This is a genomic window from Nakamurella sp. UYEF19, from assembly GCF_040546275.1.
Classification (GTDB): Bacteria; Actinomycetota; Actinomycetes; order Mycobacteriales; family Nakamurellaceae; genus Nakamurella.
Genome location: NZ_JBEPNO010000014.1, coordinates 56,554 through 113,699, shown reverse-complemented (window position 1 = coordinate 113,699; position 57,146 = coordinate 56,554). Strand labels below are relative to the sequence as shown.

General features: G+C 67.8%; 55 protein-coding genes and 1 riboswitch (2 of these 56 only partly in view). Of the genes, 12 read left to right on the top strand and 43 right to left on the bottom strand.

The genetic code is table 11. From position 1 onward, the window contains the following. From dapC to ABIB25_RS18580, 6 genes are all read right to left on the bottom strand, one after another. Positions 1-1,049, bottom strand: partial view of a succinyldiaminopimelate transaminase gene (gene dapC / locus ABIB25_RS18605; protein WP_354529984.1) — the 5' portion only. Its footprint begins 28 nt before the window's first position; the window shows 1,049 of its 1,077 coding nt (coding positions 1-1,049); the start codon lies at positions 1,047-1,049; its stop codon lies off the left edge, out of view. A 39-nt stretch (positions 1,050-1,088) separates the two neighbouring features. Beyond that, positions 1,089-1,415 carry a ferredoxin gene (gene fdxA, locus ABIB25_RS18600; RefSeq protein WP_354529983.1) on the bottom strand — a complete coding sequence of 109 codons (327 nt, stop codon included), beginning with the start codon at positions 1,413-1,415 and terminating at the stop codon, positions 1,089-1,091. A gap of 162 nt (positions 1,416-1,577) precedes the next feature. After that, positions 1,578-2,039: a hypothetical protein gene (locus ABIB25_RS18595; protein WP_354529982.1), complete on the bottom strand. Its 462-nt coding sequence runs from the start codon at positions 2,037-2,039 to the stop codon at positions 1,578-1,580. Continuing rightward, positions 2,036-2,875 (bottom strand): N-acetyl-1-D-myo-inositol-2-amino-2-deoxy-alpha-D-glucopyranoside deacetylase, encoded by an 840-nt coding sequence (mshB, locus tag ABIB25_RS18590; RefSeq protein WP_354529981.1) that lies wholly within the window; start codon positions 2,873-2,875, stop codon positions 2,036-2,038. Before mshB ends, ABIB25_RS18595 begins: the two co-directional genes overlap by 4 nt. Before the next feature lie 54 nt (positions 2,876-2,929). Beyond that, a complete protein-coding gene (locus ABIB25_RS18585; protein ID WP_354529980.1) occupies positions 2,930-4,093 on the bottom strand; it encodes an MFS transporter in 1,164 nt (387 codons plus the stop codon). 74 nt (positions 4,094-4,167) lie between these two features. After that, positions 4,168-5,994, bottom strand: coding sequence for an ABC transporter ATP-binding protein (locus ABIB25_RS18580; RefSeq protein WP_354529979.1), 1,827 nt, complete (start codon positions 5,992-5,994; stop codon positions 4,168-4,170). A gap of 100 nt (positions 5,995-6,094) precedes the next feature. Here ABIB25_RS18580 and ABIB25_RS18575 point away from each other — a divergent pair, with 100 nt between their 5' ends. Next, complete coding sequence (locus tag ABIB25_RS18575) at positions 6,095-6,718, top strand: PH domain-containing protein (RefSeq protein ID WP_354529978.1); 624 nt, start codon at positions 6,095-6,097, stop codon at positions 6,716-6,718. A gap of 59 nt (positions 6,719-6,777) precedes the next feature. Here ABIB25_RS18575 and ABIB25_RS18570 read toward each other — a convergent pair whose 3' ends face one another. The 6 genes from ABIB25_RS18570 to ABIB25_RS18545 form a co-directional block, all read right to left on the bottom strand. Continuing rightward, complete coding sequence (locus ABIB25_RS18570; protein WP_354529977.1) at positions 6,778-7,848, bottom strand: ABC transporter permease; 1,071 nt, start codon at positions 7,846-7,848, stop codon at positions 6,778-6,780. A 1-nt stretch (position 7,849) separates the two neighbouring features. Further along, on the bottom strand, positions 7,850-9,388 hold the full coding sequence (locus tag ABIB25_RS18565; protein ID WP_354529976.1) for an ABC transporter permease: 1,539 nt from the start codon (positions 9,386-9,388) through the stop codon (positions 7,850-7,852). Between the two features lie 146 nt (positions 9,389-9,534). Next, complete coding sequence (locus ABIB25_RS18560) at positions 9,535-11,565, bottom strand: ABC transporter substrate-binding protein (RefSeq protein WP_354529975.1); 2,031 nt, start codon at positions 11,563-11,565, stop codon at positions 9,535-9,537. Between the two features lie 318 nt (positions 11,566-11,883). Further along, positions 11,884-13,584, bottom strand: a complete 1,701-nt coding sequence (locus ABIB25_RS18555; RefSeq protein WP_354529974.1) for an ABC transporter family substrate-binding protein — start codon at positions 13,582-13,584, stop codon at positions 11,884-11,886. Positions 13,585-13,717: 133 nt separating this feature from the next. Then, positions 13,718-15,565 (bottom strand): translational GTPase TypA, encoded by a 1,848-nt coding sequence (typA, locus tag ABIB25_RS18550; RefSeq protein ID WP_354529973.1) that lies wholly within the window; start codon positions 15,563-15,565, stop codon positions 13,718-13,720. Between the two features lie 474 nt (positions 15,566-16,039). Further along, on the bottom strand, positions 16,040-16,864 hold the full coding sequence (locus ABIB25_RS18545; RefSeq protein ID WP_354529972.1) for a hypothetical protein: 825 nt from the start codon (positions 16,862-16,864) through the stop codon (positions 16,040-16,042). 326 nt (positions 16,865-17,190) lie between these two features. On the opposite strand from ABIB25_RS18545, the gene ABIB25_RS18540 reads away from it, so the two are divergent. Further along, a complete protein-coding gene (locus tag ABIB25_RS18540) occupies positions 17,191-17,985 on the top strand; it encodes a maleylpyruvate isomerase family mycothiol-dependent enzyme (RefSeq protein WP_354529971.1) in 795 nt (264 codons plus the stop codon). A gap of 80 nt (positions 17,986-18,065) precedes the next feature. Then, complete coding sequence (locus ABIB25_RS18535; protein ID WP_354529970.1) at positions 18,066-19,199, top strand: right-handed parallel beta-helix repeat-containing protein; 1,134 nt, start codon at positions 18,066-18,068, stop codon at positions 19,197-19,199. Between the two features lie 67 nt (positions 19,200-19,266). On the opposite strand, the gene ABIB25_RS18530 is transcribed toward ABIB25_RS18535, so the two are convergent. From ABIB25_RS18530 to ABIB25_RS18495, 8 genes are all read right to left on the bottom strand, one after another. Next, complete coding sequence (locus ABIB25_RS18530) at positions 19,267-20,145, bottom strand: amino acid ABC transporter ATP-binding protein (RefSeq protein ID WP_502919852.1); 879 nt, start codon at positions 20,143-20,145, stop codon at positions 19,267-19,269. Continuing rightward, positions 20,142-20,993, bottom strand: a complete 852-nt coding sequence (locus ABIB25_RS18525; RefSeq protein ID WP_354529968.1) for an amino acid ABC transporter permease — start codon at positions 20,991-20,993, stop codon at positions 20,142-20,144. The genes ABIB25_RS18530 and ABIB25_RS18525 overlap by 4 nt, the downstream gene beginning before the upstream one ends. A gap of 88 nt (positions 20,994-21,081) precedes the next feature. Next, on the bottom strand, positions 21,082-22,080 hold the full coding sequence (locus ABIB25_RS18520; protein ID WP_354529967.1) for an ABC transporter substrate-binding protein: 999 nt from the start codon (positions 22,078-22,080) through the stop codon (positions 21,082-21,084). A 143-nt stretch (positions 22,081-22,223) separates the two neighbouring features. Then, positions 22,224-23,060, bottom strand: coding sequence for a (deoxy)nucleoside triphosphate pyrophosphohydrolase (locus ABIB25_RS18515; RefSeq protein ID WP_354529966.1), 837 nt, complete (start codon positions 23,058-23,060; stop codon positions 22,224-22,226). A gap of 28 nt (positions 23,061-23,088) precedes the next feature. Continuing rightward, positions 23,089-24,111: an ABC transporter ATP-binding protein gene (locus ABIB25_RS18510; RefSeq protein WP_354529965.1), complete on the bottom strand. Its 1,023-nt coding sequence runs from the start codon at positions 24,109-24,111 to the stop codon at positions 23,089-23,091. Positions 24,112-24,128: 17 nt separating this feature from the next. Continuing rightward, positions 24,129-25,907 carry an ABC transporter permease gene (locus ABIB25_RS18505; RefSeq protein WP_354529964.1) on the bottom strand — a complete coding sequence of 593 codons (1,779 nt, stop codon included), beginning with the start codon at positions 25,905-25,907 and terminating at the stop codon, positions 24,129-24,131. 8 nt (positions 25,908-25,915) lie between these two features. Beyond that, positions 25,916-27,112, bottom strand: coding sequence for a thiamine ABC transporter substrate-binding protein (locus tag ABIB25_RS18500; protein WP_354529962.1), 1,197 nt, complete (start codon positions 27,110-27,112; stop codon positions 25,916-25,918). Positions 27,113-27,148: 36 nt separating this feature from the next. Beyond that, a riboswitch (TPP riboswitch) is annotated at positions 27,149-27,259 on the bottom strand. Next, positions 27,225-28,475, bottom strand: coding sequence for a mannosyltransferase (locus ABIB25_RS18495; RefSeq protein ID WP_354529961.1), 1,251 nt, complete (start codon positions 28,473-28,475; stop codon positions 27,225-27,227). Its footprint overlaps the riboswitch before it by 35 nt. A gap of 247 nt (positions 28,476-28,722) precedes the next feature. Here ABIB25_RS18495 and ABIB25_RS18490 point away from each other — a divergent pair, with 247 nt between their 5' ends. Both ABIB25_RS18490 and ABIB25_RS18485 read left to right on the top strand, forming a co-directional pair. Beyond that, a complete protein-coding gene (locus tag ABIB25_RS18490) occupies positions 28,723-30,525 on the top strand; it encodes a hypothetical protein (RefSeq protein ID WP_354529960.1) in 1,803 nt (600 codons plus the stop codon). Between the two features lie 45 nt (positions 30,526-30,570). After that, positions 30,571-31,722 carry a cytochrome P450 gene (locus ABIB25_RS18485; protein ID WP_354529959.1) on the top strand — a complete coding sequence of 384 codons (1,152 nt, stop codon included), beginning with the start codon at positions 30,571-30,573 and terminating at the stop codon, positions 31,720-31,722. A gap of 48 nt (positions 31,723-31,770) precedes the next feature. Here the strand turns inward: ABIB25_RS18485 and ABIB25_RS18480 are convergent, their stop codons facing one another. Next, entirely contained in the window at positions 31,771-33,117 is a 1,347-nt protein-coding gene (locus ABIB25_RS18480) for an MFS transporter (protein ID WP_354529958.1), read from the bottom strand. 58 nt (positions 33,118-33,175) lie between these two features. Then, on the bottom strand, positions 33,176-33,613 hold the full coding sequence (locus tag ABIB25_RS18475) for a MarR family winged helix-turn-helix transcriptional regulator (RefSeq protein ID WP_354529957.1): 438 nt from the start codon (positions 33,611-33,613) through the stop codon (positions 33,176-33,178). 76 nt (positions 33,614-33,689) lie between these two features. Between ABIB25_RS18475 and ABIB25_RS18470 the strand changes: the two genes are divergently transcribed. Next, entirely contained in the window at positions 33,690-34,628 is a 939-nt protein-coding gene (locus tag ABIB25_RS18470; protein ID WP_354529956.1) for an oxidoreductase, read from the top strand. Between the two features lie 117 nt (positions 34,629-34,745). Here ABIB25_RS18470 and ABIB25_RS18465 read toward each other — a convergent pair whose 3' ends face one another. The 4 genes from ABIB25_RS18465 to ABIB25_RS18450 form a co-directional block, all read right to left on the bottom strand. Further along, on the bottom strand, positions 34,746-35,150 hold the full coding sequence (locus tag ABIB25_RS18465; protein WP_354529955.1) for a hypothetical protein: 405 nt from the start codon (positions 35,148-35,150) through the stop codon (positions 34,746-34,748). A 104-nt stretch (positions 35,151-35,254) separates the two neighbouring features. Continuing rightward, positions 35,255-35,929, bottom strand: coding sequence for a response regulator (locus ABIB25_RS18460; protein ID WP_354529954.1), 675 nt, complete (start codon positions 35,927-35,929; stop codon positions 35,255-35,257). Beyond that, positions 35,926-37,296, bottom strand: a complete 1,371-nt coding sequence (locus ABIB25_RS18455) for a sensor histidine kinase (protein ID WP_354529953.1) — start codon at positions 37,294-37,296, stop codon at positions 35,926-35,928. Before ABIB25_RS18455 ends, ABIB25_RS18460 begins: the two co-directional genes overlap by 4 nt. Then, positions 37,293-37,811 (bottom strand): hypothetical protein, encoded by a 519-nt coding sequence (locus tag ABIB25_RS18450; protein ID WP_354529952.1) that lies wholly within the window; start codon positions 37,809-37,811, stop codon positions 37,293-37,295. The genes ABIB25_RS18455 and ABIB25_RS18450 overlap by 4 nt, the downstream gene beginning before the upstream one ends. Before the next feature lie 163 nt (positions 37,812-37,974). Between ABIB25_RS18450 and ABIB25_RS18445 the strand changes: the two genes are divergently transcribed. The 3 genes from ABIB25_RS18445 (at position 37,975) to ABIB25_RS18435 (ending at position 39,724) form a co-directional block, all read left to right on the top strand. Beyond that, positions 37,975-38,268, top strand: coding sequence for a hypothetical protein (locus ABIB25_RS18445; protein WP_354529951.1), 294 nt, complete (start codon positions 37,975-37,977; stop codon positions 38,266-38,268). A gap of 21 nt (positions 38,269-38,289) precedes the next feature. After that, positions 38,290-38,664 carry a VOC family protein gene (locus ABIB25_RS18440; RefSeq protein WP_354529950.1) on the top strand — a complete coding sequence of 125 codons (375 nt, stop codon included), beginning with the start codon at positions 38,290-38,292 and terminating at the stop codon, positions 38,662-38,664. A gap of 91 nt (positions 38,665-38,755) precedes the next feature. Next, positions 38,756-39,724, top strand: a complete 969-nt coding sequence (locus ABIB25_RS18435) for a helix-turn-helix transcriptional regulator (protein ID WP_502919851.1) — start codon at positions 38,756-38,758, stop codon at positions 39,722-39,724. A gap of 51 nt (positions 39,725-39,775) precedes the next feature. On the opposite strand, the gene ABIB25_RS18430 is transcribed toward ABIB25_RS18435, so the two are convergent. Together ABIB25_RS18430 and ABIB25_RS18425 are read right to left on the bottom strand one after the other, a co-directional pair. Continuing rightward, the gene (locus ABIB25_RS18430; RefSeq protein ID WP_354529949.1) at positions 39,776-40,588 is read right to left on the bottom strand and encodes an alpha/beta hydrolase; all 813 of its coding nucleotides are present in this window, start codon (positions 40,586-40,588) and stop codon (positions 39,776-39,778) included. After that, complete coding sequence (locus ABIB25_RS18425; RefSeq protein WP_354529948.1) at positions 40,585-41,673, bottom strand: alcohol dehydrogenase catalytic domain-containing protein; 1,089 nt, start codon at positions 41,671-41,673, stop codon at positions 40,585-40,587. The genes ABIB25_RS18430 and ABIB25_RS18425 overlap by 4 nt, the downstream gene beginning before the upstream one ends. A 150-nt stretch (positions 41,674-41,823) precedes the next feature. Between ABIB25_RS18425 and ABIB25_RS18420 the strand changes: the two genes are divergently transcribed. After that, positions 41,824-42,390: a GNAT family N-acetyltransferase gene (locus ABIB25_RS18420; RefSeq protein ID WP_354529947.1), complete on the top strand. Its 567-nt coding sequence runs from the start codon at positions 41,824-41,826 to the stop codon at positions 42,388-42,390. Between the two features lie 10 nt (positions 42,391-42,400). On the opposite strand, the gene ABIB25_RS18415 is transcribed toward ABIB25_RS18420, so the two are convergent. From ABIB25_RS18415 to ABIB25_RS18385, 7 genes are all read right to left on the bottom strand, one after another. Then, positions 42,401-42,793 carry a type II toxin-antitoxin system VapC family toxin gene (locus ABIB25_RS18415; RefSeq protein ID WP_354529946.1) on the bottom strand — a complete coding sequence of 131 codons (393 nt, stop codon included), beginning with the start codon at positions 42,791-42,793 and terminating at the stop codon, positions 42,401-42,403. Then, positions 42,790-43,056, bottom strand: a complete 267-nt coding sequence (locus tag ABIB25_RS18410) for a type II toxin-antitoxin system Phd/YefM family antitoxin (protein WP_354529945.1) — start codon at positions 43,054-43,056, stop codon at positions 42,790-42,792. The genes ABIB25_RS18415 and ABIB25_RS18410 overlap by 4 nt, the downstream gene beginning before the upstream one ends. Positions 43,057-43,111: 55 nt before the next feature. Next, positions 43,112-44,281: a VOC family protein gene (locus ABIB25_RS18405; protein WP_354529944.1), complete on the bottom strand. Its 1,170-nt coding sequence runs from the start codon at positions 44,279-44,281 to the stop codon at positions 43,112-43,114. 99 nt (positions 44,282-44,380) lie between these two features. Continuing rightward, positions 44,381-44,947, bottom strand: coding sequence for an ATPase (locus tag ABIB25_RS18400; RefSeq protein WP_354529943.1), 567 nt, complete (start codon positions 44,945-44,947; stop codon positions 44,381-44,383). Next, a complete protein-coding gene (locus ABIB25_RS18395; RefSeq protein WP_354529941.1) occupies positions 44,947-45,306 on the bottom strand; it encodes a TA system antitoxin ParD family protein in 360 nt (119 codons plus the stop codon). The genes ABIB25_RS18400 and ABIB25_RS18395 overlap by 1 nt, the downstream gene beginning before the upstream one ends. A gap of 34 nt (positions 45,307-45,340) precedes the next feature. Further along, positions 45,341-46,420, bottom strand: a complete 1,080-nt coding sequence (gene ychF, locus ABIB25_RS18390) for a redox-regulated ATPase YchF (RefSeq protein WP_354529940.1) — start codon at positions 46,418-46,420, stop codon at positions 45,341-45,343. Positions 46,421-46,457: 37 nt separating this feature from the next. After that, positions 46,458-47,243, bottom strand: a complete 786-nt coding sequence (locus tag ABIB25_RS18385) for a class I SAM-dependent DNA methyltransferase (RefSeq protein ID WP_354529939.1) — start codon at positions 47,241-47,243, stop codon at positions 46,458-46,460. Positions 47,244-47,655: 412 nt separating this feature from the next. Here ABIB25_RS18385 and ABIB25_RS18380 point away from each other — a divergent pair, with 412 nt between their 5' ends. Then, positions 47,656-49,179, top strand: coding sequence for a DNA-3-methyladenine glycosylase 2 family protein (locus ABIB25_RS18380; RefSeq protein WP_502919850.1), 1,524 nt, complete (start codon positions 47,656-47,658; stop codon positions 49,177-49,179). Continuing rightward, positions 49,176-49,688 (top strand): methylated-DNA--[protein]-cysteine S-methyltransferase, encoded by a 513-nt coding sequence (locus tag ABIB25_RS18375; protein ID WP_354529938.1) that lies wholly within the window; start codon positions 49,176-49,178, stop codon positions 49,686-49,688. The genes ABIB25_RS18380 and ABIB25_RS18375 overlap by 4 nt, the downstream gene beginning before the upstream one ends. Positions 49,689-49,768: 80 nt before the next feature. Here the strand turns inward: ABIB25_RS18375 and ABIB25_RS18370 are convergent, their stop codons facing one another. From ABIB25_RS18370 to ABIB25_RS18335, 8 genes are all read right to left on the bottom strand, one after another. Next, complete coding sequence (locus tag ABIB25_RS18370) at positions 49,769-50,461, bottom strand: sirohydrochlorin chelatase (RefSeq protein WP_354529937.1); 693 nt, start codon at positions 50,459-50,461, stop codon at positions 49,769-49,771. Positions 50,462-50,466: 5 nt separating this feature from the next. After that, complete coding sequence (locus tag ABIB25_RS18365) at positions 50,467-51,417, bottom strand: ABC transporter permease (protein ID WP_354529936.1); 951 nt, start codon at positions 51,415-51,417, stop codon at positions 50,467-50,469. After that, positions 51,404-52,249, bottom strand: a complete 846-nt coding sequence (locus ABIB25_RS18360; protein ID WP_354529935.1) for an ABC transporter ATP-binding protein — start codon at positions 52,247-52,249, stop codon at positions 51,404-51,406. The genes ABIB25_RS18365 and ABIB25_RS18360 overlap by 14 nt, the downstream gene beginning before the upstream one ends. Positions 52,250-52,253: 4 nt before the next feature. Beyond that, positions 52,254-53,429, bottom strand: coding sequence for an ABC transporter substrate-binding protein (locus ABIB25_RS18355; protein ID WP_354529934.1), 1,176 nt, complete (start codon positions 53,427-53,429; stop codon positions 52,254-52,256). A gap of 25 nt (positions 53,430-53,454) precedes the next feature. Continuing rightward, positions 53,455-54,897 (bottom strand): sulfate adenylyltransferase subunit 1, encoded by a 1,443-nt coding sequence (locus ABIB25_RS18350; RefSeq protein ID WP_354530018.1) that lies wholly within the window; start codon positions 54,895-54,897, stop codon positions 53,455-53,457. Positions 54,898-54,992: 95 nt separating this feature from the next. Continuing rightward, positions 54,993-55,949, bottom strand: a complete 957-nt coding sequence (gene cysD, locus ABIB25_RS18345; protein WP_354529933.1) for a sulfate adenylyltransferase subunit CysD — start codon at positions 55,947-55,949, stop codon at positions 54,993-54,995. Next, positions 55,946-56,536 carry an adenylyl-sulfate kinase gene (gene cysC, locus ABIB25_RS18340; RefSeq protein ID WP_354529932.1) on the bottom strand — a complete coding sequence of 197 codons (591 nt, stop codon included), beginning with the start codon at positions 56,534-56,536 and terminating at the stop codon, positions 55,946-55,948. The genes cysD and cysC overlap by 4 nt, the downstream gene beginning before the upstream one ends. Next, positions 56,533-57,146 carry the 3' portion of a phosphoadenylyl-sulfate reductase gene (locus tag ABIB25_RS18335; protein WP_354529930.1) on the bottom strand. The gene runs 91 nt beyond the window's last position, so the window shows 614 of its 705 coding nt (coding positions 92-705); the start codon falls outside the window, past its right edge; its stop codon occupies positions 56,533-56,535. Before ABIB25_RS18335 ends, cysC begins: the two co-directional genes overlap by 4 nt.

Genomic DNA, 57,146 nt, shown 5'->3' with positions numbered 1-57,146 from the left:
TCGACGCGCTCGTCGGTGGCGGTGAAGGCGACCCGGATGTGGGAGGCGCCGCCCGGACCGTAGAACGTGCCGGGGGCGACCAGGATGCCGCGCTGCGCCAACCAGTTCACCGAGTCGATGGCCGGCTCGCCCCGGGTGCACCACAGGTACAGGCCCGCCTCCGAGTGCCCGACGGAGAATCCGGCGTTCTCGAACGCCGACATCAACTTCGCCCGACGCTCCCCGTATCGGTTGCGCTGGGCCATCACGTGCCCGTCGTCGTCGAGCGCCGCAGCGGCGGCCGCCTGGATCGGCGTCGGCAACATCAAGCCCAGATGACGCCGGAGCGCCAGCAGGGACGCCACCAGCTCCGGATCGCCGGAGATGAACCCGGCGCGGTAGCCCGCCATGTTGGACCGCTTGGACAGCGAGTGCACCGCGAGCAGGCCGGTGAAATCACCGCCGCAGACCTCCCGGTGCAGGATCGACACCGGCGCGGAATCCCAGCCCAGGTCGATGTAGCACTCGTCCGAGACGACGATGCTGCCCTGCGATCGTGCCCAGCCGACCACCTTCGCCAGGTGCTCGGTGGACAGCACCTTGCCGGTCGGATTGGACGGGGAGTTCAGCCAGATCAGCGCCGGCGCCTGGTGGCCGACCAGCGAGATGCGGTCCGCCCTGACCACCGTCGCGCCGGCCATCAGCGCGCCGACCTCGTAGGTGGGATAAGCGATCTCGGGGATGACGACGACGTCGCCGGCGCCGATGCCCAGCTGCACGGGGAGCGCGGCCACCAGTTCCTTGGAACCGATCGTCGGCAGCACGGAGACCGGATCGATGTTGCCGACACCGTGGCTCCGGTCCATCCACTGCGAGTAGGACTGGCGCAGCTCGGCGGACCCGTGCACTGTCGGGTAGCCCGGAGCGTTCGAGGCGTTGGCCAGCGCGGCCCTGACGGGGGACGGCACCGGATCGACGGGCGTACCCACCGAGAGGTCGACGATGCCCTGCGGGTGCGCACGGGCCACCTCACCGGCGTCGGCGAGCTGATCCCACGGGAACTGTGGCAACCGTCCGCCCGGACTCGGTCTGCTGATCGGCGCCACCTGTCAGTGACCCTCGCCCATCGGGGGCAGCGCGGTGATGAAGGGGTCGTCGGTGCCGGTCTTGCCGGTCTTCGACGCGCCACCGGGCGACCCGAGGTCGTTGAAGAAGTCGACGTTGGCCCTGGTGTACTCGCCCCAGGCAGCCGGCACGTCGTCCTCGTAGAAGATGGCCTCGACCGGGCAGACCGGCTCGCACGCGCCACAGTCCACGCACTCGTCGGGGTGGATGTACAGCATGCGGTCGCCCTCGTAGATGCAGTCGACCGGACACTCCTCGACACACGCCCGATCGAGGACGTCGACACAGGGTTCGGCAATCACATAGGTCACGGCTGGTCTCCACGCGGGGTTGTACGAACGGGCTTGCTGCTTGCAGAGCCGGCGGACCGCACCGGAAGGATCCCGGCGCGACGAATCACCGCGGCGCCAACAAGTATCCCCTGTCTGGAACGCGGCTTGCACCGGCCCAGGGGGCCGGCAAGCCGGATTGCATCATCTCCGGACGGAGCCGGCACCACTGCGGGCAGCCATCTCGACGCGGACGTGATCGCCCCACAGCAGGCCGATGGAGGCGGCGGCCGCCAGCCCGCCGACGCCGAGGAGCAACCCGAACTGCCAGCCGCGCCAGGCAAGGGCGGCGCCGCGGTAGAGCGAATTGTTGGTCAGCGAGAGGCCGAAGGTGACGAGGAACCACAGCACCACCGGGAGGATCGAGGCGACCATCCGGCCGGTCAGGCGGTAGCCGACCCTGGGGATCACCGCCAGGGCGAGACCGACCGCGAGCACCACGACCGGGAGCGGGAACGAGCCGTTGTAGAGCGGGAGGAAGAAGATCCCGAACACGCCGATGACGCCGGCCAACAGCGTCAGGGCACCGACGAGAACCCAGTCGAAGATGCCGGGTCCCGGATCGCCGGTCGCGGTGACCGGGTCGACTCCCGGCGGCACCCTCACGTCAGACCTGCAAAGACGTCGTCGGCCCGAGGTCCGGCGGGCATCGGCTGACCGGTCAGCAGCTTGAAGTACTCGACGTCCGAACCCGGCTGGGCGATGCGGTTGGACAGGGCAAAACCGTCTTCGATCAACTCCAGCTGGGTGGCATGGGCGGCCAGCGCCAGCCGCTGTGCCTCGACGAACCGGGTGATGTCGACGGCCACCGAGACGTCACCGTCCGCAGCCAGATAGCCCAGATCCGCCGGGACCGCGGGGAGGTATGCAGCCGGCACCGGCATCGCGGCCAGGGCCGACACCGCCACCGATCGCGGCCGCACGACCGCCAGCACCCGCGGCACCCGTCCGGCTGCCGCGGCGAGGGCGACCTGGTGGGTCGTGACGTGATCGGGGTGGCCGTAACCGCCGTCGGCGTCGTAGGTCAGCAGGACGTCCGGCCGGATCTCGTCGATGACGGCGACCAGGGCCGCCACCGCCCGGGCGTGATCAGGACCACCCTCTGCAGCTCGTACGAAGGCACGGGGATGATCGGCCGAAGGGGTCCCGATCATCCCGGAATCGCGGAAGGCGCCGAGGCCGCCGAGCAGCCGCCAGTCGGAGATGCCGAGCGCGGCACAGGCGGTGCGGAGCTCGGTGTAGCGGTAGCCCCCGAGCTGGTCGGACATGCAGGCCGTCAGACCCTGGAGTTCCGGGCCGATGACCTCGCCCTCCTCCCCCAGCGTCGCCGTCACCAGGGTGACCGCCACGCCCTGCGCCGCATATCGGGCCAGGGTGCCGCCCATGGTGATCGACTCGTCGTCCGGGTGCGCGTGGACTGCCAACAGGCGGCGAAGGGCCATGGGCCAAGCGTAAGGGTTTCGGCACCGGTCTCCCGGCCAGGTCGGCGGGTGACCTCAGAGCCGGCGGACGACCCGGAGGCACAGCGGCAGACTCAGCGTGATCAGGACCGCACACCCGGCGAACGTCCACGGGAATCCGGGACCGGCCGCGGCCACCATTCCCACGACGAGCGCGCCGATGGCGGTGCCGGCGTCGTACGCCGCGTTCCAGATCGCGCTGGCCGTCGCCGCTCTCGTCGGGCCGGCCAGCGCGAACGCCACCAGCAGGCTGACGTTCTGCAGGGCGCCGTAGCCGCTGCCCAGTGCGGCCGCACCGACCAGCACCACCGTTGATGACGACACCGACAGCCCGGTCGCGATCAGCGCCAGACCCAGCGCACCCACCAGCACCGACCCCGGTAGCAACACGCGATTGCCCCACCGGTCGGCCAGCAGCCCCGCGCGCCAGCGGCTGACTGCTCCGGAGGCCCCGAAGACCAGCAGTGCCACCGTGGCCAGGGCTCCGTCGGGCCGGGCGACCGGCAGGAAGGTGAGCACGCCGCCACCGGACAGGGTCATCACCAGCAGGACGACGGTGATCGTCAGCACCGGCCGCAGCGCCGCCCGGGTCTCGAGAGCGGCCCGGTTGCCGGCCGGCCGGTCAGGAACCACCCGGCCGCCGGTCGGCCGGTCAGGAGCCGGGACGCCTGCGGTGGACCCATCGGTCGCCGGCAGCACCGACCGCGCGAGGGGTCGGAGCAGAGGCAGGGCCAGCAGCGGCGCCGCGGCGGCGAAGGAGACCCAGCGGAACTGCCCGGCAGAGGTGAGAGCCACCCCGATCGGCACCCCGATCAGGTTGGGAATCGCGATGGCCAGGCCGTAGATCCCGATGGCCTCACCACGGCGGCGCAGCGGGACGAGAGCGGTGGCCACCAGGGGCATCAGGACCGTGATGACGGCAAACCCGACCCCTCGCAGGCCGGAGATCACCAGCACCCACCAGAACTGCGACATGACCGTGTAGAGGGGTGCCGGGGCGCCGAGGAACACCAGACCGACAGCCAGCACCCTGAAGAGCCCGAAGCGGCCCACCATCAGCGGTACCAGGGTCTGCGTGGCGACCGTGCTGACCAGCATCACCGTGGTGACCAGACCGGCCGCACCGGTGGAGGCCCCGATGGAGATGGCGTGGAGCGGCAGGCAGGACAACGTCAGGAAGAAGCTGGCGAAGGCCAGCATGCACAGGTAGACAAGGCTTCTCAGTCCGGCGGAACGCCAGAGCGAGACATCCGATTCGGACGCGGCGTGGAACGTCAGGCGAAGACCTCGAACTCGTCCGGCTCGACGCCGACACCGGCGGCGAGCAGTTTGTCACGCTGCTCGCGGCGAACGGCCTGCTGGTCCGGGTCCGGGACGGGCACGGCGGCCAGCAGTCGCTTCGTGTAGTCGTCGAGCGGCTTGGACAGGATCTGCTCCCTGGTCCCCATCTCGACCAATTTGCCATGATGCATGACGACGATCCGGCGGGCCAGGATCTCGACGACCGCGAGGTCGTGCGAGACGAACAGGCACGCAAAACCCTGGTCGCGTTGCAGTTCCTGGAACAGGTCGAGCACCTTCGCCTGCACCGAGACGTCCAGGGCGGAGGTCGGCTCGTCGGCTATCAGCAGTTTCGGGCTCAGCGCCAGTGCTCGGGCGATACCGATCCGCTGACGCTGCCCGCCGGACAGTTCGTGCGGGTAGCGGTTCCGTAGCGAGCGGGGTAGCTGGACCTGGTCCAGCAGCGATTCGACGCGCGCCGACAGCGCCTTCTTCCCCCTCACGACCTTGCGCAACAGCAGCGGTTCGCCGATCGATTCACCCACCGGCAGACGGGGATTCAGCGACGAGCCCGGGTCCTGGAACACGAAGCTGACGTCATTGCGGACGTTCCGCAGGTCGGACTCCTTGGCGCCCACCATGTTCGTCCCGACCACCGAGGCGCTGCCCTCGACGAAGGGCAGCAGCCCGACGATCGCGCGGCCGATGGTGGTCTTGCCAGAGCCGGACTCACCCACCAGGCCGACGACCTCCCCCTGACCGATGGCCAGGGTGAAATCATCGACGGCCCGGAACGCCGGGGTACGTCCGCGACTGGGGTACTCGACGGCCACACCGACCAGGTCGACCACCAGCGGCACCCCGGCCGGGGCAGTCGCCCGCTTGGTCTTGTCGACCTCGACCGCCTTGGTCAACGTCCCCGAGGTCGGGGTGACCCCGAGTTCGTCGGCGAGGTGCGCGGCCACCTCGACGCCCTCGTTCGCGACCACCGAGCCGAGGTGCGGGACGGCGTCCAGCAACTCACGGGTGTACGCCTGCTGCGGATTGCCGAAGATCTCCCTCGCCGAGCCGGTCTCGACGATCTTCCCCTCCTTCATCACGATGATCCGGGTGGCCATGTCGGCCACCACCCCCATGTCGTGGGTGATCAGGATGATGGAGGCCGAGAGGCGGTCCTTCAGATCGCGCATCAGCTTGAGAACCTCGGCCTGGACGGTGACGTCGAGGGCGGTGGTCGGTTCGTCGGCGATCAGCAGGCGCGGATCCATCGCCAGTGACTGCGCGATCATCGCACGCTGACGCTGTCCGCCCGACAACTGGTGGGGGTAGGCATCGACACGTCGTTCGGGCTCGGGGATCTCCACCATGGTGAGCAGTTCGATGGCCCGCTTGCGGGCCTGCGAGGGGGCCATCGCCTGGTGGGTCCGCAGCATCTCCATGATCTGGAAACCGATGGTGTAGACGGGATTCAGGGCCGTCATCGGCTCCTGGAAGATGACCGACACCTCCTTGCCCCTGATCGCTCGGAAGGCCCGCTGCGAGGCACCGACGAGCTCACGATCACCGAGCTTGATCGAGCCGTCCACGTTCGAGTTCTTCGGCAGCAGACCCATGATCGACATCGCGATGGTCGACTTGCCCGAGCCGGACTCGCCGACGATGGCGAGCACCTCGCCGGGGAAGAGCTGGAAGCTTGCCTGTTCCACCGCCGGGTACCAGGTGCCGTCGACCCAGAAGTCGATGTCGAGTCCGTCGACGGAAAGAACCGGTGCGACCTGTCCGGACCTGGTCGGGTCGACGGGGATCTCAGCGTGAGTCATGGTGCCCTTCTCGATGTGTCGTTCTGGAGCTCTTCTGGTCGGGAACGCCGGCGGTTCGATCTCCACGGGCATCCGGATCGGGACGTGTCACCATGGTCGAGTGTCCTCCCCCGACCCGACGACGGCCCAGATCTTCAGACCCACCTTCGGACGGTGGCTCACCATCGCGATCTGGGCGCTGTCGGCGATCGCCGTCGTCTCCGCCTTCATCCAGAGTGCGGAAGCGGGCCTGCGCGCGACGCCCTGGCTCGCGCTGCTGTCCGGAGCGGTCTGGGCCGCCTACTGGCGCCCCGAGGTGGCGGTCGACGTGGCCGGCGTTCACGTGGTCAACGTCCTGCGCACCATCGATCTGCCGTGGCCGTCCATCCAGCGGATCGACACCAAGTGGGCCCTGACCCTGTACACCGCCTACGGCAAGTTCGTGGCCTGGGCGGCTCCTGCGCCCGGCGGGATGAACGCCGCCCGCATCAGCCGGAAGGCTGCGACCGGTCTGCCGGAATCCACCTTCGGTCCGGAGGGCTCCATCCGCCCCGGCGACCATCCGGACAGCGCCTCCGGCGCCGCCGCAGCGGTGGTGCGTCGCCAGTGGGAGGAACTGCGGGATCTCGGCTTCCTCGACGATCCACGTCTCGAGTTCAGCCAACCACCGATCCGACTCCACCGCGGCACCATGGTCGCCGGTGCGGTGCTCGTGCTCGGCTGCGCAGCGTCCGCCCTGCTCTGACCAGATCCTTGGCAGTACTTCGGAAACTCGCCGGTTCACGACGATCATGAGCATGGCCGTCAGGCCTCGACCGGGTCCAGGGTGGTTCTGGCCAGTGCCTTCGACCTCCGCAGGTCTCTCGCCTTCGGGATCCGCTTCTGCCGCGGATCGTAGGCGTCCCGCAGTCCGTCGCCGATGAAGTTCAGGCAGAGCACGATCAGGATGATGAAGATGCCGGGCCAGAAGAACAGGTAGGGCTCCCCCGTCAGGATGGACGCCTGGTAGGTCGAGATCAGCGACCCCAGCGACACGTCCGGGTACTGGATCCCGAAGCTGAGGAACGACAGCGCGGCCTCGACCAGGATGCTGCTGCTGATCGTCAGGGTGGCGTTGACGACGATGACGCCCACCGAGTTCGGCATGATGTGCTTGAAGATGATCCGGGCCGACGAGGCACCGGCGACCTTGGCCGCGTCGACGAACTCCCGCTCCCGCAGTGTCAGGAATTCCGCCCGCACCAGCCTGGTCATCGAGGTCCACGACAGCAGACCGAGCGCAACGGCGACCGGGATCACCCCTCTGGCCTCGAAGACGAACCCGAGGACGGCGGTCACCAGCAGCACCGGCAGCGTGATGATCAGGTCGGTGAACCGCATGATCACCGAATCGACCCAGCCGCGGTAGTACCCGGCGATGGCGCCGAGCACCACACCGAGGACAGTGGAAAGGATTCCGGTGATCACCACCAGGGTCAGGGTCTGCTGGATGCCGCGCATCACCTGGGCGAAGTTGTCCTGCCCGTGCTGCCCGTCGGCCCCGAACGGGTAGGCGCCCATCGAGAAGAAGTCGTGTCCGCCGATCCAGAAGACCGACAACGTGGCCCTGGCTCCGTCCGCCGGAGCGACGACGTCGTAGTAGTTGTGCTGCCACCACCCGGGGATCGGTCCGTACCCGATCGAGCTGACCGACAGCAGCAGGATCAGCACCAGCACCGTCAGCGAGATGACGGCGCCACGGTGCCGGAAGAAGCGCTTGCGGACGATCTGGGACTGGGAGAGTCCGGCGACCTCCCGCTGTTCGAGGCTGCCCCTTTCGCCGGGCTCCGTCGGGACGACATCGTGACTGGGGTCGGGACTGATGTGTTCGGTCATGTCAGCTCAGCCTGATCCGGGGGTCGAGGGCCGCATAGGCGATGTCGGCCAGGAGGTTGGCAAGAACGGCGATGAGGGCACCGACCACGAAGAAGGCCATCACCGGATTCGGGTCGGCGTCGGTCAGACCCTGCGAGAACAGAGAACCCATCGACTTCCACCCGAAGACCCGCTCGGTCAGCACGGCGCCGCCGATCAGTCCGGAGATGTCGAAGGCGACCACGGTGGCCATCGGGATCAGCGCGTTGCGGAAGGCGTGCCGCATGACGACCGTCCGCTCGGTCAGACCCTTGGATCTGGCGGTGCGGATGTAGTCCTGGTTCATCACCTCCAACATGCTCGCCCGGGAGAAACGGGAGTGGGTCGCCAGCGAGATCAGCATCAGGGTGATGGTCGGCAGCACGAGGTGGGTCAGGGTGTCCGTGGTCTGGATCCAGAAGTCGCCCTTGAGATTTGGCGTGGAGGGCAATGTGGTCCGGATCGGTCGGCCGGCAATGGAGGGGTTGATCGAATAGCTGTGCCAGGCCCGCATGAGACGGTCGACGAAGATGATGAAGCCGGTCGCCACGGCGGTCAGCGCACCGGTCCGGGCCGACAGTCCCTTGTCGTCGCCGCCGAAGGCATAACCGACGGCGACACCCACCACGACGCCGATCACCAGGATCAGGATCATCTTGGCCCAGGACATCCCGTTCAGGAACGGCCACCACTGGAGTGGGTACCAGAGCGCCACCCCGATGGCCGCGACCGTCATCGAGGTGTAGAGCGCCTTCCTGTTCGAGAGCCCGGCGGTGAGCACGGTGATGCCCAGACCGAGCAGGACCGAGAGCACGGCGATCACCACCGGTCCGAGGGACGGATTCAACAGCCAGTGCTCGACGGTGATGTAGTACATCGCGGCCAGCGCGATCACGAAGGCGATGCCGCCGATCATCAAGCGCCGCAGGAACTCTCCGGGAACGAGGGAGTAGGCGATCAGGGCGAAGACGACCGCGAAGATGAAGATGGCCGCCCAGGAGAACGAGGCCCCGCTGCCGAGAAAGGTATTGAAGCGAATCGCCAGCAGGTCCTTGAGGATCACGCCGATGAAGAACACCGGAAGCGCGAAGAACAGGAACGCCAGGAAGGTGACCGCGTAGTCCAGGCCCGAGTACTGACGGAGCGCGGAGACCACACCGATGGCGATGCCGAGCAGCACGGCCAGGATGGTGGAGGCCAGGATCAACTTGATCGACTGGCCGAGGGCTGCACTCAGCAACCCGTTGACCGGGGTCTGCTGGATGTTGACCCCGAAATTGCACTGGCCGACGACGCAGCCGCCAACCCCCTTCAGCCAGATGAAGAAGCGGAAGACCGGATTCACGTCCAGGTGGAGGGTCGCGGTCACGGTCGCGACCGCGTTCGCGCGCTGCGAGGCGGGGAGACCCTGGGCATTCTGCAGCGGATTACCCGCGTTGGCCACCAGGATGTAGGCGATGAAGCTCGCGCCGATCGTGATGAAGATGGCGGCGATGATGCGCCGCACGATGAAGGTCAGCACTGGGTGTGTCCCTTTCGCGCTGGTCCCCACTGGTGCCGTTCCTCGGCAGAGAATGGGAATCCCGATCAGATGTCTGCAGCAACAAACAGGCCGTCCTGGCCGGGACCACGAGGGTCCCGACCAGGACGGTCTAGCACATCATCCGATCAGCCGGCGATCTTCCACTCCCAGAAGTTCGAGAAGACACCCGGGACCAGGGCGATACCGCCCACCCCGGTGACCTTCGTCGAGTCGAAAGCGGTGATGTCGGGGAACTGGAACAGGATCGTCCCGAACCCGTCCTTGACCAGCTGCGTCTCCGTGTCGGTCAGCAGCTTGGTCTGAGTCGCAGCGTCAGTGGTGACGTTGAGCTGGTTCATCCACTTGTCGACGTTGGCGTTCTTGTACCCGTAGAAGTTGTTCTGGCCCGCTGCGCCGGACAGGAAGTTCGGCGGGTTCTGCGCGACACCGGTGGTGCTGTTCTGCCAACCGAACAGGACAGCGTCATAAATCTTGGTGTTCGTGAGCTGGCTGCTCCAGTTCGCGTTCTTCGCATCGATCACGTTGAACCCGGCCTGCTTGGCCGACGCCGCGATCAGCTGGTACTCGCTGGCGCGACGGGGGTTGTTGTCGGCGTACATGAAGCGCACGTTGACGGGGGTCTTGACGCCGGCCTGCGCGAGCAGGGCCTTGGCGCCGGCCAGATCGACCTTGTCGTAGGCGCTCATCCCGTTGGCGGCGACCATCGGGGCGTAGCCGGGTGCTCCTGGCACCTGGGTGAAGGAGTTACGGATCGTCGCGGCCGGGTTGAGCGGCTTGATCAACCGGTCGATGATGTCCTGCCGCGGGATGGTCTTGAGGAAAGCGGTGCGGACCTCGGTCGCCTTGGTGGCGTCGCCACCGTAGGTGGCCGGGTCGAACGGGCCCTTGTTGTTCTCGGCCAGGTCGACGTGCTCGTAGGTGCCACCACTGCCGTTGATGACCTTGACGCCCTGGCTCTCGAGCGCGGTCGCGCCCTTGAGCACATCCGCGGTCGCCTGAGGGTTGATGATCTGGAGCTCACCATTGGCGAGCGACTGGACCGCCGCGGTCGGGTCCGGTGCGTACTGGATGGTGATGGTCGCGACGGACGGCTTCGGTCCCCAGGTGTAGGCGGGGTTGATGGTGAACGTCTGGAACTGGTTCGCCTTGAAGTCCGACATGATGTACGGACCGTCGGACAGGTACAGGGACTTGTCGGACGGCAGCGCCGTGAAGTCGAAAGCCGTGTTCCAGGTGTTGGCGATCTTCGCCAGGGACGCGTTGTCCTTGGTCTGAGCTGCCTTGACCAGCGCGGCAACCGCGGCCGTCGGGTCAGAGATGCCGAGGGCCTTCACGGCGACCGCGTGCGCGGGGACGCCGATGGTCAGGTTGAGCTGGTAGTCCACGAACGGCTCGGTGAAGACCGTGGTCAGGGTCTTGTGGTCTGCCGAGATGGTCGGGAACGCCTTGATCAGCGCCAGACCCGGGCTGGAGGAGTCGAAGGCGACGGTGCTGCCCGTGGACGGCAACGGGTTGCCGTCCTTGTCGGTCTTGACCTCGCCGGTGCTGAAGTTTCCGCTGTTGCTGATCCAGGTCATCAGCAGGTCCTCGGCGGAGACGGGGACCCCGTCGGACCACTTGGCGTCCTTGTTGATGGTGTAGGCGATCGTCAGCGGCTTCGTCGACGTGACCTTGCAGGTCATGAACGAGTCGTTGTTGATGAGCTTGAGATCTTTGTCGTAGTACCAGTTCTGCGCCTGGGTCAGGTACAGGGCGTTCGAGTTGTAGACCGAGTTGCCGTGCGAGGACTGTGCGTTCCAGGAGGTCGACAGCTCGTTGAACCCGACGGTCACCGCTCCGGCTGCGGTACCCGGGTCGGTGTAGGCGCCGTGCGGCTTGCCGCAACCATCCGCGCCGGCCGGTTCGTTGGACGTCGTCGGCGCACTGCTGCCGGTCGCTCCGCTGGTGGCCGGTCCGCTGCTGGCCGGTCCGCTGCTGACCGTGCCGCTGTTGGTCGCGCTCGAGCTGGGCGCGCCGCTGGTTGCCGGCGCGGCGCTGGAACCGGCCGTGGTCGGCGTGGTCGATGTCGCCTGTCCCGGCGAGCTGGTGCACGCGGCAAACAGCAGAGCCGATGTCGCGACGAGAGCAGTGAGTGTCACTGCCCGTTTTCTGGTCATGAAGGATCCTCCTGAAGGGCGCTCCGCAATCCGTCAACGCCGGCCCCCATCGACCGTCGCATTCCGCGAATCACACAGCAACCATGTCGTGTCTGACCGCCAGACTTTACGAACCTTCTCACCATCTGGGCCAGCCGACAACAGTGATCGTCACCAAAAGGTGACCGGTGGTTAGCATCAGGGAAACACCAATCGGACATCCGGGCGATCCGGCACAGATGGACGCAGGACTTCTTCCGTTCAGGCGTGCGGACCGCAGAAGTTACGGCCCACTTAGCGAAGCACGTCGATTTGTCCAGGTCAGGCGCGCAGATTCGATCAATCCGACGGCCAGGCGGCCAGGCCGGCCAACGGCCCGGAGAAAACCCACCCCGGCCCGGCCAGGGCCAACTGGGGGGCAATCCGGGCCGACGTCGCAAACACCGCCGACTGCCTCCCGATGGGCACGATCGGCAGCTCCGAGGCCAGCAGCCCGTCCAGTGTGACCGGGACCACACCGCCGAGACCGTCGGCCAACTGGGCTTGAGCCTCCTCCGAGCAGAACCCGGAGAGGTTGCCGGCCCGTGGCAGCGGATCGGTCGCCGGCACCGCCGTGCCGGTGACGGGCAGCGGGCAGCCGAACGCCGAATCCGCGGCGATGGCATCGCTCGGCCCGCGGGGCACCATCAGGAGGCCGAGGTCGACCGTGCCCCTGGCCAGCCGGTTGTCCACCACTGCCCGGGGCTCGTCCCGCAGCAGATCGACCTCGATCCCGATGGCTGCCAGTCGGGACTGGACGAGTCCGGCGGCGGCCGCCAGTCGGGGGTCGGTGCTCGGATAGGTCAACGTCAACCTCAGAACCTGCCCGTCCTTGCTCACGTAGAGGGAATCCCGGTGGTAGCCAGCAGCTTCGAGGTCCTGCGCGGCTGCCGCCGCATCGTCGGTCATGATGGCGCTCGACGGGGGTGTCGCCGACTGCGGCGGCGTCGACCCGAGGGCGATCAGCGAGGGCACCGCGGCGCTCCCGCCGGCGTTGCCACCGTCCAGCACGGCCCTGATCTCCGCCAGGTCGAGGCCGGCGGCGATGGCCCGCCGGACCCGGACGTCGGCGACGGCACCACCGGTGGTGTTGAAGACCAGCTGGACGGCGCCGGGCAGCGGGACGGTGACCCGGCGGTCGGTCGGCACTGCAGCGTCGAGGGATCGCTGGTTCGCCGCGTCGGGCTGTAGGAGCACGGCCTGGAGATCACCACGTCTCAGCGCCTCGATCAGCGCCGTCGTCGTACCCAACCGCAGGATCGCGGTGCTGGGTCCTGGCTGGGTCCCCCAGTACTTGTCGTTCCGGACGAGCGTGATCTCGCCGGTCACCGTGTCGTAGGACTGCATCTTGTACCGATTGCCGGAGACCGGGATGCCGGCCGCCAGCCCCTCGGTCCAACCGCCCGGCGAGTCCTTGAGGATGTGCGCTGGCAGCAGCGGCGAGAAGAGCGCCATCCAGTCGGCGACCTTGCTGCTGAAGGTGACCTCGACCGACTTTCCCGCGTCCCGGGAAACGATCGCGTTGATCATCCGATAGCCGGCCGGATCGACCGTGCCTGGCTGGACCAGCATCTGATCACGCAGATAGCTGAAGTCCTCGGCGGTGATGGGCGTCCCGTCGGACCAGGACGCGTTCCGGTCGAGCGTGTAGGTGACGGTGAACGGATCGGTCGAGGTGACGACGGCCGTTCGCACCACGTCCCGGTCCAGTTCGAGGGAGCCGTCGGCGGCCACCGTCGACACCGACGGCAGCACCAGCGACGCGACCGCGGCGTCCGCCGGTGAGTAGTCGGCGATGGCATGGGGGTTGAAGCCCTCGACCAGCCCGTCGACCCCGATGGTGACCGTCGAGGCGGTGGCCGGACTTGTCCCGACCGCTGCACTGGATGCCGGCGCGATCGGCGCCGGTAGTCCGGGCGGCGTACACGCGGCCAGCAGCAGGGCAACCAGGGCCAGTACCGAGGCCCTCAGAGGCCTTCTGCGCAGCTTCTTACGTCGCACGTGGGTCGTCGCGCCTCGGGTCTGGCAAGCCGGCCGGCCGGTGGAACGAAAAAACCGTGGGCGGCGAGGTGCTCGCCGTCCACGGTCTTCCATGTGCTCACCCTAAACGGGCGGGTGTCGCCTTCGGGCTTGGTCAGGTGGAGACCTTGTTGCGGCTCCTGGTGCGGGCGCGTTCGCCGGCGTTCAGCACCAGCTTGCGGATACGGGCGGCCACCGGGGTGATCTCGACGCACTCGTCGTCGGAGCAGAACTCCAGGGCCTGCTCCAGCGACAGCGAACGGGGCGGCACCAGGTGCACGAGTTCCTCGGACGAGGACTTGCGCATGTTGGTGAGCTGCTTCTCCTTGGTGATGTTGACGTCCATGTCGTCGGCGCGGGAGTTCTCGCCGATGATCATGCCCTCGTAGACCTCGGTGGTCGGCGGTACGAACATGGCGCCGCGCTCCTGCAGGCTGAGCATGGCGAACGGGGTCGCCTTGCCCGGACGGTCGGCCACCAGCGAGCCGCTCGCGCGGGCCCGCATGGCACCGGCCCACGGGCCGTAGCCGTCGAAGAGGGTGCTGGCGATGCCGGTGCCGCGGGTGTCGGTCAGGAAGTCGGTACGGAAGCCGATCAGGCCACGCGACGGCACGTGGAACTCGAGGCGCACCCAGCCGGTGCCGTGGTTCGTCATGGACTCCATCCGGCCCTTGCGGACGGCCAGCAACTGCGTGACGGCGCCGAGGTACTCCTCCGGGACGTCGATGGTCAGCTTCTCGAACGGCTCGTGCTTCTTGCCGTCGATCTCGCGCAGCACCACCTGCGGCTTGCCGACCGTCAGCTCGAAGCTCTCGCGGCGCATCGTCTCGACCAGGATGGCCAGCGCGAGTTCGCCACGGCCCTGGACCTCCCAGGTGTCCGGGCGCTCGGTGTTCAGGACCCGGATGGAGACGTTGCCGATGAGTTCCTGGTCGAGCCGGTTCTTCACCTGACGGGCGGTCAGCTTCTTGCCGCCGTCCTTGCCTGCCAGGGGGCTCGTGTTGATGCCGACCGTCATGGAGATGGCCGGCTCGTCGACGGTGATGGGCGGCAGCGCCACCGGGCTCTCCGCGTCGGCCAGCGTCTCGCCGATGGTGATGTCGGCCATGCCGGCGACGGCGATCAGGTCACCGGCGTACGCGGACTCGACCGGCACGCGGTCGAGGGCCTCGGTGATCAGGAGCTCGCTGACCCTGGTGCGGACGACGGTTCCGTCCAGCTTCATCCAGGCGACCTGCTGGCCCTTGGTGATGGTGCCCTCGATGACCCGGCACATCGCGATCCGGCCGAGGAACGGGGAGGCGTCGATGTTCGTGACCTGCGCCTGCAGTGGCGCGCCCTCGGTGTAGGCCGGGGCCGGGATGGCCTTGAGCAGCACGTCGAAGAGCGGGTCCAGGTTCTCGTGGTCGGGCATCTCGCCGTTGGCCGGCTTGTTCAGGCTGGCCCGGCCCGCGCGGGAGGCGCAGTAGACGATCGGGAATTCGATCTGCTCGTCATCGGCGTCGAGATCGATGAACAGGGCATAGGTCTCGTCGACGACCTCGTCGATGCGGGCGTCCGGGCGGTCCGTCTTGTTGACGACCAGCACCACCGGGAGCCTGGCCTCGAGGGCCTTGCGCAGCACGAAACGGGTCTGCGGCAGCGGACCTTCGGACGCGTCGACGAGCAGCACGACGCCGTCGACCATCATCAGTGCGCGCTCCACCTCGCCACCGAAGTCGGCGTGGCCGGGGGTGTCGACGATGTTGATGATCATGTCGCCGCGGTGCACTGCCGTGTTCTTGGCGAGAATGGTGATGCCCTTCTCGCGCTCCAGATCGTTCGAGTCCATCACCCGGTCGGTGTGCGCCGATCCGACCCGGAAGGCCCCCGACTGCCAGAGCATGGCGTCGACCAGGGTGGTCTTGCCATGATCGACGTGGGCGACGATGGCGACATTTCGCAGATCTGACCTAACAGCCACAGCGGGAGAACTCCTCTTTGACGGGGGCCCCGTGGTGGCGGCCGGAACCCCCGGCTGGCGTACTGACCGGGAGCATGACAAAAGCCGCGGCGCGGGGCCACGGCAGCCACCCGAGTCGATTCCGACGCAGTGCAGCGGTTGCAAGTCTACCGGCGGAGGGGCTTGCGCCCGCTCGTGCGGCGGAGGACTTGTGTCACAGGCATGCCGAGGTCTCTGTCCCCAGCGTCTGCCTGTGGAGGTTGCTGTGCCCGACCCCGCGCCAGGCGCCCCACCGGTATGAGCTGGCCCCGCGCCAGCGGGCGACCGGTATGAGCTGGTCTGCACCAGGCGGGCCACCGGTATGAGCTGATCTGCGCCTGCGGACGACCGGTATGAGCTGGTCTGCACCGGTAGTACTGCGGGCGGACATACCGGTGCACGGTGGCTCATACCGGTGGAAGGGTCCGTCATACCGGTCGCAGGATCGCAACCCGGTCATCGCGTCAGGAATTGTCGGTGTCCGGGCTGCCAGGTGGGATGCCCGGCTCGACCGAAGGCGGAAGCGAACCGGGGAAGCAGAGCCGGGTAACGATCCAACCGCAGTTCATCCCAGACGATCCGCACGCATTCACGGCCCGTTGCACGGATCGCGTCCTCGCGCCTCTTCTCATCGAAGACGACGTCGCCCGCTGACTTGCCATCCGGAACGAGTCGTCCGTACTTGATGCGTCCGTCGAATTCCACCACGGTGCCGAACCCGTCGATCTCGAAATCGACGCGAGGGTCGAACTCCAGCCCGACTCCACCGATCACGGCCTGCGGGGTCGGCGTCGGGATTCCGAGCTGAGCCATCCGGACGCGACAGATGGATTCACCGACGCTTTCGGCACGGGGATCGGCGAACTCGATGACATGCAACGCTTTTCGATGGCCCGTCACCCGGCGACTGCGATCGAGCAGTGCCCTGAGCGCAGCGCGGCTGACTGCGCCCGAGCGCAATGCCGAGTCTGCCGCCGCAACAGCCACCGACGGCATCGCCGTACGCGCGATGTCGAACACCGTCCGGGCAACGCTGGTGACGAGAGTTCCGTCAACGATGACCAGATCTGTTTCGTCGAGCAGCCCGCGATGCGGATGGATGTTCGACGTGCCCCGGCGCCCAGCACTCCCTGGCCATGTCGCATGCACCCGGACCAGGTTGATCGGCGGCAACTGCAGCCTGTGGAGAAGTGCGGCGGACTCGTGGCTGATCGCAGCCCGTCCGGCGAACAGGACGGCCAACTCTCGGGCCCGGACTCGGTGACGGTCTTCGTCGGTCATCGCTTTCCACGAGGCGGTGTCGACATAACGGCCGGGCCGAAGGCGTTGTAACCGCCCCGAGCGGCAGAGGTCGTCAACCTGCCGCTCGGTCAAGCCGCCCGCCAGGAGTGCTTGACGGTCGGTCCACGAGTCAATGGCGATGTGCATTGGATGAACCTGCGGAACTCGCCCCGGCCGAACAAGCGCTCGCAGAGAAATGTGGACAACCAAGGCCTTGTGGACAACACGGTGCCGGGAACAGAATCCGGCCCGGTTTGCTTGGATCGTGCAGACAAGTAGTTCAATTGCAGCGCCTGATCAAGCCCGAGCCGACCCGAGGATCACCCATGACGAGCACAGCCGATCAGCCCATCAACGCACTGCGGACCGGGCACGACGAACTGGCCGCGCTGGTGAAAGGGCTCTCCCTCGAACAGATCAGCGGGCCGTCCGGGGCTGCGGACTGGACCATCGCCCAGGTGCTGAGTCATCTCGGCAGCGGCGCGGAGATCGGTCTGGCCGGTCTCGAGGTCGCCCTCGGAACCGGCGAGAAGCCGGCCGCTGATTTCAACCGGACTGTCTGGGACCGTTGGGACGCAATGGAACCGGCCGATCAGGCCGCCGGATTCGTGACGGCCAACGAGAAGTTCGTGGTGCGGTACGAAAGCCTCGACGACACCACCCGGAACGAGACGACGGTCGATCTCGGCTTCCTCCCGGCTCCGGTCGACCTGGCCACCGCGGCCAGCTTCCGGCTCAACGAATTCGCGCTGCACTCGTGGGACGTCCGCGTCGCCGGCGATCCCTCGGCCGTCCTCGCCCAGGACGCCGCCGAGCCGTTGATGGCCGTCGTGCCGTACCTCATCGGATGGCTCGGCAAGCCGGGCGATCTGCTCGGCGGCGCAACGAAGAAGGTGACGATCCAGACCACCGCGCCGGACCGCACCTTCGGCCTCGCCATCACCGAAAAGGTGGCGTTGGTCGACGCGCCGGACGAGCCGGACGCGACCGTCAGCCTGTCCGGTGAGAGCTGGCTGAGGCTTGCCACCGGACGCCTTGGGCCCGAGAACACACCGGGCGAGGTGCGGGTCACCGGCGATATCACCATCGGACAGCTCCGGCAGATGTTCCCGGGCTACTGAGCGCCGTGCGTCGGGCGTCGGGAAGGTTCGCCGGTGCGCTCGCTGCCTGCACCGTTCTTGCTGACTGTACCGCCACGGCCGTGACGAGCCCGTCGACCGAGAGCAGATCCTCGACGGCGAACTCGACCGAGAGGTCTGCCGACCGGACGACCAGCCCCGCACACACGATCGACACCGACCAGACGACCGACACGGACCAGACGACCGACACCGACCCGTCCACCCGGACCCAGCAAACCAGCCGATCGAAGAAGCCCCGCGCACCACAGTCTCCGGTCGGCGATCCGGAAGCCGCCGGAAGCGGTGCGGCATCGGATGTTCTGCTGGAGTGCCCGAGTGGCGGGTCCACCGTCCACACCGCCGACGAACTCACGGCAGCACTGGCCCGAGCACGGCCGGGCACCGTCATCAGACTGGCCGACGGCACGTATTCCGGACACTTCGTTGCCGCCACGAAAGGTACTGCGGAGCAGCCGATCTGGCTGTGCGGTAGCAGTGATGCGGTGTTGGACGGTGGAGACATCCAGTCCGGCTACACCTTTCACCTCGATCACGCCGAGAACTGGCACCTGGTGGGGTTCAGCCTCCACGGCGGCCAGAAGGGTGTGGTCGCCGACGGCGCATCCCAGTGCGTCATCCAGGGCCTGACGGTGTTCGACATCGGAGACGAGGCAATTCATCTGCGTTCGGCGACGAGCAAGTGCGTGGTCAGGGGCAACACCATTGCGAGCACCGGCCATCTCGACAAGAAGTTCGGCGAGGGCATCTACATCGGATCCGCCCGGAGCAACTGGTCCAAGTACGGCGCCGATGGCGGCCCGGATCGCAGCGACCACAACCTGATCATCGGCAACCACATCAGCGCCACGACCGCAGAGGCGGTGGACATCAAGGAGGGAACCACCGGAGGAGTCCTGCGGCACAACACCTTCGACGGCGCGGGCGGCCTCACCGGCGCCGACTCCTGGGTCGATGTGAAGGGGAACGACTGGCTGATCCAGGGCAACAGCGGAGTCGGTTCGCCGACCGACGGCTTCCAGGTGCACACCATCCTGGATGGTTGGGGTCAGGGAAATGTGTTCCGCGCCAACACCGGCGCCGTCAACGGCACCGGATACGGCATCAACCTGGCCGGCGCTCCGGACAACTTCGTGTACTGCAGCAATACTTTCACCGATGCACCGAAAGGCAACAGCAACACGCCGTGCCGGTGAACGACTGCACGACGCAAAGAACGGGCACCCCCGAGCCCGGGATGCCCGCCCGTGCTCACATAGCAGCTCAGTAACCGGCTTGGCCGCTACCCAGGTTGGGGTCGAGGGCGAGCGGCTTGACCATTTCGACGCCACCCACCGGCGGAGCCGGAAACTCGTCACCCTCTTCGACCTGAGTCGGGTTGAGCACCCGGAACATGAACGACTTGGTGCGTTCGTGCTGCGGATTGCCGATGACCTGTTCAGCGGTGCCCTCCTCCACGACGTAGCCACCGTCCATGAAGATCACCCGGTCGGCGACGTCACGGGCGAAGGCCATCTCGTGCGTGACGACCATCATCGTCATGCCCTCCTGGGCCAGCCCTTTCATGACGGCGAGAACCTCACCGACCAGCTCGGGGTCCAACGCCGAGGTCGGCTCGTCGAACAGCATCAACGCAGGATTCATCGACAGCGAGCGGGCGATCGCGATGCGCTGCTGCTGCCCCCCGGAAAGCTGCGGCGGGTACGCCCCCTCCTTGTGCGCCATGCCGACCCGCTCCAGGTTGTGCCGGGCTTCCTTCTCTGCGTCCGACTTCGACCGCTTGAGGACGCTAGTTTGCGCAATGGTGAGGTTCTGCAGAACGGTCAGGTGAGGAAACAGGTTGAACTGCTGGAAGACCATGCCGATGCTCCTGCGCATCGCATCGATGTCGCACTCGCTGTCGGTGACGTCGAACCCGTTGACGATGATCTTGCCGGCGGTCGGCTGTTCGAGAAGGTTGACGCAACGCAGCATGGTCGTCTTGCCGGAACCCGAGGGACCGATGACGCAGACGACTTCGCCCTTCTTGATCTCGACGTCGATGTTCTTCAACACCTCGACGGTGCCGAACCTCTTGACTAGCCCCTTGACCGAGATGGCGCCCTGGCCTTCGAAATCAGTGACAGTCTGGGTCATGGTCATCGCCTCTTCGCTTGTTTGCGTTCCAGAGCCCGAACTGCCTGCGACAACGGCAGGGTGACGACGAGATAAGCGATGCCAGCCAGGAGCAGGGGGGACGCGGTAGCCGCGATGCCGCTGATGCCGCCGCTTGCGGCAGTCTGGGTCAAGTAGGTCAAGTCGTACTGGGTTGCTGTAAAGCTCAACGCATAGACCAGTGAGGAGTCCTTGATCAGCAGAATGATCTCGTTGGTCATCGGGGGGATGATGATCCGGAAAGCCTGCGGCAGGATGACCAGCCGCATAGCCTGTCCGCGAGACATACCAAGCGTCCGCGCAGCCTCCATCTGGCCCTTCGGTACCGCCTGAACGCCGGCGCGGATCGTTTCGGACATGTAGGCCGCAGCGACCGAGCCGAGGCCCACCGTCACGAGCAGGTAGAAGTTCGAGAAGATCTTGCTACTCGGACCAAACAGGGTCGGGATCGCATAGTTGAGCAGGAAGAGAACCAGGAGCGTGGGCAGACCGCGCAACAGCTCCACGTAGACGGTGGCGATCCATCTGTAGAGGCGAACCTCCGACATCCGCATCAGGGCAACGATCAAGCCCACGACCAGGCCGAAGATGAATGCCATCACCGTGTAGAGCAGGGTGTTGATCAGACCGGTCTTCAGAACACGGGGCAGGATCTGCCCCATGCTGTGGAAGTCGAGGAATTGGAGCCGGAAATCATTCCAGTGCCCGACGATGGCCAGCAGAGCAATGATCACGACGATGATCGCGTACTGACCTGATCGGATGAACGTGGTTCGTTGCCGCTTGGTCATGCCCTGGCGCTCAGGGGGCGCCCCGGTTTGAACAGTTGTGGTCACGTGCCTGATCTCCAGTCGAAGCGAAAGAGGGGTCACCGGCTATGCGGAACGGGACCGGTCCCCGTCGAGACCGGTCCCGTTCGGATCATCAGATCTTGTCGGGAGCTGTCCCGCCGATCCATTTCTCGTAGCTCGACTTGTAGGTGCCGTCGGTCAGCGACTGGGCGATGGCATAGTTGGCGACTGCCGCCAGCGCCGTATTTCCCTTGGCTGCACCGAATCCGTACTGCTCGCCGGTCTGGAAGTTCTGAACGATCTTGACCTTGCCCTTCTGTGCCTTGAAGTAGTCGTTCAGCGCCGGCTGGTCGTGGATGGCGGCGTCGATCTTGCCGGACTGCAGCGCCTGCTCCTCGTCGGAGATCTGCTTGAACTCCTGGACGGTCCAGCCGTACTTGGCGGCGTTGGCCTGTGCGTAGCTCAAGCCGGTGGTCCCGGTCTGGGCGCCGATGGCCTTGCCCTTGAGATCGTCGGCAGACTTGACGCTGCTGCTCGACAGCACCATCAGCGCCTGGGATGCGTCGTAGTAGGCGTTGGAGAACTCGATGGCCTGGACTCGCTCGGCGTTGATCGTCATGGCGGCGGCCGCGATGTCGCACTTCTTGGACTTCATTGCCTGTCCGGACTTGATGGCGGTGAAGTCGGCGACCACAACCTTGGTGCTGATGCCCAGGTCCTTGGCCATGAAATCCATGAAATCGATGTCGAAGCCAACGATCTTACCGGTCCCGTCGTCGACCTCGAACGGCGGATAGGGCAGCGACGTGCAGACCGCCAGCGTGGAGGGGTCGGCCAGGGAGGCCTTGGCCGCGGAGATCATGGCCGGCGTCAGCGTGGTGGGGGCAGCCGTGCTCGGCGCGACGTAGGTCGGTGCAGCGGAGACCGCCGACGTCATCGCGCCCGACGTCATCGCGCCGGACGTCATCGCGCCGGACGTCATGGCCGCCGAAGTCGGCGCCGGGGCAGCCGAGCTGGTGCTGGGGGCAGCTGCGGTGGTGGAGCTGGAACCACAGGCACTGAGCACGAGGGCGCTCGTGGCGACCACCGCCAGCAGCATGGTCCGGGTGGTGCGGGACTGGGTGGATGCCACGTTTTCTCCCATGAGAATGCAGAGGGGCTCCCGACCCCGGAGCGAGGAAGGAAGGTTTCGCGTTCGTGGCATCCTGCCATGACCCATATGTCGATTGGATGACGAAAAGGGTCTGGAAGTCGATTGACGGTCGAATTGCTACCTCATCGATGGATTTGAAGCGTAATACGCAACGATTCCACCAGATGACGATCGGATTCGAGCAGCTCCAGCACGCCGAGCTCGTCGGCCCCGACCCAGCGGTAGTCGTCGTGGTCGACCAGCACGATCGGGTCGTCTCCGACCACCTCGGCCTGGTAGCAGTACAGCGCAAGGCCGTCACCCACGTCGACCACCGGGCCGATGCGGCCAAGAACACTGGTGTGCAGCGCAAGTTCCTCGATCAGTTCCCTCGTCAGCGCCTGACGATCGGTCTCACCGGGCTCCACCTTTCCTCCCGGCAACTCCCAGAGCCCGGCACGGCTGCGCCCCGGCGCGCGGCGGGCGACGAGCACGCGACCGTCCCGGATCACCGCCGCGGCGACCACCCTGATGGGCTCGCGCGCGACGAGCGTGGTCATTCCGATGATCATCTCGCCATATCGGATCAGGCGGCGACGGAGTGCGGAATTCACCCCGCGCAGGCGCGAGCGGACAGAGAATTCGATCGTGACCAGGGTGCCCGCAGCCGTTGACGCCAACACGATCCGGATCGCGATCCGCACGCCGAGATGTGGGACCGCGGATTCGAGCACGGGTAGACCGTCGCACTCGTGTACCCGCAACAGGACCGACGTTCGTCCGGCGCCGGGGGTGAAGCGGACCAACCCCGCTTCCACCATCCCGGTAGCGTCGCGTGCCACCCCGAGGCGCCCGCCGACGGCGGTGGCCGCCCTGATCCAGACCTGCGACTGGCCGAGGGCCCGGCGAACGGCGCCCACCGGTGCGTCGATCAGATCGGCACAACGGACCGGGACCGGCGGCCGCCTCGTCGTCTTCATCGGTCCATCTTGACGGTGAGCCGGACTGTCATGCCCCGAGCCCGGCGCAGGCGGTTGGATCGAACCGCACCCTGACCGACTGACCAGCCATCACCGCAGTGGTCGGCGGTGCCACGGCGTCAACCGCGCCAAGCCCTTCGACCTCCAGCCGCAGCCGGAGCGACTCCGGGCTGGCCAGAATCCCCTCGACGACACCTTCGAGACCGCCCCGTTCGTCGAACACGAAAGCGGCGGGACGCAGCGCGATCCGCTGCCGGTCCGGCAGCCCGCAGGGGCCCGCGTCCGACACGAGGACCGCGAGTGCGGCCCGGTCCACGATCGAGCTGAACCCGACGAAGCCGGCGGCCCACTCCGACTGCGGCTGCGCCCAGACATCGACCGGCGACCCTGTCTGACGGATCGAACCGTCCTGCATCAGGCCGACCGTGTCGGCGACGGCAAACGCTTCGCGTTGGTCGTGGGTGACGTAGACGGCGGTGGTACCGGTGCGGGTCAACGCGTCGCGCAGGGTCTGCACCAATCGCTCGCGCAGTTCGGCGTCCAACGCGGCAAGTGGTTCGTCGAGCAGCAGCAGGCGCGGTTCCGGGGCCAACGCCCGGGCCAGGGCCACCCGCTGGGCCTGACCGCCGGACAGGGTGGTGATCCCCCGGGATCCATATCCGGCCAGACCCACCAGTTCCAGCAGGTCCTCGACCCGCTGCCGACGCTGGTCGCGTCCCCATCTCCGTGGATCACGGCGGAGTCCGTAGGCGATGTTCTCCCCCACGTCCAGGTGCGGGAACAGCACCCCGCTCTGGAACATCAGGCCGAACCCCCGCCGGTGCACCGGGACTCCGGCCAGATCGGTGCCGTCCCAGCCGATCGCGCCCGACCCGATCGGCTCGAGCCCGGCAACGGCCCGCAGTAGCGTCGACTTGCCGCAGCCGGACGGTCCGAGCAGGCACATCACCGCGCCGTCCGGTACTTCCAGGCTGACCCGGTCGACCGCCGTCGTCTTCCCGTAGCTGACGCTCACGCCGTCCAGGCTCAGCATCGACGAACCACCCGGCATCTGGAAGCCACCTGCATCTAGAAACCACCCGGACCAGGGCGTGCGTCCGAGGACACCGCGTCGACCAGCAGGACCACCACGGCGCACATCGCCGCCAGCACCGTCGCTGCGGCCAGGGCCATCCCGGTGTTGGCCGCACCCGGACGGCTGATCAACCGCCCGATCAGCACCGGCAGGGTCGGGGTCTCCGGCCGGGCGAGGAAGGACGTCGCACCGAACTCCCCCAACGCGACCGCGAAGGCGAACGCGGAGGCACCGGCCAGCGCGCGGCCCATGATCGGCAGATCCACCGAGGCCCAGACGCGGACCGGCGACGCACCGAGCACCGCGGCCGCCTGCCGGAGCCGCTCGTCCGCCGCGCGGAGGACCGGCAACACCAATCTGACGACCAGCGGTGTGGCGACCAGGGCCTGGGCGATCGGCACGAGCACCGCCGAGCCACGGAGGCCGAGCGGCCCGGAGTTCAGGGTGATCAGGAAGCCGAAGCCGACCGTCACGGCGCTGACCCCCAGCGGGAGCATCACCACGGCATCGACTCCGGCGAGGAACCGTCGCGCGGCGAGCGCTCTCGGCCTGCGGGACAACGCCATCGACAGCATCAGGCCCAGGGCGACAGCCAGAACCGTTGCTGTCAGTGCGGTCCGGAGGGAGTTGCCGATCGCTGTGGTGGCCGGCACCAGCAGCACGTTCCCGGAGGCCACCTGACCGAGCGCCCGATAGTTGTCCAGGGACAGACCGTCGGGGGTGTGCAGCGACCGCACCACCATGACGACGAGCGGGACGACCACCAGCACGCCGGCGCCGGCGGTGACGGCAATTGCGGGCAGGTCCGTCCACCGCAGCCGCCGCGCCGTACCGGACGCACGACGGAGCTCGATGGTGACCTCGTTCCGTCGGCGCAGCAGACCGGCCACCAGCAGCACCACGGTGACCAGCAGGATCTGCACGATCGAGAGCACCGCCGCCGTCCGGAGATCCAGCAGATCGGCTGTCTGACGGTAGATCTCGGTCTCGACGGTGGAGTACTGACCGCCGCCCAGGATCAGGATGACGCCGAAACTCGTGGCGCAGAAGAGAAACACGATGCAGGCGGTCCCGGCGATGGAGGGTGCCAGCTCGCGGAGGGTGACCGTCAGGAAGGCCCGAACCGGACCGGCGCCCAGCGACCTCGCCGCCTCCGCCGGACGCGGATCCAGGTTGGCCCAGGAGGTCCCGACGGTGCGGACCACGATCGCGTAGTTGAGGAACACGTGCGCTGCCAGGATCGCCGCGACACTGCCGTCCCAGCCCCAGGACCCGAGCAGGCCATCCTGCGCGAACAGGGTACGAAATGCGAGACCCACCACCACCGTCGGAAGGACGAACGGCACCGTGACCAGCGCGCGCACCAGCCGCACCCCGGGAAACCTGCACCGGTACAACACAAACGCCCCCGGCACACCCAGCAGCAGGCACAGCCCGGCCGAGGCTGCGGCCTGCCACAGGGTGAACCCGATGATGCGGCGGAATCGTGCCCGCCCGAGGACATCACCGAAGCCGGAGAGGTCGAGTCGTCCGGCCTCGATCAGCCCGCGCCCGATCAGCGCACCGACCGGGTAGAGGAAGAACAGCCCGAAGATCACCAGCGGCGCAGCGACCACCAGCACCGACCCACACCGGTGCAACGGCCCGAAAGCCTTGCGCAGACGGGTTTCGGGGCGCGGGCCGGCGTCGGGGCGGGGGCCGAGGCGCGCGCCGGCGTCGGGGCGGAGGCCGACGTCGGATCGGAGTTCGGCGCGGGTCTTGAGGACGGTCACCGGCGGTCTCAGCCCTCCAGCAGATCGGACCAGGCCGAGATCCAGGCGTCACGCTGGGCCGAGATCTTCGCGGGGGCAATGGTTTCGGGGTTGGAGGCCACCGGAGCGAACTTCTTCCAATCGGCCGGCAGCGCCGTGGTGGAGTCGACCGGGTAGACGTACATCTGATCTGCGACGCCCGCCTGGAACTGCTTGCTGAGCAGGAAGTCGACGACCCTCTGCGCGGCAGCCGAATTCTTCGCGCCGGTCAGCACCGCCGCGTACTCGACCTGCCGGAAGCAGGTGTCCAGCAACGCCGAGGTGGGTGCGACCCCGTTCTTGACCTCGGACGGCGGGGACGAGGCGTAGGAGACGACGAGTGGGCGGGCCCCCTTGCCGGTGGACCCGGAGAAGTCGACGGTGTAGGCGTCGGTCCAGCCGGCGGTGACCTTCACGCCGTTGGCCTGCAGGTTCGTCCAGTAGGACTTCCACCCGTTGTCGCCGAAGTGCGCGATGGTGCCCAGCAGGAAGGCGAGCCCGGGTGACGAGGTGGCCGGCGACTCGACCACCAGCAGGTTCTTGTAGGCAGGCTTCGCAAGGTCCTCGAAGGTCTTCGGCTCGGCCAGCTTCGCCTTGGTGAAGTAGGTGTGGTCGATGTTCACGCACACGTCGCCGTAGTCGATCGGCGTCAGCCGGTTGTCGCCGGCGGTGAACTTCGCGGAGCCGTCGGCGGCCAGCGGGGAGGTGTAGGGCTGCAGGATGCCGGCGTCCAGCGCCCGGGACGCAAACGTGTTGTCGATGCCGAAGACGGCGTCCCCCAGCGGATCCGACTTGGTCAGGATCAGTTTGTTCACCATCACGCCGACGTCGCCCTGGGCCAGCAGGGTCACCTTGATGCCCGACGACGCCTCGAAATCGGCGAGCACCTTCTTGTCGACGCCGAACGAATCGTGCGTGACGAGCGTGACGTCGCCCGTGGCCGGCGCGCTGGTCGCCCCTGAGCTGGAGGCCGGCGCACTGGTCGCCCCCGCGCTGGTGGCCGGCGCGCCAGCGGCCGTCGGGCTGCTGATCGGCGCGCTGGAGGCCGCGGCAGCCGAACCACTGGCCGTCGCAATACTGGCTGGAGCCGAACTGGCCGCGCTACTCGAGCCGCAGGCGGCGGTCACGGCGAGAACCGCGACGGACAGGCTCAACCAGAGCCGGGGACGGTGGACGTACTTCCTCATCGGTGCCTCTCCCTTTTTCAGGATGCAGGCACGGGTCGAACAAAGAGAGCGACGTTCCTGCGCCGGCATGATCCGGATCAGGTTCGACGGTCAGGGACTTCGTGTCCCTCTCTCAGCCCGGCGCACCGGACTCCCGTGTCAGGTTGAAAGTGTACGAGATTTCGGGTCGGGCCGCAGCCACCACCCGGCTGACCAGCGCGATCACCAGCAGCGTCAGCATGCCCAGCACCACGTAGGCAGAGGCCGCCCAGGTCTGCCAGGCCGGGCGCGCCACCACCGGCGGGCTGCCCTGGACGGCGACCAGGATGGGGATCAGATAGCTGTACGCGGCGACGGACCAGGCGATCACCACGCCTCGCACCGCGCGATGGGCGCGGGCCGGTCCGAACAGTCCCCACACCAGCAACGGCAGCACCCACACCCAGTGGTGCGACCAGGAGATCGGCGACACCAGCAGGCCGGTGAACTGCACGGCCAGCAAAGATCCCGCCCGGTCGCCCGCCCGCGCGGCCGCCAGCGCCGCCCACCCGCCCAGCCCGACCGTGACCACACAGGCAGCGAGCCAGAGCCCGGTGACGTCATGGCCGGCGAACCGGTACAGCACTCCCCGCCAGGACTGGTTGATGGCCGAGAACACCGGCCCCGTGCGGCTCGGGTCGAAGATCAAGGTGGTGAAAAATCGGGTGGTCTCCGACCCGATGAAGACGAACATCACGGCGACGGTTCCGGCGAACACCAACACCGACCAGACCAGGACGGCGAACCGCCGCTGCAGTAGGTAGTACAGGCCGGTGATGGCCGGGATCAGCTTGATCCCAGCGGCCAGGCCCACTCCCGCACCGGCCAGCCAGTCCTTGGCTGCGACGGCCCCGCCCAGGATCAGCAGCGCCAGGAACAGGTTGATCTGGCCGTAGTTGACCGTCGTGCCGACCGGCTCCAGCCAGAACGCCAGCGCCGCACCGGTGATCAGGACTCCGCGCAGCGACTCGAGGGGTCGGACAGCAGACCGGCCGGCCCGCCCGAGCAGTCGGAGCGTCAGGTAGATGATCGCCGGCAGCGAGGCCAGGATGCCCAGCTGCCAGAGGATCCTGGTCAGCGTCCACGGCAGCCAGGACAGCGGTGTGAAGAGCAGCGCCGAGAACGGCGGATAGGTGAAAGGCAGCTTGCTGGCGCCCGACAGGAAGTCGTAGAGGGTGCCGTCGGTGAGGTGCTGGGCACCCTCGACGTAGACCTTGAGGTCGATCATGTTGAACGGCTCGGGACCGAGGAGGGTTGCCACCACGCGGGCGGCCACACTCAGCGCCAGGAGCGCCCACGGCGCCCATCGGGAGTGCACCAGCCTGGCCGGTGCGGCAGTGAACACGGCTGTTTCCGACCTCCCGGGACTGGCTGTCCGAATGATGTTACGGGCGGGACCGCGGGGCTCCGGTCGAAGCCGCGAACGGGCGGATCGACCGGTCGACCGTTTCCCCCGGGATACGATCTCACTTCGATCCGACTCCTGTACTGCACGCGTTCAACGGCGCGGAACGCCCTCGACCGACCACCACGTGCCCGACCCATTGGGGCGCCCGGACCCGGTACCGCTCCGGACCCCGCCAAGGACACCCGTGAAACTCTCGCTCTCCGACGTGCCGAAGCCGGACTGGCCGTCCGCCGGCCCGCGTCCGACCGGCGGGCGGATGCGCCGACGGCTGCTCGCCGCCATTCCGGTCCCGATCTGGGTGGTGCTGCTGTTCGTGCTGTTCGGGCCGTTGCTGCGGGACCTCAACGGACCGTTGCCCGGCGGGGCCGACTCGGTCCTCTACTCCTGGTACTTCAAGGAGATCCAGGTCTCGATCTGGCACGGCGAGAACCCGTTCTTCACCACCGCGATGAACGCGCCGACCGGCCTGAACGTCATGTGGAACACCGCGATCATCCTGCCCGCCCTCCTGATGACGCCGATCACCGCGAGCCTCGGCGCCACCACCTCGGTGGCGCTGCTGATGATCGCCGCTCCCCTGCTGGCGGCCTCGCTGACCTACTGGGTGCTCCACCGGATGACCGGGAGTCTGCTGGGCGCCGCGGTCGGCGCCACCGTCTACGGATTCGGACCGTTCTACGCCGCGCAGCAAGGACATGTCCACCTGACGCTCGGCTCCGCCTTCCTGCCGCTGATCCTGTACTACGGCTACCGCATGGTGACCGCGGAGCACCTCAGCTGGCGGCGCCTGGGCTGGCCGCTCGGGGTGGTGGTCGCCGTGGTGATGCTGATCTCCGAGGAGGTCGTGGCGATCGCCGCCGTCATCGCGGCGCTCTCGCTCGTCGCGTTGTGCTTGAAGTACGGCGACGAGATCCGCCAACGGCGGGCGAAGATCCTGAAGTCCGCCGGTTGGGCCGCCGGCATCGCGTTCGTGCTCTGCGGCCCGGCCCTGGCCTACCAGTTCCTCGGCCCGCTCGTCATCCACGAGGGCATCCACTCCAGCACCGTCATCGACCTGACGTGGACCCTGCGCCCGAGCCGGAGCCAGTACTTCTCGGCCGGGACCGGTCCGGCCGACGGCAGCGGATTTGCCGGCAACGGTATCGAGAACACCGGCTATCTCGGCATCTTCGGGTTCGTGGCCACCGTCGGAGCCTTGGTGCTGCTCTACCGGACGAACCACCGGCGCCTGGTGTTCTGGCTGGGTAGCACTGCTGGCATCGCATGTGCATTGAGCCTTGGCACGTCGGTGCGCTTCAACGGCTGGCAGACCTACGTACCGATGCCGTGGCTGTTCCTGAGCCGCGTCCCGGTGCTGGAAACCCTGGTGCCGGCCAGGTTCAGCGTCCTCACCCTGCTGCTGGTCGCGACCATCCTGGCGTTCGGGATCGCGGCGCTCCCTCGCGCAGGGAGCACGGTAGGCGCCGCGGCGGCTCGCCGCCTGCGGTTGGGTGGCTACGTGGTCCTCGCGCTGGCCCTGGTCGCCTGGTGGCCGGCCGGACGCAACGACCGCCTCGATATCGCGACCCCGCAGTTCTTCACCTCCTCCGCGGTCGACACCCTCGGGAGCGGCTCCGTGGTGCTGGCACTGCCCCAGGCCGAGACGCCCAACGGCGCGGCGGCCGTGATGAAGTGGCAGATCGATGCGGAGATGCGGTTCTCGATCATCGGCGGCTACAGCTTCTTCAGCCGAGACGGCTTCCCGACCTACCGCGGTGAGATCCCCGCCTACGGAAAGCTTCTCCAGCAGATCGGCGAGAGCGGGACGGCGCCGACCACGGCCGAGACGACGGCGGCCCGGCACAGTGTGCTCACCTCGGTCGGCGACTACGTCGTGGTCACCGACCAGGTCGCCCACGTCCCGGCCGTCGTCGACGCCCTGACCGAGATCGGCGGGTGCGTACCCCGTCGGGTCAGCGACGTCTACGTCTGCAAGATCGCCAGATGACCAGACGACCAGATGACCAGATGACCAGATGACCAAGAACACCAGATGACACTGTCGGTCCCACCGTCCATCGGCACCCTGACGCTGGACCCTCATCCGTCGCTCGCGCAGATCCGCGAGCGGGGCCCGATCGGGTGGGTGGAGTCGCTCGGCGGTTGGATGGTGGTCGGACATGCGCTGGCCCTCGACGTCATGCGCGATGCGGAGGCGTTCACCGTCGACGATCCCCGATTCACCACCGGGCAGGTGGTCGGACCCAGCATGCTGTCCACCGACGGAGCCGAGCACACCCGGCACCGGCAGCCGTTTCTCGCGCCGTTCACGCCGCGGGCCTCACGTGCCTGGTTCGCCGAGTTCGTGGAGTCCGAGACGGCGCGACTGGTCTCCGGCTTCCGGCCGGCGGGATCGGCCGAGCTCCGGACGGCGCTGGCTGCACCCCTGGCCACCGCCTGCATGCAACTGGCGCTCGGCTTGCAGGAACTCCCGGTGGACGAACTGCTCGGCTGGTACGCCGGCATCGTCGAGGCGGTGGCCGAACTGACTGCGGGCCAGCCGATCCCGGATGTCGGCCGCCGGGCATACGCAGACCTGAGCGAAGCGATCCGCCGGACGATCTCCACCGGCACCGGATTTCTCGGCGAGATCGCATCGGCAGCTGGCTCTCTCACGATGACGGAGCTGCTCGCCAACACGGCGGTGCTGTTGTTCGGCGGTATCGAGACCACCGAGGGCATGGTCGCGAACCTCCTGCTGCACCTGTTGACCGATCCCGAGTCGGCCTCCGAGATCCGCTCGAATCCTGCTTTGATCGACGCGGCCATCGAGGAGTCCTTGCGACTGGAACCGGCAGCCGCCGTCGTGGATCGTTATGCCGCCGAGGCTGTTTCGGTCGGCGGCGCGCACGTCCGGGGCGGTGATCTGGTCGTGGTGTCACTGGCCGGCGCGAACCGCGACCCGGCCGTGTTCGCCGAACCGGACCGGTTCGATCTACATCGGCCCAACCTGCGCAGGCAGTTGGCCTTCGCCCAGGGGCCGCACGTCTGCCTGGGTCTGCATGTCGCGAGACTGCAGGCCAGTCAGGCTGCGCCGGCGATCCTGGCGCTCCCCGGAGTCGAACTGGACGTGGACCGAACGAGCGCCCCTACCGGGCTGGTGTTCCGCAAACCCGCTGCGGTGCAGGCCCGGTGGGCGATCTGAGGCTTCTCGATCCCGGCCGTTGCGCTCGTTCGACCGGTCCTACCGATCTCAGTCGGCGTTGCCGACGGTCAGCGCTTCCGGAATGGCGTCGTCGTCCTCCACCTCGTCCAACTCGGTGAGCTCCGGCTGCTCGACCTCACCGCGGTCGGCGGCGTCGAGCGCGCGGTGCACGGTGCTCAGCACCACGGCGGCCAGCAGCACGGCGCCGGCGCCGAGCAGGAACGGGATGTGGTCGTTGAGGTGCTCGGCGAGCTGGCCGGCCACGAAGGGCGCCAGGCCGCCACCGATGAAGCGGACGAAGCCGTAGGTCGCCGAAGCCACCGACCGCTCGACCGGGGCGATGCTCATCACCGCGGTGGTGACCAGGGTGTTGTTCACGCCGATGAACGCACCGGCGATGATCACCGCGACGATGACGGTGGTCGGGCTGTGCGGGAACAGCCCGATGACGGCCAGGTCGATCGCCATCAGGGCGAAGTTGACGTAGAGCGTCCGCGGAGTCCCGAAGCGGCGACGGAGACCGGGGGCGCCGAACACCGCGAACAGTGCGACCAGCACGCCCCAGGCGAAGAAGACCAGGCCCAGCTTGATCGGTGAGTTGATGCCCATCAGGAACGGCGAGTAGCCCAGCAGCGTGAAGAAGCCCCAGTTGTAGAGCAGACCGGTGATGCTCGTGGTGGCCAGGCTGCGGTGCTTCAGGGCGGCCAGCGGTTCGGACAACCGTTGCTTGTGCTCCGGCACCGGCGTCTTCGGCAGCAGGAAGATGGTGGCGATCAGGGCGATCAGCATCAGGACGGACACCCCGAAGAACGGCCCACGCCAACTGATGTTGCCCAGCACGCCGCCCAGGAGCGGCCCGAGAGCGATCCCGATGCCCAGCGCCGTCTCGTACAGGATGATGGCGCCGGAGAACCCGCCGGTTGCCGCACTGACGATCACCGCTAGCGAGGTCGCGATGAAAAGGGCGTTGCCCAGCCCCCAACCGGCCCGGAAGCCGACGATCTCGCCGATGCTGCCGGAGGAACCGGCGAGAGCGGCGAAGATCACGATGATGCTCAGGCCGGCGATGAGTGCCTTCTTGGCGCCGATGCGGCTGGAGATCCATCCCGTCACCAGCATGGCCACCGCCGTCACCACCAGGTAGCTGGTGAACAGCAATTCAACCTGGGACGCGCTGGCGTCAAGCTGGCCGGCCAGCGTCTTCAGGATCGGGTCGACCAGACCGATGCCCATGAACGAGACGACACAGGCGAACGCGACCGCCCACACGGCGCGAGGTTGCTTGAACGGACTGGCGGTGGGCTTGCTGTGCGGTGACTGCGGCCGGGGTGACTTCTGCTGCGGTGACTGCTGCTGCAATGACTTCTGCTGCGGTGTTGATGATGCGGAGCTCATGGTGTACCTCGATGTGGAGTGGTTCGAATGGACGTGAGGCGGTCGGCGCCCGATCGCGTCAGGTCGGTAGGTCGGAGGTCAGGTTCGCGATGGCCGGTAGCGCCGCGAACAGTGCGGCCTGATCGGCGGCCGTGAGCTGACCGATCCGGGTGGCCAGTAGTTCCGAGCGGCCCGATCGCCGGTCGGCCAGCACCTTCAGGCCCGCCTCGGTCACCGAGACCAGCGACGCACGGCCATCTGTCGGGTCCGAGGCGCGGCGGGCCAGCCCTTCACCCTCGAGCCGATTGATCAATCCGGTCATGCCGGGCTGGGTGATGCCCTCCCGGTCGGCGAGCTCGCTGATCCGCATCGGGCCGGCGAAGGCCAGGGTGTCGAGTGTGGTGAACGTGCTGGCCGAGATGCCCTGGACGGGCTTGATGCGGCGGGCCCAGGTGAGGATCCGGTCGAGACCGTCGACGGTGGCCCGCTGCTCGTCAGTCAGGAGCGAGGTTGGCACCCGATATTTATATCACTTGCCTATGTAGCTGGGCGAAGCACTCTGGAGATTCATCCGGAGGGGCATAGTGGATTGTGTGAGCGAACAGCGCTGGACCTCGGACGACATCCCCGACCAGACCGGCCGGACGGTGATCGTGACGGGCGCCAACAGCGGCCTCGGACTCGCCGCTACCGAGAGCCTTGCGAGGCACGGTGCCACCGTGATCCTCGCGGTCCGGAACGAGGCCAAGGGCCGCGCCGCAGTCGCCCGGATCCGGGGCCGACAGCCGGCCGCCGATGTCGAGGTCCGCCTGCTCGACCTCGCCGACCTGGACTCGGTGCGCCGCTTCTCCGAGGCCCTGCACACCGACGCGGTGAACCTGGATGTGCTGATCAACAATGCCGGCGTGATGATGCCGCCGCGTTCGCTGAGCCCGCAGGGCAACGAGACCCAGTTCGCGGGCAACCATCTCGGGCATTTCGCCCTCACCGGCCTGCTGCTGGACCTGTTTCACGATCCACACGGTGACAGTCGGGTGGTGACGGTCAGTTCGTCCCTTCACAAGCGCGGCAGCATCCACTTCGACGACCTGACCGGCGAACGCTCGTACTCGGCGAGCCACTTCTACGCCCAGTCCAAATTCGCCAACGTACTGTTCGGGCTCGAGCTGGACCGTCGGTTGCGTGCCGCCGGATCGCCGATCCGCAGTGTGCTGGCCCATCCCGGCTACTCGGCCACCAACCTGCAGACGGCGGGACCCACCGGACTGATGAAGATCCTGGGCCGGATCGGCAATGTGGTGGTGGCGCAGAGCGTGGAGAAGGGTGCCCTGCCCGAGCTGTACGGAGCGACGTCTCCCGATGCATTGGGCGGGCAGTTCTTCGGGCCGGACGGCCGCGGCGAGATGAAGGGCTATCCCACTGTGGTGCAGCCGATTCCGTCGGCGACGGATCTTCAGACCGCGCGGCGGCTGTGGGAAGTTTCGGAGAGATTGACGGGCGTGACGTACGACCTGCCTGCCGCGTCCGCCTGAAGACCGCCCGACGCGACGAACGGGCGGCCGGCGGCAACGACGCCTTCCGCACACGGAAACGGCCGGTGCAATCCCGAGGGATTGCACCGGCCGCCGGCAAGCTGCGTGGTCAACCGATCAGAGACGGACCCGGGCGACGCAGGTCTCCCCGGTTCTGCTGTTGCGGGCGGTCCCGACGAAACCGTCGGTGCCGGCCCGGTTCGGTACCAGGAGGTCGACGGCGAAGGAGCCACTGGGGGCCTTGGTGATCCGGCTGCCGGAGAACACCCGGACGTTGTTGTCGGTGATCCCGACAGCCCAGGTCTGGCCGACGCGGTTCGTGTCGATCTCGACCTCCAGCTCGATCCGGCCGTTGTCCGGCTTGGCCTTGGCCTTCCAGACACTTCCTGCCGAGCAGTGACCGGAGGCACGGACATCGGCCGCCCCTCCGCCCTTGGCCGCAGCCGGGGTGGCACTGGCGAGGGCGAAAGCGCCGGCGGCGAGCGAGATCGCGGCGATGCTGGTCAGGCGGGACAGGTTCATGGTTTCCTCCAGGAAGAGTGGTACGGCCCTGATCGGCCGGTCACACCATCATGGAAAACATTGAGTAGCAACGACAATCGGACCTTGGCACTAGTACCCATCGTTCACCGAGGCAGATTGTCCTTGGCCCACACCGCGGCACTGGTCCGATCGGCCACCCCGAGCCTGCGGAAGAGGTGACCGATGTGCACCTTCACCGTTCGCTCGGTGATCCCCAGCTCGCGGCCGATCTGCCGGTTCGACATTCCCCTCGTGATCAGTGCGAGCACCTGACGTTCCCGCCCGCTCAGCGAATCGCTGAGCCTCGTCTTCGCCGTCGGCAACAGGGCCGATGCCACCCGCGGGTCGAGGGGACTGTGGCCACGCGCCGCCGATCGAATCCCGGAGAGCAGCTCGACCGGGTCGGAATTCTTGAGCAGGTAACCGATCGCGCCGGCTTCCAGCGCCTGCGAGACCCGGTCGTGGTCGTGGAAGGAGGTCAACACCAGGACGCGGACGGTCGGACAGGATGCGAGCACCCGGCGGGTCGCCTCCACGCCGTCGATACCCGGCATCGACAGATCCATCAGCACCACATCCGGTTGCAACTCGACGGCCCGCCCGACGGCCTCCTCCCCACCGGCCGCTGCCCCGACGACCCTCAGGTCGGCCGTGGCGTCGATCAGGCCGGCCAGGCCGGCCCGGACCAGTGGATGATCGTCGACCACCAGCACGGTGACGACCGCGATTGCAGGCGCGGGCGAGACCGGCGGCTCGACCTGGGTGGGGTCCGAGATCATCTGCGCCCCAATCGGAGTTGCCAGGTGGTTCCGGCCCCGACGGCGCTGGACAGTCGGAGATCGGCGCCGGCGGCGCCGGCCACGTCGGCAAGCACCCGGAGACCGAAATGGCCCTGCTCGGGATCTGCCAACGACTGCGGGACGTCGAAACCCACGCCGTCGTCGACGATCTGCAGCAGCGTGTATCGGCCGTCGGTTTCGATGCTGATGGCGACCTGATGCGCGGCAGCGTGTTTGGCCACATTGTTGAGGCACTCCTGAGCCACCCGGTAGATCAGCCGCTCGTCGTCGGGCCGCAGGGCGAGGTCCGCGGCGATGTGCAGGCTCACCTCGACGCCGCGCGAACGCAGCGTGGCCGCCAGATCTGCCAGCGCCGCCGGCAGCCCGGCAGTGGTGAGGTTGGGCGGGTAGATCTCCACCAGCAACGACCGCAGGCCACCGATGCTGGTCCGCACCGTGCCGGCCGAGGACCGGAGATCTGCAGCCAGGTCCTCCCGGCCCTGCGCGGCAGCTAGTTCCGCCGAACCGGCGACGGCGAAGGAGGTGGCGACCAGATCCTGCACGACGCCGTCGTGCAGGGTGCCGGCGATGCGTCGCCGTTCCTCGTTGGATGCGTCGACGGCGCGCTGCAGCAGCGCCTCCCGTTGCCGCTGTCCGCGATTGAGCCGGTCCAGCAGCCGCCAGAGGATCGGCAGCAGCAGCAGCACCAACAGCAGGATGCTGCTGAGGGTGATGCCGGCGAACCCGCGCCAGAGTTCGCCGCTGCGCGCGGTCACGTCGTCGTACCGGAAATAGGTCTCGAACAGCATCGGGCGGCCGGACGGTGTCCAGACCGGCCGGTAGACCTTGAGCAGCCGCACATTGGCCTTCTCGTAGACGTTCTCGGGTGCCTGGAGGTCGGAGACGTCGGCGCGGAGCGTGGGGTTGGAGAGCACGTCGCGTTCGTCGGCGCCGAGGGGAAAGGTCCGGCCGATCAGCAACGGCTCGTCGGAATACAGGATGCGGCCCTCCGGGTTCCAGAGCTTCACCCTCGCGATCGACGTCCCGAGGACCTGTTGGCGCACCACCCGATCGACGGCGGCGAGGGCGGTGGCATCGCCGGTCAGCAACCCTTCGGTCAGCACCGGCTGGACGACCGCCTCGGCCAGCAGGTTCGCCGTCTTGGCGGCATCGTTCACGGCTTCGGCCTCCGCCAGCCGACGGGCGGCCACCACGCCGATCAGTGCCACCACCAGGATGACCAGTACTGCGCCCACGATCACCTGGATGAAGATGCGCCGCCGCCGGACCGGCTTGTCGACCGGCTCGGTGCGGGCGGCGGCAATCCCCACCCAGACCGGCCTGACTTCAAGCCCGGACAAGGTCATCGGTGATCGGCACCGTCGTCCTTTCCGCCGCCTCCGCTGCTGCCGTCCCGCCCGCTACCGGAACTGTGTCCGCCATTGTCGTCCACCGTGGTCGCCTTCGTGCCGTCACCGGGCCCGGCAGCTGTCCCGTGATCGTCGCCGGGCTCGGCAGCTGTCCCGTGATCGTCACCGGGCTGGGCCGACGATGGTGAAGTCCGGTCGTCGTCGGTCTTGCGGACCGCGGTGGTCGACGGGGACTTCGAATGCCCGGAGCCCTTTGTCCGCGAGGTCGTGGGGGTCGGAGTGCTCGACGGACTCAGGGTGATGGTGGTCAGGTTCGTGGTCGGGGAGGTGGCCAGGGCGAGGCGGCCAGACGTGCTGTCCTGTACGGAGGCGGATTCCTGCGTCACCAGGATGGCACTGGGTGGAATCCGAACGGGGACGCTCTGGCCGAACGAGGCATTGCCGATCAGTCCGAAGGTGGCCGGTACTGCGGCGGCGACGGTCAACCCGGCAATGACGAGTGCACGCTTCATGTTGGGTTCCCTGTCGTGTGATCCGTAGTGGCTGAGTACCTCCTTTGTCCCGCGCCGGCGGTATGCCGGGCAAGTGGACCTTGGTACTAGTACCCCCGGGGCCGGCTGCCCCGGTACGGTGACGGCCGCAGGTGTTCCTGTCAGCCCGACGAAGGAGTAACCCGTGGCCCCGGTCGACTCGGTGATCAGAATGGCCGCCCGGCTCCTGCATTCGTCAGGCGTCGCCATGGATCAGGAGTTTCCTGTCGAGGTGGACGAAGGCCTTCGCTGGGGGTTGGCCCGGATCCCCCAGCCAGGATCGACAGCGACGCGACAGGTCCTGGTGGGCGTCCCGGCGTCCGGCCGGTTCACTGCCGAAGAGTTGGCCTCCGCGATCGATGACGGACGGGATGACCTGCTCGCCCTCGAGCCCGACGAGGAATTGGAAATCGGCAGTTTCCGCTTCGAGATCTACTGACCGGCTGGTACAAACACGTCCATGGCTACTCATTGGACCCTCGGGTGTGACGCCGCCGATCCGCACCGACTCGCCGCCTTCTGGGCCAGGGCCTTTGGCTACGTGGCCGAACCGGGGTACGAGGACGACAACGGTGCCTCCATCATCGATCCCGAGGGCAAGGGCCCGGCCATCGGTTTCCTGCGGGTCCCGGAGGGCAGGACGGCCAAGAATCGGCTGCACATCGACGTGCGCGTGGCCGGCGGGCCCCCGTGGGACACGGTCGACCGCGAGCGCCGGATCCGTTCGAGCGCAACCGATCTGGTCGTCGCGGGTGCTTCGTTGGTGCGCGAGCAGACCTACGGCGGGCAGTTCGCCCACCTCGTGATGCTCGACCCGGAGGGCAACGAGTTCTGAATCGCCTGACGGGCGGGCCGATGCCTCGACGGTACGGTGAGTTCCGGACGTTCTGCAGCCGCATGGCCATCTACCGCCGGACGGGGGCATCGTGACGGAGATCAGCCCGACCGCCCGTGCACTGCTGGCACTGGAGGTGATCCAGAGCAGTCCCGGCATCACGGCTGATCGACTGGCCGACCACCTCGACGTCTCCGAGCGCGCCGCCCGTCGGTACGTCGCCATCCTCCGCGAGGCGCAGATCCCAATCGAATCGGTGCGCGGTCCCTACGGCGGGTACCGGGTCGGACGCGGACTTCGGTTGCCGCCCTTGGTGTTCAGCGCAACCGAGGCCCTCGGTCTGGTGATGGCCGTTCTGGACGGTCACCACGACGCGGGTGACCGCACCGACCCGGTCGGCAGCGCGCTGGTCAAGATCATGCGCGCCCTCCCGCAGCCGGTGGCCGCCCAGGCCGAGGCGGTCCGCCGCACCGCGTCCGCCGCACCGGATCGAGCAGCAGCCCGGCCTGATTTCGGCACCACCAGCGCCCTGGTGCAGGCCTGCACCGAACAGCACCGGGCGCGCCTTGCGTACCGGTCCGAGGCCGGCTCCGAATGGATTCTCGACGTCGACCCGTGGGCGGTCGTCGTCCGTCACGGCCGTTGGTACCTGCTCGGCTGGGTGGCCAGGAAGGACGCGGTGCGGGCGTATCGCATCGACCGGGTTCAGCACGTCGAGATTCTCGACGAGACCTTCGTACCCCCAGCCGATCTGGATGCGGTCGCCGTCCTCGAGGATCACCTGGCGGTCGGCTGGGAGTACACCGCGGAGGTCGTCATCGACGCGCCGCTGGAGAAGGCGGGGCGGTACCTCCCCCGCGCCCTGGGTCGGATGGAACCCATCGACGACCACACCACGCGGCTGACCGGTACCACCGGCAACCCCTACTGGTACGCCGAAAAGCTCGCGGCGCTGACCGTCCCGTTCCGGGTGGTCGGCGGCGTCGAACTGCGTGCCACGATTCGCGCACTGGGGGCCAGACTGCTGGCCGCCGGCGAACCGCCGGAGGGCACCGCCTGAGACGTGCCTGCGCTGGTTCGGTGCTGGCACCTGGCGGTCGTTCCGAGATCGTCAGGTGCCAGCATCCGGCAGGCCCCGGGCCATGAACTGCAACGCCGGCCGCACCTGCCCGCCCCAGAAGTCCCAGTCGTGCCCGTGCGGCGCCTCTTCGTATTCGTGCGGAACCGAAGCGGTCAGCAGCGTGTCGTGCAACTGACGGACCTCGGGCAGCAGCTCGTCGTCGACTCCGCAGGCAATCCTGATGCGGGGCAGGCTCTCCGCCCGTGACAGCAGCAGTGCGGACAGGTCCGGATCCTCCCCGTCCGGTGCGTGCGCAGCCTGGTCGCGGTCTGCATAGTCAGCGATCTGTCCGACCCTGGTCAACGGGGAAAGGCCCACCGCGGCGTCGTACCGGCCGGGGTGCCGGGCGGCGATCCGCAATGCACCCCACCCACCCATGGACAGACCGGCGATGCCGTTGAAGGTCTCGCCGGCTCGCGGGTACAACTGGCGCACGGCGAGCGGAACGTCATCGGTGATCCACTTCTCGGCGTCCTGGTCCGGCCGGGTCAGGTAACCGCTGCCGATGCCGAACAGTCCGTCCGACGGCATCGCCAGCACGGCAGGCGGAAACTCGGCGGCGGTGATCATGTCCGCCAGCGTGAGGTGAGCGCCGGCGTTGCGTGACCAACCCCAGTGGCTTCCGTAGACGCCGTGCAGCAGGACGACGAGCGGCACCGGCGCCTCCGGGTCCAGATCGGCAGGCGCAAACAGCGTCAGGTCGGCCCGCCGCCCGAGAGCGTCGCTGTAGACGGTGATCTCGCGCAGACCGTCCGGCGAAGGCCGGACCGACACATCGAAACTCTGGAACGGACTGCTGCTCACAGCATCACCACACCCTTTGCGCTGCGCCCACTGCGCATGTCTTCGAACGCCTTCGACAGGTCATCCAGTTCGTAGGTGTGGGTGATGAGCTCGTCGAGCAGCAGCTGCCCGTTCTCGTACAGGGCGAACAGGGCCGGGAAGTCGACGGACGGCCGGCACTTGCCGTAGAGCGGGTTGATGTACACCTTGTCCCACTCGAAGAGCGCCATGTCGAATGGGATCTCCTGCTCGATCCCGCTGACCTGGACCGCGGTGCCACCGTTGCGGACGAAGGCCAGTGGGGCGGCGCCCACCATCGGCCGTGCGGTGCACTCGAACGCATAGTCGGTGCCCCGCCCCGCGAAGAGCGCGGCGACCTCGGTCGCAGTCCGTCGTAGGAATGGATCGTCCGGACCGACCAGGACGTTGTCGGTCGCTCCCAACCGATTCGCCAGGGCGAACCGACCGGGGTTGGTGTCCACGGCGACGATGCGCGTCGCCCCGGAGATGCGGGCGGCCTGGATGACGTTGAGACCGACACCGCCGCAACCGATCACGGTCACCGACGCGCCGGGATGCACCTTCGCGACGTTGACCACCGATCCGTAGCCGGTCATCACGGCGCAGCCCAACAAGGCGGCAGAGGCGAACGGCACGCTCTTTGGCAGGGGGACGACAGCCTCCCGGCGGACGACGGTCGCGGCGGAGTGGGTGCCCAGGTGGAACGACCGCGGCAGGCCGTGCCCGCCGAGCGAACGGGTGGCACCGGCGTGGGCGTAACCCCGGTCCAGTCCCAGACTCTCGCAGAGCACCTGGTTGCCGCGCACGCAGGCGAAGCAACTCCCACAGGCGATGGCCCAGGTCAGCAGCACCGGTTGACCGACCTCTACGTGATGGACGTCCGCACCGATGGCCCGCACCACGCCCGCGCCCTCGTGACCGAGCACCACCGGCGAAGCGGCCCCGGCCATCACATCGAGATCGGTATGGCACACCCCGGCGGCCTTCAGCTCGACCAGCACCTCCTGCGGACCTGGATCGTCCAGATCGATGACCGAGACGGCGAAACCGCCCAGACCGTCGGCAACTGCGGCGCTCGAGCGCAACGGAGAGTCCCTTCTGGTGGCACCGGACGCCATCGACGCCGACGGCCGACGATGACCTGGCCCAGCGAGCAATCCTGACCGGGACGACGGCAGATCGCAAATGGGGACGCGGCTCTGGCGCTGCGGTCGCAGGTTTGGGACGCTGAGCCCATGGGGATCACCGTGCAGCCCGTCGACGAGTCGCTCTTCGACGATGTCCAGAAGATCTTCGGATCGAAGGGGCAACCCGCTCGCTGTCAGTGCCAGGGCTACCGGATGGGTTGGTACGCCAGACACTCCGATGACGTCCAGGGTCGACGCGAACTGCTGCGCGACCAGGTGATCGAAGGGCATGGACTCGTCGCCCACCTCGACGGAGAGCCGGTCGGCTGGTGCTCGCTCGCCCCGCGCCCCGACTACACCTTCCTACGCCAGACCACCTGGAAGGGCCGGCAGGAGAACCAGGAGGACGCAACCGTCTGGGCCGTCACCTGTTTCGTCACCCGGGCCGGCTTCCGTCACCAGGGTGTCAGCCGCGCGCTCGTCCACGGCACGATCGACCTTGCCCGCGACCGCGGAGCCAACGCCCTCGAGGCCTATCCGATGAAACCGGCCCCGGGCAAGGACGTCACCTGGGGTGACATGCACGTCGGTGGGCTCAGTTCGTTCCTCGACGCCGGCTTCCGCGTCGTGCACGTGCCGTCACTACGGCGCGCGATCGTGCGCTACGACTACTAGACCCGCCCCGTCAGCTCGGGTGGACTACGACGATGCCGGCAGCGGTTGCTGCGGTGTCCAGTTCAGCATCGTAGGTAATCAACTCGTCCGCGCCCACGCGGAGCGCGACCGCCAGATGCATGGCGTCGTTCGACCGCAGCCGTCCAGGCAGCGTGCCGGCCGTGAGCAGATCGCCGCGAGTGGGATCGACCAATGAAACTGTGTCCAGGACGATTCCGACCGACTCGAGGTCGACCTCTTCGGGGTGCCGGTTGGCAGCACAATGCAGCTCGGTGTGCAGGAGCCAGGACGCGACGAGTTGCCGCTCCCCGGCGGCCGACTGCAGATAGTTCGTCAGGGCATCGGACTCGGCTTCCTCGACCAACAGCTTCATCGCCGCAGAAGTATCGAGGTAGCAGATCACCAGCGCCCTCGGGTGTCCTGGACCAGCTCGGCGCTCGTCAGCTTGGCCGGACGACGGCGAATGGCGCTCAGGTCGGCGGTGCCCCGGCGCGCCGGCCGCGCTTGGCCCTGCGCGACCAGCTGATCGAGCGATCCCACCGATGGGGGCGAGATCACCGCAGCGAGCTGTCCGTTGTTGGTCACCTGAACGCTCTCCCCCGCAGCGACCGCACGCAGGATCTCGCCGCTGCTGTTGCGCATCTCCCGATGCGTCACGGTTCTCATGTAGCACAGCGTAGCGCAGGTCGCCTGCAAGCTCTACCCCGGTCGCGCAGACGTCTCACGACCCACTGACGATCACCAACTCGTTGCCTTCGGGGTCGGCGATCCGCCAGCGGCCCTCGGACTGTTCGAGAAGCCTGCCACCGGCTGCGACGGCCGCTTCGAGACGCGTCTGCGCATGGTCCGACGGCACAGCGAGCTCGAAGTGGATGCGGTTGCGCTGCTTGCGCCGCTCCGTTTCCGAAGCGTCCAGCTCTTGGAACACCACCTCCGGGCTGAGACGCCGCGGATCGTGGATGTCAGTGACCCCGGCTCGCCGGTCTTCGGTGTATCCGAGTGCGGCGCCCCAGAACGCGCGGACCGCGGCAACGTCGGCGGCGTCGAGGAAGAGTTGCGTGAAGCGGGACAGTCCCGGATCCGCGATGGCCCCGAGTTCGTGCGCAGCGGTCTGGAGGTTTTCGGCGAGGTCGGTGAAGTCGAGCTCGAGGCCGTGGGCGTCGGCGTCCGACTGGTCCTTTCCGCTGTCGGTGATCACCAGCCCGGGGCGCAGATCGATCAGCATCGGGAAGCCGGCAGCGTCAGCCAGGGCCGCGGCGGCCAGGTCACGCTGCTGCTTCGGCGAGGTGATCCGATAGCACGCCATCGCACTGAACACCGTCTGCCAGTCGGCTGTCCCGATCCCCTCGCCGAGCGCTTCGCCCGGCACCAGGTCGACCTCGTTGCCGTCGGGGTCGCTGTGACAGACCCCGTACGGTCCCGTCGCCTCGCCAGGACTCGCCTGTGCGACCGCCGCGGCCGGCCGCACCACATCGAGGTGGATGCGGTTTCGCAAGGGCAGCGGCTCGGTCGAGGACCGTATCCGTATCGCGGGATCGCGCCGCAACGGATCCGCCAGACCGCCGCCCTCCCCCGGTGCGTAGTCGAGCACGCGCTGCCAGAACGACCTCAACTCAGCCGGGTTCAGGGTTTCGAACACAACGCTCACCTGTTGCAGCACGGCAGGTCTCGCAGCCAGCCCGAGGTCGCGCGCGGCCGCCGACACCGCCTCGACGTGCTCGTCCGAGTCGGCTCGCACCTGCAGGCCCGTGGCGCGCAGGTCGACCATGATCGCCGGCGAGAGCTCCACGATGCGCCCGGCCAGCGCAGCCGCCTCGATCAGCGACGGTACGTCGAACCATGCCGTGGGAACGCCGTCGATCAGTCGCCAATCCGTTCCGGTCTTTGTCATGTCCGGGACACTAGCGCCCATTCCGGACGATCACCTTCCGGGTCACGATCCTGTCCCGGTCCGGGGAATTCATGGGAGGCATCGCGCACCCGCAGCCGATCACCCGCGCAGCGCGTCCGGAGCCCACCTCGGCCAGTCTGGAGAACCCACGAGCGCTCCATTCCGGTATGTCGCGCACAGCCGGAACGGAGCGCGGGCGCTGCTGTTGTCGAAGACCTCCACGACGTCAACGATGCGGATCGCCGCTGAGATGTGTTCCCAGAGGCGCTCGTAGCGGTCCCGGATCTTCTGCTCCGGCACGGTATGACCACCACGGCGGACACGGTCGAGAACGCGTTGTACGGTCAGCTCGACGGGGACGATGATCACGTGAAGATGCACGAGATAACCGGCGTCGACGGCATCGGAGACCAGCCGGACCTTGCTCGGGTGCGAGAACACAGTCTCCGAGATGAACGACGCTCCCGCCGCAATCCGGCCCCGTCGCTGCTCCTCTGCGATCTGCGCGGCTTCGTACGCATGCTCGGCCGGCGCATCGGGCCACCCCAGAGCCGCAATCTCGTCGGCGTTGATGAACGGCAGCCGCGTGGCAGGCATCAGGACGTCGCGAACGTAACTGGACTTTCCGGAACCGTTGGGTCCGGCGAGAAGATGCAGCAGCGGCATCAGCCGCGAGGCGGATGGATGACGAGGTTGCCATCCTCGTCGATTTCTGAATACGACTCCCCCGCAGCGGCGAACCCGGCTGCATAATCCAGCTCGCTTCGCAGAGCTGTCACGCGCTCGGCCCACTCCTTGCGGACGATGGCCTGCTCCTGCTCACCGAGGCCGTCGTAGGAGACGGCGCCCGCGAGGACCTGGGTGATCGCACGGTTGTTCACCTGCGGGGACATCTCCAGTTCGCGACCGATGCGAGCCCAGTGCGCAATCTGCTGCGCCACCGCGCGCGACGAGACGGCCGCCGCCGCGACGGCGGCGTCGTACACGTCCGCGGGAAGGCGGGTCGGCTGGCTGGTCCTGCTCATGAACCGATGGTAGCACCGTGCTACAGCGGTTTGCCTAGACGTTGAAGCGGAACTCCACGACGTCGCCGTCGGACATGACGTAGTCCTTGCCCTCGATCCGGACCTTGCCGGCGGCCTTGGCCGCGGCCATCGAACCGGCGGTGGTCAGGTCGGCGAAGGAGACGACCTCGGCCTTGATGAACCCGCGTTCGAAGTCGGAGTGGATGACGCCGGCGGCCTGCGGCGCCGTGGCACCCTGCTTGATGGTCCAGGCCCGCGACTCCTTGGGCCCGGCCGTCAGGTAGGTCTGCAGGCCGAGCGTGTGGAAACCGGCGCGGGCCAACGCATGCAGGCCAGGCTCGTCCTGACCGACGGATTCGAGCAGTTCCAGCGCCGACTCCTCGTCGAGCTCCAGCAGCTCCGACTCGACCTTGGCATCGAGGAAGACCGCATCGGCGGGGGCCACCGCTGCGGACAGCTCGGCCCGCTTGGCAGGATCCGTCAGCACACCCTCGTCGGAGTTGAACACGTAGAGGAAAGGCTTGGCCGTCAACAGCGTCAGCTCGCGGAGCAGGACGAGGTCCAGCTTGGCCCGTGCGGAGAACAGGGTCTTGCCGGAATCGAGGATGGTGGCCGCCTGCTGCGCGGCCTCCAGCATGGGCTTGCGCTCCTTCTGGGTCCGGGCCTCCTTCTCCAGCCGCGGCAGCGCCTTCTCGATCGTCTGCATGTCGGCGAGGATGAGCTCGGTGTTCACCGTCTCGACGTCGGCCAGCGGATCGACCTTGCCGTCGACGTGGATGACGTCGCCGTCATCGAAGACCCGGACGACCTGGCAGATCGCGTCGGCTTCGCGGATGGTGGCCAGGAACTTGTTGCCCAGCCCAGCACCTTCGCTTGCCCCCTTGACGATTCCGGCAATGTCGACGAAGGACACGACGGCCGGGACGATCCGCACCGACGAGAACACCTTTGCCAGCGCGTCGAGCCGGGGATCAGGCAGTGGGACGATGCCGATGTTGGGCTCGATGGTCGCGAACGGGTAGTTCGCCGCCAGGACATCGGACCGGGTCAGCGCGTTGAAAAGGGTGGACTTGCCGACGTTGGGCAGGCCGACGATGCCGAGGGTGAGACTCACGAGGGATCAGTCTAGTTGCGCGGGAGCAACCTCCCGGTCACTCGACCTCGGCCGATCCGTCGACCGGTGCGGGCCAGCTGTTGGCCGGCGCCCATTTCGTGCTGCCGTCCTCCTCGACATCCTCTGCGCCGGGCCCGCGCAAGACGATGACGGCCCAGTCGGCGTCCGGGGTCACCGGACCCAACTGCCAGGTCGCGAAGTGATGTTCCACGGTCAGACCAAGGGCTTCCGCATCGGTGCGGAAGTCCGCCGTCGAGTAGTCACGGTCGATCGCGAATCCGGCCACGATGCGGCCCGCGGGCGCCAGCAAACCGGCCAGGTTCGCCAGGACCTGCCGCTCGGACCCGGGCGCCAGGTAGACCATCACGTTGCCCGGCAGCACGATGACGTCGAATTGTGTTGGCGCACCAACCGTTTCGAGTAGCTCCGGGCTGAGTAGGGAGAGGTCGCAGGCCAGGTAAGGGACACCCGGGTAGCGCTGCCGGGCGATGTCGATCAGTCCGGCGTCCTTGTCGACCCCGACCGATCGGTGCCCCATCCGGTGCAGCGCGTTCGCGATGCGGCCGGTCCCGCAGCCGGCGTCGAGCACGGCAGCCCGACGCGGCAGCAAGGCGTCGACGAACCGCGCCTCACCCTCGACATCGGTTCCATCAGCGAACATGTCGTCGAACCGCGCCGCATAGAACTCCCACCGCTCCCCCACCACCTGCTGCTCCCAGAGGGTGGCGGGCGAGGTGGGCTCCGGCGACGAAGTGGCCTCTGGCGACGAAGTGGGCGGATCAGCGCTCGTCGGCTCGACCGTTGCGAGGGGTTTGTCGGACATGCGCCCCACTCTGGCAGGTCGAGCTCTGGCAGGTCGAGTGGGCCAGTCTGTGAAGCGCTCCCCCGGTGTCGGGTCGGAATTTCGCCCCGCGGACCCGACTCTGCCTCCGCGCTGATCAACTTCCACGAAATACATGAACTTGCCGTTTTTGGGACTGGTGGGACAGAAAGCGACGAGTTCACCTATTTCTGCGAAGTTGATCAGCGCGAACAGCCAATGAAAACCACTCGAATGGCAGCACTTTCGCCCTGCAGCGCCCGCTGGTCGGACCCGCTGTCGGTGTGCGTCCCTACCTTCTGAGCCATGCCCGCGACGACCTCCAGCGCCCTGCTCCCGACAGACCACCGTCCGGTCGTCGTCGCCGACTGCCGTGTCCGAAAACCGCCAGCGGCGATCTCATGGGACTGGCACAGTGACGGATGTGATCAACGACCTGGACGCCGCCTACCGAGCGGTGCAGACGCGGGACGCCCGGTTCGACGGGCAGTTCTTCACCGCCGTGAAGACCACGGGCATCTACTGCCGACCGGCCTGCCCGGCGCGTACCCCGCTGCAGCGCAACGTCGATTTCTATCCCACCTCGGCCGCGGCCCAGGCCGCCGGCTTCCGGGCCTGCCGACGCTGCCTGCCCGATGCCGCGCCGGGCTCCCCCGAGTGGAATCTGCGGGCCGATACCGTCGGCGCGGCCATGCGCCTGATCGGGGACGGCCTGGTGGACCGGGAGGGTGTCCCCGGGCTGGCGTCCCGGCTCGGGTACACCCCACGGCACCTCGGCCGGATGCTGACCGCGGAGGTCGGGGCCGGGCCGTTGGCCCTGGCCCGCGCCCGACGAGCCCACACGGCGCGGGTGCTGCTGACGACCTCCGACCTCCCGATCGGCGACATCGCATTCGCAGCCGGCTTTTCCAGCATCAGACAGTTCAACGAGACAATCCATCAGATCTATGCAGCCGACCCGAGCACGCTGCGCTCGCACCACGTCGGGCGCAGTGCCGGCTCTGGCACTCTGACCCTCCGACTGGCCGTTCGCGAGCCGTTCGCGGGCGATGCCCTGCTGGATTTCCTGGCTGCCCGTGCGGTCAGCGGCGTGGAGTACGTCGACGGACGGACCTACGGCCGGACCCTCCGCCTGCCGGCCGGGGTGGGCACCGTGGCCCTGGAATTTCCGGCTCCCGGCGCCCCGGCGGTGGTCATCGCCACCCTCCGGCTGCGGGAACTGTCGGATCTGGTCCCGGCGGTCGATCGGTGCCGGCGTCTGCTCGACGCCGACGCGGATCCGAAGCGGGTGGACGAGCAACTGGCCACCGACCCGCACCTGGCCGACTCGGTGCGCGCGTGCCCCGGTCTTCGGGTGCCCGGGGCGGTCGACGGCCCGGAGATCCTGCTACGGGCCATGTTCGGCCAGCAGGTGTCGGTGGCTGCGGCCCGGACGACCCTCGGAAAGTTGACGGCCGCCGTCGGCCGCCGGATGGATCTCGCGTCCTGCGGTACCGACACCAACCCTCGCCTGACGCATCTGTTCCCGGCACCCGCCGACCTCGCCGAGATGGACCCCGAGCGCATTCCCGGTCCGCGTCGACGGGCCGAGTCCATCGTCAGCGCGAATACCGCGATCGCGGCGGGTGACCTACGGATCGACGCCGGCCGGCGCGGGAGCGAGCTCGCGGCCGAACTCGTCGGCTTCCCCGGCATCGGACCGTGGACGGCCCAGTACGTCAGTCTGCGGGTCCTCGGCGATCCCGATGTGCTGATGACCGGGGATCTCGTGCTGCGGCAGGGCGCTGCCGCCGTGGGGCTGCCCACCGATCCGGCCGCACTACTCGACCACGCCCGGGCGTGGAGTCCCTTCCGGTCCTACGCCGGCCTGCACCTCTGGCGTCTGGCCGGCAATTCCTCTTCGAGAACACCTGTCTACGCTACGAAAGGCACGTCATGAGCACTGCACTCACTTCCACCGTGAACACCCCGATCGGCCCCTTCACCGTGATCACGACCGACGGCGATGACCGCCGTGCCGTCCTGGCCTCCGGCTGGACGGGAGACATCGGTGATCTGCTCCCGGTCATCTCTACCGCCCTGCGACCCACGTCGACGTCGGTCGTCCCGTCCATCGAGGGCGTGACCGAGGCCATCATCGCCTACCACGAAGGCGATCTGTTGGCGATTGATGATGTTGCGGTGCAGCAGAAGTCGGGACCTTTCCTGTCCCACGCGTGGGACGTGCTCCGCCAGGTGAAGCCCGGACAGCCGGTCACCTACTCCGAGTTCGCGGAGCTCAGCGGACGGCCGACGGCGATCCGCGGCGCCGCTTCCGCCTGCGCGCGCAACGCGGCCGCACTGTTCGTCCCGTGCCATCGGGTGCTGGGATCGGACGGCAAGCTGCGCGGATTCCGCTGGGGCCTGCCGGCCAAGCAGTGGCTGCTGGACCACGAGAAGGTCGCCTGAACCGACCTCGTCCGGTCGGATCTCGGCCCGGGTTCGAGCTCGGCCGGGTTCAGGTTCGGCCGGGTTCAGGTTCGGCCGGGTCAGCGGCGGGCATCGTCGTACCGGTCGAGCACCAGCTGGGCCATGGCCACGCCGAGCGGTTCGGTCACCGCTACGCCGAGCTCGGATGCCCGGCGGCCGACCTGGTCGAGCAGCAGGCCCGGCGCGAGGAACAGCGAGACCACCGCCGGTGGTGTCGCCCATTCCTCGTCCAGCGCCTCGCTGGCTCGTGGAGCTGCTGTGGCGAACACCGCGCGGACTGGTGCCCGACGGACCGACGACCACAGCAGAGCCAGGTCGGCGACGGCCTCGTTGGCGACGGGATCCGAGGTCCCGACCGCCAGCAGCAGGATCTCCTGGTCCTGCCGCACGCCGATCCGGCGCGCCTGGTCCTGGAGCGCGGCCAGCACCTCGGGCCCCAATCCGAGGATCTCGCCGGTGGTCAGTTCGGTGCCGGCGGCGGCCGCGGCAGCGCGAACCGCCTCCGGCACATCAACTCTGGCGTGAAAAGCCTGCGCGAACAGCAGCGGGAGGACGATCGCACCGGGCGTGTCCAGCCGGATGACGGCCGTGGTCAGGTCCGGCTCCGCGAGATCGAGAAAAGCCGAAGTGACCACCAGACCGGGTCGAAGGGCAGCCACGGCCGCCATCAGTTCGTCGATGGCCACCGCTGCCCGCGGGTCACGACTGCCGTGGGCCAGGCCGACCAATGGCGGGCCGACGAAGGTAGCCACCCCGGTCACCGGGCTGCGGGTGTCAAACCTCGGGCAGAGAGGATCACCCGCTCCACGGGACGGAAGAAGATCAGCTCGATGCCGATTCCGACCAGGAAGATGAGAATCAGCGCGGTGTACATCGTCGGCGGATCGGACAGGTCACGGCCCTGGTTCATCAGACCCCCGAGGCCCAACCCGAGCTTGGAGGAGGTGACGATCAGTTCGGCGGCCATCAAGGAGCGCCAGGAGAAGGCCCACCCCTGCCGGAGCCCGGCCAGATAACCCGGCAGTGAGGCCGGGATCAGCACGTCCTTCATCAGACCGAGCTGCCCGAGACCGAGCACCTTGCCCACCCTGGACAGCAGCGGCGGTACCTGGTCCATCCCGGAGAGCAGGCCATTGGCGATGGACGGCACCGCGCCGAGCAGCACGACGGCGTAGATCGACCCGCTGCCCAGGCCGAACCAGAGCACCGCCATCGGCACCCATGCGACGGAAGGCAAAGACTGCAGGCCACTGAGCAGAGGGCCGACCGACGACCGCAACCACCTGAACCGGAAAAGCGTCAGACCGATCGCCGTGCCGAGCACGATGGACGCGGCGAACCCGATCAGACCGCGGCTGACGCTGGTCCAGATCACGCTGCCCGCTGATCCATCGGAGACCATCGATGCGAACGTGGTCCAGACGCTGGCCGGAGACGGCAGGGCAAATTCCGGCTCCCACTTCCGCACGTAGGCCAACTCCCACAGCCCGAGGAACGCAAGCAGTGCGATCAGCGGCGGGTAGAAACCCGATAGAAAACGCTTCCAGGCGGGACGCCGAGTGACGACGTGCGTCTCCAGGGCGTCCAGGCCGGCACCGACCGCCGCGGTGTCCTCGCGTTCCAACTGCTCCTCGGCGCCGACGGCGTTCAGGCCCTGCTCGAGAGTCACCCCCGATCCGGAGGTCTTGTTCAGATCAAGCGTGGGCATGGCTGGCGATCTCCTCCCGCAGTCGCAGGGTGATCTCCGCCGCCAACGCCGACACCTCCGGGTGTTCGATGGTGCGCGGGCCCTTGATGTCGACCTTCCACTCGCCCACCACCCGACCGGGACGGGACGACAGCAACACCACGCGCTGACCCAACCGGACGGCCTCGCGGACGTTGTGGGTCACGAACACCACGCTGTTCCCGGTGCGCTTCCACACCCGGGTCAGCTCGTCGTGCAGCACATCCCGGGTGATCGCATCCAACGCGGCGAAAGGTTCGTCCATCAGCAGCACCTGCCCGTTCTGCGCCAGCGCCCGAGCCAGTGCCACCCGTTGCCGCTGCCCGCCGGACAGCTCGTGGATCCGGCGCTTCGCGGTGCCGCCGAGCCGGACCAGTTCCAGCAGTTCCTCCACCCGAACGGCACGGGCAGCCCGCGGCACTCCGGCCAGCTTCAGCGCGAGGGAGATGTTCGCCCCAGCGGTCAGCCACGGGAACAACGCGGCCTCCTGGAACATCAGCGCCGGCCGCCCCGCCGTGCCCACGGTGCCGGCAGTCGGCTGGTCCAGCCCGGCAATCAGGTTGAGCAGGGTGGACTTGCCGCACCCGGAGGCGCCCAGCAGGCAGACGAACTCGCCGGGCGCGACGGACAGGTTGATGTTGTCCAACGCCGCGACGTTGCCGCCCGGACCGCGGAACACCTTGGACACGCCGTCGATCAGGACGCCGGGGGTGACCTCCGGCGCGGGTGCCGGCGCGGGCGGCACCACGCGGGGATCGTCCTGGTTGAAATCCAGTTCGTCCAGATCGACGGACGCTTCAGCGAGGGTCGTCATCAATTCACTCCTGACCGAGACCGTCGGCGCTGACCGGGCTCTGGCCGGACGCCTTGAGCAACTTGTTCAAAATGCGCAGATCGAAGATGCCGTTGATGTCCGGGACCGTCTTGAGCAGGCCACCGTCCACCGCATGCTGGCCGGAGGAGGTGTAGGTGGAGGCCAGCGGGTCGTAGGTGACCTTGATGTTCTTGAACGAACTGCTCATCACCGAGTCCGACAGCTTCTTGCCGGTCAGCGTGCCGATGGCATCGTTGATCGCCGCCGACGACTTGGTCGGGTCCGCGGTGATCTCCGCGGCCGCAGCCAGTTCGCCGGAGATCAACGCCTGCACCGTGTCCGGGTGCTCGTCCAGGAACTTCTTGCCGACGATGAGGATGGTGGTGGGGAATTCCTTGTTCGGCCACAACGTGCTCTCGTCGACCAGGGTCTTGCCGCCGGCCTCGACCAGCCGTGAGGCCCACGGCTCGGGCAACCAGCCGCCGTCCACCTGGCCTGACTTGAACAGGTCCAGCGTCTGCGAGTTGTCCTGGTTCACCACGTCGACGTCGCTGCCGCCGTTGGTCTGCACCTTCAAGCCGGCCTTGAACAGGTACTCCCGTAGCGCGACATCCTGGGTCCCACCCAGTTGGGGCGTCGCGATGGTCTTGCCCTTGAGGTCGGCCACGGAGTTGATCCCGGCCTTCACCACCAGGGACGCACCGTTGTCGGTGGCTCCGGCGACGATGCGCAGCGAATCGCCCTTCGACTTCACGTAGGAGTTGATCGCCGGGCTCGGCCCGAGGAAGGCTGCATCGATGGCGCCGGCGTTCAACGCCTCGATCGCCGCTGGACCGGCTTTGAAGACCTGGGTATCGAGTGTGGTGCTGCCCAAAGCCTTTGTGAATGTGCCGTCCGCCACCCCCAGCACGGCAGCCGCGTGGGTGACATTCGCGAAGTAGCCCAGCCGAAGGGTTCCGGCGGCTGTGCCGGCTGCGCCCGACGTGACGGCCGCAGCGGATACTGCACCTCCGCCGGCCGACGAAGCGGCGCCTGTGGTGGTTGATCCGGTGGTGGATGCGGCGGTGGAACTGGAACCGCACGCAGTGGTCACGGCGACGACGCCGGCGAGCACCGCGGCGGCCAAGAGTCTGGAACGAGCAAGGAGTCTGGAACGACGGAGAACCAGGGAGCCTGGCATAGGAGAGCCTTTCGGAACCGGACCGCTACGGGCCGGGAGTCGGGAAGTTGTCGGAGGGCACGGCTGCCTCGCGCGCTGCGGAGGCGTTGCCCGGGGGGAGAAGATCGGTCTCGGGTCGACATCGCCCGGTCGCCGGATCGACGTCGGAGGACGGCAGGTCGCCGGCCTCGGCGAAACTCGCACGCAGCGCGGCCCGGCGGTCTCCGACCATCCCGGCGGCCAGGGTGGTGCCGTCGGCGGGGTCGATGACCAGCAGGGAACCGACGGCGCCGCCGGGGCGGAACGGTTCCACCGGAACTCCTTCGACGGTGCGCAGGGTGACCTGCGCGATGTCGTTGAGCGACAGTGCGTCCGGGGCGGGATGTTCGGTCAGGGTATCGATGTCCAGCAGGTGCTCGAGCCGCGAGACGATCACCCGGTGGGTGGCGGTGCCGTATCGCAACAACGCCCGCATGCCGGGCCGCAACCCCTTGTCCGCCAACTGGGTCACCGTCGCGGAGAACTCCGTCACCGGCTCCGGCGCCCCGCTCGACTCGACATCCGTGCCGACACCGATGCCGGCGATCAGGTCCCCGCGGGACAGGTCGACGTCGTCGGCCAACAGGAGTGTCACCGAATCACCGGCCACCGCGACATCCTTGGCGCCGTCCGCGGTGTCGATCAGGGCAACGCTGCTACGGCGACCCGACGGCAACACCACGACTTCATCGCCCGGACGCACCGACCCGGCGGTGATCCGACCGGCGTACCCGCGGTAGTCCGAATATTGCGCGGAACGGGGCCGGATCACGTATTGCACCGGGAACCGCAACTGGCCGGCGCTGGCGGTGTCGGTGAGGTCGACCTGCTCCAGATGTTCGAGGATGCTCGGGCCGTCGTACCAGCCGATCCGCTCGGAGCGGGTCACCACGTTGTCGCCGTGCAACGCCGAGATCGGGATCGCGGTGACCTCCCCGATTCCCAGATCCACCGCATAGCGGTCGAACTCGGCCGCGATCGAATCGAAGACGTTCCGGTCGAAGTCGACCAGGTCGATCTTGTTCACCGCCAGCAGCAGGTGCGGAACCCCCAGCAATGCCGCTACCGCGGCGTGACGGCGCGTCTGCGCGATGACGCCGGTCCGGGCATCGACCAGGATGATCACCAGATCAGCGGTCGACGCGCCGGTCACGGTGTTGCGGGTGTATTGCACGTGTCCCGGCGTGTCGGCGAGGATGAAACTCCTGACGCCGGTGGCGAAGTAGCGGTAGGCGACATCGATGGTGATGCCCTGTTCCCGCTCGGCGCGGAGTCCGTCGACGAGCAACGAGAGGTCGGGGCTGTCCAGACCACGCGCGGCCGAGGTCCGCTCCACCGCGTCCAGCTGATCCGACAGGACCGACTTGGAGTCATGCAGGAGCCGGCCGACCAGGGTGGACTTGCCGTCGTCGACCGACCCGGCCGTGGCGAACCGCAACAGCCCGCGCACCGAGGACGCCGGACGGCTCGGATCCGTCGCCGGCAGCCCTGGTTGGCCCAGAACTGCGGCGGTCGAGCCGGTGTGATTCAGGGAGACCTCGCCCATCAGAAGTACCCTTCCTTCTTGCGGTCTTCCATGGCGGCTTCGGAGAGCTTGTCGTCGGCGCGGGTGGCGCCGCGTTCGGTGATCCGGGTGGCGATGATCTCGGTGATCACCGCGGCCACATCACTTGCGTCGGAATCGACCGCTCCGGTGCACGACATGTCGCCGACCGTCCGGTACCGAACCTGCCTGCGCTGCAGTACCTCTGAGCCGACCGGGCCACCCCATTCACCAGGGGACAGCCACATGCCGCTGCGGTTGAACACCTCACGATCGTGGGCGTAGTAGATGTCCGGCAACACGATCTGCTCGGCCTCGATGTAGTTCCAGACGTCCAACTCTGTCCAGTTGGAGATCGGGAACACCCGGACGTGCTCACCCGGTGCGTGTCGCCCGTTGTAGAGATCCCACAATTCCGGACGCTGACGACGAGGATCCCAGCCGCCGAAACCATCACGCAGGGAGAAGATCCGCTCCTTGGCCCGCGAGCGTTCCTCATCCCGGCGGGCCCCGCCGATCACCGCATCAAAGCGTTCCGCCGCGATGGTGTCCACCAACGGGACCGTCTGCAACGGGTTCCGCGTCCCGTCCGGACGTTCGGACAGTCGGCCGTCGTCGATCCAGTCCTGCACATGCGCGACCTTCAGCCGCAGATCGCCCGCCGCGACGACGGCATCGCGGTAGGCAATGACCTCCGGGAAGTTGTGGCCGGTGTCCACGTGTAGCAGCGAGAACGGGATCGGCGCAGGATGGAAGGCCTTGCGCGCCAGGTGGAGCACCAGGATGGAGTCCTTGCCGCCGGAGAACAGGATCACCGGACGCTCGAACTCGCCCGCCACCTCCCGCAGGATGTGGATGGCTTCGGACTCCAACGCCTTCAGATGACCACGCGCATGGCCGGCGGCCGACAACGCCTGCGGCACCACGTCCGTCTCCGCGCTCGTTGACACTGCGTTCATCGGGATACTCCCTTGGTGGACAGCAGATCCAGCAACTTCCCGACGGCGCCGGCCTGGTCGAGGACGGCGGTGTCGATCCGCAGATCCGGGTGGTCCGGGATCTCGTAGGGATCGTCCACCCCGGTCATCGAGGTGATCTCACCCCGAAAAGCCTTGGCGTACAGACCCTTGACGTCCCGCTGCGCGCAGACCTCCACCGCGGTCGACACGTGCACCTGCAGGATTGCCGTGCCGTTCGCCTCGTGGTGGGAACGGACCTTGTCACGCGCGGCGGCATAGGGCGCGATCACCGGCACCAGGACCACCACTCCGTGCGACGCGAGAAGCTCGGCCACAAAACCGATCCGGTCCACGTGGGTGTCCCGGTCGGCGCGGGAGAATCCCAGCCCGGCCGACAGGTGCGTCCGCACCTCGTCACCGTCCAACACCTCGACGTCGACACCGGCGGCCCGCAGCCGATCGGCCAGGGCGAAGGCCAACGTCGTCTTGCCCGCGCTGGGCAGGCCGGTCAGCCACAGGGTCACGCCGACCGCCCGACCCGGCGCTGAAGGATTCGCGGCGGTGTCCGCGGTCTGTGTGCTCGTCACGTGTGCAACCCACATTCGGTCTTGCTCAGGCCGGCCCAGCGGCCGGCTCTCGCGTCCTCGCCGGGCGCCACCCGGCGGGTGCACGGTTCGCAGCCGATCGACGGATACTCCGCTGACAGCAACGGATTCACCAACACGTGGTATTCCAGGACGTAGCGGTCGACGTCCTCGTCCGACCAGGTCGCGAGCGGGGCGATCTTCACCCGGCCACGCCTCTCGTCGAAGGACACGACCGGGGTGTTCGCGCGGGAGGCTGATTCCGCACGGCGCAGACCTGTTGCCCACGCGTCGTACTGGTCCATCGCCGCGTTCAACGGCGCCACCTTGCGCAACGCGCAGCACAGATCGGGGTTGCGGGAGAACAGCTCCGGCCCGTACTGGGCATCCTGCTCCGCGACGGTCTGCAACGGCAGCAGCCGGCGGAGCTTGACGTCGTAGACGGCTTCCACCGCGTCGGCCGTCCCGATCGTCTCCACGAAGTGGTAGCCGGTCTCCAGGAACAACACCTCGATCCCCGGCTTCACCCGCGCCGCCAGATGCGCGAGCACGGTGTCCTGCATCGACGCGGTCACTGCAAGGCCGTCACCGAACTCCTCCACCGCCCAGGTGA

Coding starts and splice junctions, on each gene's coding strand:
- mshB (WP_354529981.1), bottom strand. CDS start 2,875: ATGGCCCTTCGCCGCCTGTTGGCAGTCCACGCGCACCCGGACGACGAG.
- ABIB25_RS18585 (WP_354529980.1), bottom strand. CDS start 4,093: ATGCTGGCCTTCGCCAGCTTCTTCCTGACGTTGTCCTGCCTGCCGCTC.
- ABIB25_RS18580 (WP_354529979.1), bottom strand. CDS start 5,994: ATGACTCACGCTGAGATCCCCGTCGACCCGACCAGGTCCGGACAGGTC.
- ABIB25_RS18570 (WP_354529977.1), bottom strand. CDS start 7,848: ATGACCGAACACATCAGTCCCGACCCCAGTCACGATGTCGTCCCGACG.
- ABIB25_RS18560 (WP_354529975.1), bottom strand. CDS start 11,565: ATGACCAGAAAACGGGCAGTGACACTCACTGCTCTCGTCGCGACATCG.
- ABIB25_RS18545 (WP_354529972.1), bottom strand. CDS start 16,864: ATGACCGACGAAGACCGTCACCGAGTCCGGGCCCGAGAGTTGGCCGTC.
- ABIB25_RS18540 (WP_354529971.1), top strand. CDS start 17,191: ATGACGAGCACAGCCGATCAGCCCATCAACGCACTGCGGACCGGGCAC.
- ABIB25_RS18530 (WP_502919852.1), bottom strand. CDS start 20,145: ATGACCATGACCCAGACTGTCACTGATTTCGAAGGCCAGGGCGCCATC.
- ABIB25_RS18515 (WP_354529966.1), bottom strand. CDS start 23,060: ATGAAGACGACGAGGCGGCCGCCGGTCCCGGTCCGTTGTGCCGATCTG.
- ABIB25_RS18510 (WP_354529965.1), bottom strand. CDS start 24,111: ATGCCGGGTGGTTCGTCGATGCTGAGCCTGGACGGCGTGAGCGTCAGC.
- ABIB25_RS18500 (WP_354529962.1), bottom strand. CDS start 27,112: ATGAGGAAGTACGTCCACCGTCCCCGGCTCTGGTTGAGCCTGTCCGTC.
- ABIB25_RS18485 (WP_354529959.1), top strand. CDS start 30,571: ATGACACTGTCGGTCCCACCGTCCATCGGCACCCTGACGCTGGACCCT.
- ABIB25_RS18480 (WP_354529958.1), bottom strand. CDS start 33,117: ATGAGCTCCGCATCATCAACACCGCAGCAGAAGTCATTGCAGCAGCAG.
- ABIB25_RS18465 (WP_354529955.1), bottom strand. CDS start 35,150: ATGAACCTGTCCCGCCTGACCAGCATCGCCGCGATCTCGCTCGCCGCC.
- ABIB25_RS18460 (WP_354529954.1), bottom strand. CDS start 35,929: ATGATCTCGGACCCCACCCAGGTCGAGCCGCCGGTCTCGCCCGCGCCT.
- ABIB25_RS18455 (WP_354529953.1), bottom strand. CDS start 37,296: ATGACCTTGTCCGGGCTTGAAGTCAGGCCGGTCTGGGTGGGGATTGCC.
- ABIB25_RS18450 (WP_354529952.1), bottom strand. CDS start 37,811: ATGAAGCGTGCACTCGTCATTGCCGGGTTGACCGTCGCCGCCGCAGTA.
- ABIB25_RS18440 (WP_354529950.1), top strand. CDS start 38,290: ATGGCTACTCATTGGACCCTCGGGTGTGACGCCGCCGATCCGCACCGA.
- ABIB25_RS18420 (WP_354529947.1), top strand. CDS start 41,824: ATGGGGATCACCGTGCAGCCCGTCGACGAGTCGCTCTTCGACGATGTC.
- ABIB25_RS18410 (WP_354529945.1), bottom strand. CDS start 43,056: ATGAGAACCGTGACGCATCGGGAGATGCGCAACAGCAGCGGCGAGATC.
- ABIB25_RS18405 (WP_354529944.1), bottom strand. CDS start 44,281: ATGACAAAGACCGGAACGGATTGGCGACTGATCGACGGCGTTCCCACG.
- ABIB25_RS18400 (WP_354529943.1), bottom strand. CDS start 44,947: ATGCCGCTGCTGCATCTTCTCGCCGGACCCAACGGTTCCGGAAAGTCC.
- ABIB25_RS18395 (WP_354529941.1), bottom strand. CDS start 45,306: ATGAGCAGGACCAGCCAGCCGACCCGCCTTCCCGCGGACGTGTACGAC.
- ABIB25_RS18385 (WP_354529939.1), bottom strand. CDS start 47,243: ATGTCCGACAAACCCCTCGCAACGGTCGAGCCGACGAGCGCTGATCCG.
- ABIB25_RS18375 (WP_354529938.1), top strand. CDS start 49,176: ATGAGCACTGCACTCACTTCCACCGTGAACACCCCGATCGGCCCCTTC.
- ABIB25_RS18365 (WP_354529936.1), bottom strand. CDS start 51,417: ATGCCCACGCTTGATCTGAACAAGACCTCCGGATCGGGGGTGACTCTC.
- ABIB25_RS18360 (WP_354529935.1), bottom strand. CDS start 52,249: ATGACGACCCTCGCTGAAGCGTCCGTCGATCTGGACGAACTGGATTTC.
- ABIB25_RS18355 (WP_354529934.1), bottom strand. CDS start 53,429: ATGCCAGGCTCCCTGGTTCTCCGTCGTTCCAGACTCCTTGCTCGTTCC.
- cysD (WP_354529933.1), bottom strand. CDS start 55,949: ATGAACGCAGTGTCAACGAGCGCGGAGACGGACGTGGTGCCGCAGGCG.